This window comes from Pseudoalteromonas sp. SG41-5, assembly GCF_014164495.1.
Taxonomy (GTDB): Bacteria; Pseudomonadota; Gammaproteobacteria; order Enterobacterales; family Alteromonadaceae; genus Pseudoalteromonas; species Pseudoalteromonas rhizosphaerae.
Window position 1 is genome coordinate 1 of record NZ_JACJFH010000026.1, and the last position, 54,322, is coordinate 54,322.

Genomic DNA, 54,322 nt, shown 5'->3' on the forward strand with positions numbered 1-54,322 from the left:
AAAGGTAAAAGGTAAAGGTAAAAGGCGCTAGGTAAACTAAGGGCTACGGGGTTGGCATGGGTGTTTGGATTTATTGTAGGCGGGGCTTTATCCACGCAGATTTATACCAATCGTGTTAAGTTACTGACCATTTATAGCGACAGATAAATACAGTGATAACAAGGCGTAAATTTTGACATGTAATTGTTCTACTTGAAAAAATTATAACGCAGTTAGCGCTTTATTTAGCTCGCTAGAATGGTTAAATATTTAAGTTGATTGGTATTAGTTAAAGTTTACGAGCGACGAGTTGTGAGACGAAGGTTAAGGTTGATTGTTGTAGCAGCGGGTTTACCCCGCGTTTTTTAGTGGAGGTGCGTGAGGTAAGCTCCCGCCTACAGGTATAGAAAACCTTGCGATATCAACTGCAAGGCTTTTAATTCCTAGAACCTGATACCTTTACAAATATTCAAATACCTTAATAACGCGTTCTACACCCGATACATTACGAGCAACGCTTACAGCGGTGTTTGCTTCTGCATCTGATACTAAGCCCATTAAAAATACTTCGCCATTCTCAGTTACTACCTTGATGTTGTTGCTACTGATGTTGTCGGTGGTAAGTAATTGTGTTTTTACTTTAGAGGTTAACCAAGAATCATGGGTCTGGGTGCTCATGCTAATGTTAGAACCAATACGAATTTGGTTATGTATTTTGCGTATAGCAGGTAAGCCCTCAATCGTACGCTGAGCCTCGTCTTTCATTTCTTGAGTTGCAACCTGGCCTATTAACAATACAATGCCGTTAACGCTAATCACGCTGATGTTGGCATGATCAGCAAGGCGAGGTACATCGTTTATTGCGACCCCAGCTTTGATTTCGATATTACTATCATCGATTTGCGAACCAAGAGTACGACGATCGTTGGCTGCGGTAACGGCACCAGCGGTACCTGCAACAACTGCAGCAGCGCAGCCTTGTAATAATAGTACTGTACTAATAACAATTAGAGATTGTTTCAACATTAGCTTTCTTCCTGTGGGAATAGGGTCAAGTCGACGAGTTCACTTAAACAATGAAGATTAACCAAGTGAGATTCTATGATGCGGCTCGGACGTTTTGACGGAACACGAATTTCGACATCATTGGCACCGAGTAAACCTACTAGCTCACCGCCGTCATCACCAACCATAACAATAACTTTCATGTCTTTGGTGAGTGCGGCTTCGACTGCCGATATGATGTTTTTTTCGTTGCCATTGATTGCTAAAACCAATAGTAAGTCACCTTGTTGAGCAAACGCTCGTACTTGACGGGCAAAGGTTTCTTGGTCGTCACTTTGGTTACTTGGACCAAGATTGATATGTTCTTGTGATAGCGCAATTGCCGGTAAACAAGGACGTTCGGTTTCGTAGTAGTTGATCAATACGCCAGCCATATGTTGGGCCAGCATGTGGCAGCTGGCAGTACCACAACAAATCAACTTATTACCATTGATTAGGCTCTGCGCTATGGTAAATGCAGCGGCTTCTAAGGCGCTAGGAAGTACTTCACCGGCGGCTATTTGCACCTGAATGCTTTCTGTAAAAATCTCTTTTATAGTATCTTGCATATTAAAATACGTTTTTTATCCAATTAAGTTGTTGCGATGTGTCGCCAGTTATTGCGACAAAGTCGATTCTTATTGCTTGATCACTAAGCTTTTTCGTTGCTAAATAATGGTAAATAGAGCGTTTTAAACGTTCTTGCTTTTGTTTACCTAAAGCGTGGATTGCTCCACCTTTAACATAGCTACTACGAAATTTCACTTCCACAAACACTAGCGTGTTGCCATCGCGCATTATTACATCTAGCTCCCCGTAGGGGCAGTTATAGTTACGCTCTAATGGGATCAACCCTTGCGACACTAAGTATTTTTGCGCTTGTAGCTCGTAATACTGGCCTTTCTCTCGGCTATTTTGCCACAGTTGTTTAAACCACGACATCACAACATCCTTGTTTTATATTGCTTTTAGCTACTCACTGTATGACCGGTTGGTAGCTGATTGCATAAATAATGGTAACGGTGCTGATGTTGCTAGCTGTACCGCTTGGATTTGTCTATTTTTGTATTGCGCCCAATTAAGTTGGCGATTAATTTGCCCATCACTGGTAATACTCAATTGGCCAGTTAAGCCATTAAATCGCTTACCGGGGAGCATACTCAATTGTGTGATATTACTTAGCATAGCAACTGAATCATAGGCCATGGCAAATAAACGCTGACTTATATCAGCCTGTTCTGGCCACAGCGAATTATATTGCTGGCGTAAGGCATGATTTTTTATTTGCCCACTAAGCATCCATGGTAACTCGGTAAAATACAAACCATCGAGATCGCCTTTATCGGTGCTATCGATTTGCTTGCTATGACTTTTTGAACTGGCATACAGTGGAATGCGATCAGCAAAGGTACTCACATTTACATCTAAATAAGGTTTAATCAAGCGAGTTTCGATAGCATCACCGAGAATATAAATAACATCAATATCGCGACGAGAGCGAGTTTCACTCTCTACTTCTTGTCTAAATAATGACTTAACGGTCGCAATGCGTTCTTTTGATTTATCTACTTCGAGCAGGTTAACAATGGTTGTTGGCATATCTTTTTTATCGTTATAAAGCCCAACTTCTGGTGTGGTTTCACTATAGCGTTGCCATTGTCGGTTGAAAAAATCAACTAAACGCTGGCCTGAACTATTATTTGGCGCCAGCAGCATAGGTTTTTGATAAGCAGCCGTTAAAAAGTGCTCAAGTGCTTGCTGTACTTCGTGCTCCGGGTTAAGCGCAAAGAAGTAATGCTGAGGAGACTGGCGCTCACCATCAAAGGTATTTAAGTGCAAAACTGGGTAATCTTGTAATGCTTTGCTTGCAACTAGCTTATCGATACTCGTTTTGAGTAACGGCCCAATTATAAAGTCAGGATTAATTTCGAGCAGTTTTGCAGACAGCTCAGCAGAACTAAGCATTTCATCAATAAAAATGGTTTCAGCAATAGATGTACTATCTAGTGCCGCTAACACGCCAGCTTTTAAGGCATCACCTAAGCGTTCATTAGCACCTGATTGGGGTAATAAAACAACTAAGCGCTCAATATTCAGTGGTTCAGCAGCAATTAACTCAGCGTCTTTTTTTGGCAACACGGCGATTGCTGGATGACCAGGGTAACGGCGTTGCCAATTATTAATTGCTTGATCAAGCTCAACTGGAGCACCTAAATATACTTGGTGATAGAGCGCTAAGTTTACCCAGCCTTGTTGTCTCACTGAGCCGCGATTAAAGCGCTCTAAAGCATACGATGATAATTGTTGTAAATTTTGCCACAGGTCTTTGTTGAGCTGTGGAATCGTTAAGTTATTTTTACTGGCGGTTTCAGAGGCACGAAAGAAGTAGGTCATCGCCTCTTTAGGCAAATTTTGTGATGCATACACACTGGCGGTTAAATATTGATGCCAAGCAAAATGCTCCGGTTGAGTCAATTGGCTGTCTAAACTGGCTAGCATCTCAAGTGCGAGGGTATTCTTGTTTTGTTGCATTTGCGCAAAAGCGATGTACAGTTTATTTTGCACTTGGTCTACGCTAGGTGTGCGTTCTAATTCAGTACTAATTTGCTCTAACAGTGGCCATTGTTGCTCTACAATCGCAGCATCACGCGCACTATAAAGAAGTTGGATTTTGTCAGCGCCTAGGCGATTTAAGGCTAGTTGGTACATAGATTGTGCGTCAGTCGCTTGAATTTGTGATGCGCTATTAGCTGAACTGAGGTTTTCACTGGTTTTAGTCGGTTTTTCGGTTGTACTACAGGCCGATAACCCTGACAATATGATTAATAGACTAACAAGTTTAAGTCGCACAATGATTTCCCAATACGTTAACGCGATTTGCTTATATTACTGACTGACGCAGGAGACCTCAATGTTAAATGAGGAGAATTCACAGAAAATCGGCACTCTTTACATTGTAGCCACCCCAATCGGCAATTATGACGACTTAAGCCAGCGTGCAATCGCGACTTTATCGCAAGTTGACTTAATCGCTGCTGAAGACACGCGCCATTCCGTTAAGTTGCTAAGTCACTTTGGCATTAAGGCAAAAACCTTTGCTTTGCACGACCATAATGAAAAGCAAAAAGCGCAACAAATTATTGATCAACTTAATCAAGGTTTAAATATAGCACTAGTTTCGGATGCAGGCACGCCGCTAATTAGTGACCCTGGTTATGCGGTTGTTAATTTATGCCGAGAGCAAGGCGCATATGTCACCCCCATACCAGGAGCATGCGCCGCCATAACAGCTGTATGTTGTTCAGGTTTACCAACAGATCGTTTTCAGTTTATTGGTTTTACCCCAGCAAAAAGCAAAGCTCGCCAAGACTTTTTTATTGAAGCGGTTAATTCCAATATAACCAGCATTATGTACGAAAGTACCCATCGCATTATGGCAAGCCTAGATGACTTAGAGATTGCCCTTGGTAGTGAGCAACAAGTGGTATTCGCTAAAGAGCTAACCAAAACCTTTGAAACGTTTTTTAATGGCACAGTCAGCGAACTCAAACAGTTTTTAACCGACGATCCCACCAAGCAACGCGGTGAAATAGTGCTTATGTTGCCTGGTAATCCAAAGCAGGTTGATGATATTCCGCCAGAAGCACGCAAAATGCTGGCATTGCTTGAGAATGAAATGCCAATGAAAAAAGCCTGTGGAATTGTCGCTGATTATTTTGGCATGAAGAAAAATGCCCTTTATAAAACAATTATTGACGAAAAAGGCTAAATCTTTACTGCACATACAATCCAGCTCAGGTATACTGCGCGCCGAGTCAGCCAAGATGATCGCTGCCTGCAACGAAAATGCGCAGGGGGAGGAAAGTCCGGGCTCCATAGGGCAGGGTGCCAGCTAACGGCTGGGGGGCGTGAGCCTACGACAAGTGCAGCAGAGAGGAGACCGCCAATCTTCGGATTGGTAAGGGTGAAAGGGTGCGGTAAGAGCGCACCGGGCCACTAGCAATAGTTGGTTGCAAGGTAAACTCCACCCGGAGCAAGACCAAATAGGGTTCTATCATTTTAAATAATGAACGCGTGGCCCACGTGAGAACCGGGTAGGTTGCTTGAGCCATAGAGCGATTTATGGCCTAGACGAATGATTATCACTTTCTTCGGAAAGGACAGAACCCGGCTTATACGGCTGACTCACTCATTCAATAAAAAAGCCCGCAGTTAACGCTGCGGGCTTTTTTGTGCTTGAAATATACACTTTAAATCTAAACTAGGCACAAATGCTATAAGCCATTTTCTTAGTCGTAATAAGAAAAACGATGATATTAACCTCTTTCATTAGCGCCTAACCTATTGCTTTATTGCTAGTTTAGGGAATTAGAATGAGCGTGATCGAGGGCAGTTCAAGGGAGTTTGGCAATACAACGGTGCTATTACATAGCTTAGGTTCATCATGCTACCGCATCGAGTGGTATAGCAAGATGACTGGGGCATCAACCAGCTTGACGCGGATCAAACTAGGAAAATATTTAGTGCTCCGTAAATGGGCATCAGCGCTTAATATACAGGATGTGTCCAGTGAGTTTGATCGGCGTAATAGTGCACTTATTCACTTTTTGAATAATGTCGATATTGTGAAGTCTAAAGACGATTTGATACTTGCGGCAAAACAGCACTGCGTTAATCTTTTCACTAATTATGAAGGCTTAAAGCCAATCAATAAAGTCACTTTTCCTAAGCCTCGGCTGCAAGGTGCTATTGGCAAAAAAGTGGTTATAAAATCAAAAGTCGGGGATAAGGAAATTGCTCAAGGATTGCTATTACAGTTAGTCGGTAATCAAGCTGAAGTGCAAGTACCTGCTAACGATAATGAGGCGATACAGGTAAGGAAAAAGTTTTATTCCAAGCAAGTTTATATTCGCTAGCGGACTTGTTCATCAGCTGATATGGGGAATGTTGCATTAATGGTGAAGCCTTGCTCGTTTGAGAATGAGCATTGGCCGCCAAGAGCAGTCACGCGTTCATCAATGAAAGCGAGACCATAACCACCAGAGTGTGAGGCGGTTGTCGCGACATTGCCATTATCCTGAATAATTAACGTGATCAGATCTGAGTTGGAATCTAAACTAATTACCAACTCAGATGCGCAGCTGTGCTTGATGCAATTGGTGATTGCTTCTTGGCAAATTCGATAGATCGCAATTTGATGTTCATCTCTAATTGCTTCGTTTATGCATAAATGTGTTATATATCTAACTTTTTCCTTATGCATCAAGCTTTTAAACTTCCCTTGTGAAAGTGCTTTTACCAAGCCTAATTCATCAAGCTCACGCGGACGCAGATAATGCATCAGGTGATAGACTGAATCATACATTGAATTAGCATTTTGTTTTAACGTAGTCACAATCGCGCTGACGCTTTGATCCGTCATACTGGTTAAAACGGCAAGATCGGTTTTAAATGCAGTCAGGTTTTGCCCTAATTCATCATGAAGCTCTTGTGATAAATGCTTTCTCTCACTTTCTTGTACATTCACCATTTTGATAGCCAGTTGTTGGTTTTTTTCTAATTGCGTTCTAAGTTCAATGTTTGTCAGTGTTAGCATATTATTTTTTTGTCGCAGCTCTGCTGCTGCCGCACCGAGTAATAAACTCGTTGCGGCATTGGTCAGAATAAACAATTGGCTAATATAAGTATTAGTTGCATCTTGTGTGATGCTTGCTTCTAATATTATTAAGCCATTTGCTGCTGCTGCGCCAAATATAGCGCCTGTAATACCAAAGTGATATGAAAACCAAATAATTGGTAGTAGGGAAGCCAAGCGTAATAGTGAGTAGATATCAGGGCGCAGCAGATAAATCGACAGCATTAATAGGGTAAAGACAGTGACTGTGATAATTAGTTTAACTCCGCCCTCTAGGCTAAAGGCTCGGTGATAACTGTTAGCACACAAAATAATAAAAGGTGTGATAAACAAGCTGCCAGTTAAATCACCTAAAGTCATATTTAACTGATATTGCAGTAGTTGTTTACCTTCTAACCAAGTTGTGAACTCAAAAGAGCTGGCAAACAAAAACCATTTTGATGCTGCCGCTAAGCTTGCTAGTAAAATAAGTGAAAGCACACCTTTACTATCTTTTATCGTTGGTGGCCAACGGCTATGCTTAAAAGCGAAGACAATGGCTAAATAGATAGCCTCTTGCCACGCACCATGCAATAAATTTAAATGCCATTGCTGGGTATAAAAAGAACCTAAATACGCTGCATAGAGTCGTGATGCTAACCATATTATTGGCCAATAGCGTGTTGGGAACATAATAACAAAAGCCAGTTTAATACCTGCAGGGAGAAATATAGCACTACTTTGTGGGACGGTTTCTAGATGGTTACTAACCCATGTAGAGGCACACAGCGCGATTAAATAAGCAACGCAAACCGCGCATTGCTTAGCTGCCCCTAGTAATATGTTTGTAGTGGAAGGTGTGGCAATGGTAAGCCTAGGCCAACTCATTAAGTTGAATAACCCCGATATCAATGGCAACTTTTAATAGTTCAAATGAAGTTGTTGCGTTTAGTTTATTACAAATATTTGTTTTATGTACGTGAGCGGTTTTCGGCATCATGCCGAGCTGTTGAGCAACCTGTTTGGCATTTAAGCCTTTGGCAAAAAGTGGTAGAGCCTCAATTTCTCTATTTGTTAAAAGGTCTTTTTTATCAGAAACACAGGTGTAGTTGAAGTTAACGTCTTCACTGATGTAGCGATGGCCGCGCATTACTGTTTTTACCGCATCAATCATAGCGTCTGAAGCTGAGCGCTTTGACACATAACCAAGCGCCCCGAGTTGTATTGCATTACTGACGTACGGTTCATGGTCATGCATAGAAGCTACAATGGTTTTTATTTCTGGGTAATGCTCATTTAAGTATGATAGAAAAGTCAGGCCAGTCTCACCTTCGTGCATTGAAATATCAACGATAAAGACATCTGGCTGGTCAATATTTACTGCTAACTTTGCTTCGTTCACTGAGCAAGCTTCAATTATTACTTGCCAGTTTAACTCGAGCTCAAGTAGTTTTTTAAAACTATCTCGAACTAACTGATGATCTTCAATGATACCAATCCGCATAAATCCCTCCATTTTCAGGAATTATACATCTAAATCAATTTATTATGTCTAAGAATTATTCCTAGTGAAATTACCTATCGATTCTTAAGATGAACGTTAATGTAGGTTTGTAGCAATGATGTACTGCAAAAGTGGTGTTAACCGTGCAAAGGGCTAAGTCTTGTTACTATTGATAGCTTTAAACACTGAGTAGCTAACGGCTAATACTAGGCAGATGGTGGCGGGGATAAAGAGTGCATTAAATTTATAAAACTGGAATGCATAAGCACCTAATGTGCCACCGCAAATGAATCCTGAGATGATCAGTAAAAACAACAGTGCTTTGCGTTTATCAAAGGGTTCGCCTCTTAATTTAGCGCCAAGCATTAGCCCTAGATCAGTAAAAATACCGGTAACATGGGTGGTGCGAATAACTGCGCCGCTGTAAGTGGTGGCTAACGCGTTTTGTAAGCCGCAGGCTGCGGATGCTAAATAGTGCCCGTTTACAGAGTCATTCGATAAAAAATACACTGAGCTTGCTAACAGCATGGCTTCAAATAACAGCAAGCTGCTGTAGTTATGGCCGAGTTTTAATGCACCACTTTGCAAAAAAGCGCCGGAGATCGCCGCACCAGCCAAAAAACTCAGTAGGATAAGAGCTAGGTGTAATACATCAGTAACGGGGGAGGTAACAAGGCTTGTGCCAAGGAGTGTTGCAGTGCCTGATAGATGGGAAATTGATTGATGTTTGAACCCTAGTAACCCTATCGAATTAACAAGCCCAGCAACAAGCGCAAGTAAAAACGATCCATATTCTACCCAACGAGGTAATTTTGAAATCACGGCTAACAGTTAATTTAATAAAATCTGTTTGGTAACGTATCAGTTCGTTATTTATTAAACAATAGCTAGCTAAATTTTCAGTGCATAGCATAGTGTGTGCTGGATCAGCAATATTTAGGTAGCTGTTGTGGATTGGTTGCTTACCAGTGCTAAAAATTCCTGCTCGGGTAATGGCTTTGCAAACAAATAGCCTTGGCCATAATCACACCCTATACCAAGTAATAATTGCTGCTGCTGTGGTGTTTCAATGCCTTCGGCAATCACTTTTAAACCAAATTGATGTGCCATAGTGATAATTGCTTTGCATAACGCGAGATCTTGATTGTCGGCTTGAATGTTATCAACAAAACATTTATCAATTTTTAAATAATCTGCGTCCATTTGTTGCAAGTAGGCAAGCGATGAATAACCGGTGCCAAAGTCATCTAAAGCGAGTTCCATACCCGATTTTACCAGCGCTTTCAGGCGTTGTTGGGTGAGTTGCTCTGGTGCGATCATTAACCCTTCGGTGATCTCGCTAACAATTGCACTCGGTGGTAAATTGGCGGCTTCTAGCAAGGCTGGCCACTGATCAATACCGCTATCAAGGCAACTAAATTGCACTGGCGAGACATTAATACTAAGTTGAAAGTTGGCATCAACCTGGGCTCGTAAAACTGTTAGCGTTTGTAATGCGCGAGTAAATACAAATTGTCCTAATGGGTTGATATATCTAGACTCTTCGGCTAAAGGTATAAATTCAGCGGGACTAATTACGCCGCGTGTCGGGTGGCGCCAGCGCAATAGTGCTTCTGCTTTATGAATGTGCCCAGAATCTAGGTTAACGATTGCTTGGTAATAAAGATCAAATTGTTTTTGTTCAATGCCATAGCGCATATTTTTGAGTAAATCCATACGCGCTTGTGCTTGCTCGCGTAAGTTGTGATTGAAAAACTCAAAACAGTTACGACCACTTTGTTTAGCTTTATACATGGCTTGGTCGGCGGCTTTTAATAACAGCTCTGAGCTATCGCCATCGATTGGTGCAATAGCGATTCCGATGCTGGTTGCTATGTGTAGTTCTTCGCCTTCGAGTATAAATGCTTTTGTCATGGCATTGAGGATATCGTTGGCTACTTTTTTAATGTGTTCTTCAGTGACTAGCTTGGCATGCACAATGACAAATTCGTCGCCACCAATACGTGCAATAAACTCAATATCAACAATTTCTTGTTGCAAACGAATTGCGATCAACTTTAGTAATTCGTCACCATAAAAATGGCCTAAGGTGTCATTTATGTCTTTGAAATGATCAAGATCAAGTAGCATGATCACCAGTGGCTCATTAGGATTTAAGGCGTTGTTGAGGCGCTGATTTAAGCGCTCTTTAAGCTCAATTCGATTAGGTAGATTGGTTAAATGATCAAAGTGAGTTTGATGCCATATCAGATCTTCGGCTGCTTTTTTAGCGGTAATATCGGTAAAAATCGCGACTCTGCGCTGCGCTTCAGAATGTTCATTGTATACAGTATCGATAGTAAGCCACTCTGTGAATAACTCGCCATCTTTACGACGGTTAATTATTTCACCTTGCCAACGGCCAGTCTCTTGTAATTGCAGCCACATTTCTTGATAAAACGCTTTGCTGTGCTTGCCTGAAGCTAAGATAGCGGTGGTATTGCCCAGGATTTCATTTTTACTGTATTGAGTTACTTCACAAAAAGCCGGGTTAACATCTAAGATAATGCCGTTTGGATCGGTAATTGCCATTCCTTCACTGCTATTTGAGTAGACCAATGAGGCCAGATGAGATGCTTTTTCAGCGTTCTTTCGCTGGCTGATATCTTGCAATACAATAGTGTACTCGTTGCTATTATGCTTGGCACTGATCCGCGCTTCAAATACTTGCTCAACTTCGCTGTTATTGATTGTTAATTCAAATTGGCTAGTTTTATTTTTGCAGGGCAAATGCTGAAGTAACTGTTTACTTTTTTCTTCACCAAGTAGCTCGCGAAGGTGTAACTTTGAACGTGTATACACAGGTAAATTTAACTGTGAAATTTGCCCACCTAAGTTCAGTACATCACCGTGAACATTGATCCGAATGTAGGTATCAGGCAAAGCGTTTAATAAACTACTTAATTCGTCATGTTGGCGTTTGACACTCGCTTCTGCCGTCAGACGTGTTTGCGCCATCGCTTTAAAATGTTGATAGAGAGTATTCAGCTCTGGGCTATTTAAAGAAAACTGTTTTGGTAATAACCCTTGCGCAAGCTCTTTAATCGTCAGAGTGAGTTGTGCTATGGGCGTTAATACGTTGCGCTTTAATTGGTTATGAGCAAATATAGACAGGCCAATAATCATCAATGTAAATGCAGCTAATGTGATAAAAAATAGTTGGTTGGCAGCTTGAATTGCGTTATTAAATGGCATGACAACATAGACATTTAGGCTATTTTTAGTTTCATCGGTATACATGGTTTTACTGTGTAAAATGTGATTAATACCTTGCAATTCAATTGTGCTATTGAGCATTGGTAGTTCAGAGCTAAATCCATAGGCGTTAATATTTTCGCCAAACAGCGATGGATCGTTAGGGTAATTTGCAATAATGCGACCGTTGTTGTCGGTTATAACAGCAATGGCATCTTCGGGTAAGTGAGAGTTGGCAAGTATCTGGCTCCACCAATCTAATGTGACAACCGTTACTACTGCCCCATATACTTGTTGCTGCTGATCAATAAGTGGATAAGCAAAATTGAAACTGAGGGAATTGATACTGCGATCTTTTTGAAAATAGCCAATGGCAAAGCTTTTAGTTGCCACAGCATTTTTAAAGTATTCACGATCGGCAATATTAATATTTTCTTTGCGTCCTTGCGATAAACACACCGCGTCGCCTTGCATGTTGACGATACCAATATTTGCAATTTCAGGTTGAAGTTTTTGTATTTTAGCTAAGTAATAAGGGCAGCCGGTTTGTAGTGGCGCGGCAAAATCTTTTAAGTCAGCAAGTTGAGTGGTAAATGTTTTTATTTTTTTGAGTAGCTCAGTTTGCTGCTCAACAAGCTGTTCGGCAACCGTTAAAGCCTGCAGCCGACTTTCTTGGCGTGCGGTTTCTTTGGCATGCCAAAGGCTAAATAAGATCACCAAAATGCCGGGTAAGCTCAGTAAGATAAATAACCGATAAAGTCGATGTTGTAACGATGAGGAAAAAATAACAATACTCTTCATACTGGGCTTTGGCATAAAATTGTAGCCAATTAAGTTGAAAATAACCATATATAATATAAGGTTAATTGCGGTTTATCTAATAAAGACCAAAGTAATAGCTCTGAAGAGTAAGATTGTGCTGAGCAAAGCTCAGTATCTATGAGGATTTATAGCAAACGTAACAACCAGCTAAATTGACTTAGCTTTATTTTATTGGCTGAATTTTGGCTATGACCATTTAGCGCTTGATAGCCTGCACCTGCCGTAAAGGCACTGGCAATACCGACATTCGATACTGCAAAGCGTTTAAGTCGGTAGTTGAAAGCTTGATGATGTTGCTGTTTTAACGCATTGATGCTATTCATTTTTTGACTTAAGTGACGAACTTTATGATTTGGTTTCTTAATAAAATAATCAATTAGCATTATTCACCCCTATTTATATTGAGTAATTGTTTAATGCTGTGCGCAGTTTTATCAAAGCCAATTTTGCTGCTGATATAACCAATGTTTTTCCACAGCCACATTAAACAAAGCAATTGTAAGCCAATTAGACATACAGCACTGAGCCATATTGATTGACTAAAGGCAAAAACCGCAAAGCCAAGTGTGATCAGCAAACCGGCCCACAACAATACTAAACCACCGGCAAAACTTACCAGCAAAATAATAGTCAATGCCAAAGAGCGAGTTGATAGTCGCCACTCGGCACTCGCTAATTCTTTGCAAATACCAGCCTGTTGGCGATAGTCTTGATAAAGTTGCTCACCATATTGAGATAATTTAGCAAGATGATCTTGCCACTGATCAGCACTTTGCGGTGCAGGATCAGCGGCTTGATGCTGTTTATCTTTAGGATCGGTATGTGGTTGCATAATTGCTTACTTGCTACGGCGAAATAGTGCTGTCACTAGCATACCAGCAGCAAACGCAAGACCAGCTGTAGCAAGCGGGTTTTCAGAGGCTAATTGACGAGTTTTACCACTGTATTCAGACAGTTTTTCACGCGCAATTTTTTGCTTTTCAGTGAGTGTTTCAGCTGAACTTGAAGCACCATGACGAATACTTTGTTCTGCTGTTGCAGCCTTTGAAGACAGCGAATCAACAGCAAGATGAGCCGCTGAGGTTGCTTTGTCTGTTAATGGTGATTCAGTGTGAGCAGCAATATCATCAACTTTTTTACTGGTTTTTGCAGCTGAATTTGAACTTGATGTTGAAGTAGTCATAGTAATCGTTCCTTAAATATAAAACTAGATTGTGTAATACTTGTTGCAGCCTTCGTACCACTTCTACGATCTTATTTAAATTCTTAAAAATCAATGGTTTGTTTTTTATCTTGTGAATCGCTTTGTTTGAAATAACAGCGTTTAAAGTAACTATTGCAAAAAGATCGCGTAAATTTTACAAGATCTATTAAGCAGCAATTCGCTACTAATATTTTGTAACTGTTCATTGATTATTCATTAATCATTTAAGTCTATTTATTTTGTTTTATCTCAGAATAAAATATTTTTTTTGATGTTATCCACTTTTTCCCACGTAATTCAGTAGCTTCGCGCTAGGCCTTATTTTTTCTGGCTTTAACACACCATTATAGGTTTCTGCTGACTTGACAAAATAGCTTGTCAAGCCCTAAACTGGAGCACTGTGGTAAAAAGTGGTATTTAGTGGATCAAATTGGATCAAATTAATCAAAACAGATTAATTACAAACTTTTAAAGTAGGCTTTTTATGTTCCGTGGTGCGAGTTCACTGAGTTTGGATGACAAAGGACGATTTGCGGTACCGACTAAGTACCGAGACTCGCTGTTGTCTGAAGATCAGGGGACGGTGATCTGTACTGTCGCACTGAACGAGCCTTGCTTGTGGTTGTATCCACTGGCGCAATGGCAGGATATAGAAGATCGCTTAGCTAAAATTTCCAATATGAATCCACGCGCTCGACGCATGCAACGGATGTTGTTAGGTAATGCAACAGAATACCAATTAGATAAAAATGGCCGAATATTGCTGGCACCGTCGTTACGGTCTCATGCTGATTTAGGCAAAAAAATCATGTTGGTCGGTTTGATGAATAAATTTGAGATCTGGGATGAAGAACGTTGGCATGAACAAATGCGCCAAGATACCGAAATTGAACGACTCGGTGAGTTTGAATCAACCCCAGACTTAGATAATTTTTCGCTCTGATCACACAATAAAAAGGCAAACAATAGCTAATGACAGCGCAATTTGAACATATTTCCGTACTAATGGACGAAACCATCGAAGGTCTAGCAATTAAGCCAGACGGTATTTATATGGATGGTACATTTGGCCGTGGCGGACATTCTGGACAAATCTTGGCGCGCCTTGGTGAACATGGCCGATTACAAGCTATTGACCAAGATCCACAAGCGATCAAGTCTGCCGAAAAGTTTGCCGACGATAGCCGTTTTGCCATTGCCCATACTCGCTTTTCTAACCTATACGAAGTAGCAGAGCAAAACGATCTATTAGGAAAAGTAGATGGTATTTTATTAGATATCGGTGTGTCATCACCACAACTAGACGATGCCGAGCGTGGTTTTAGCTTTATGAAAGATGGCCCGCTTGATATGCGCATGGATCCTACCAGCGGCCGCAGTGCTGCGCAGTGGTTAGCTGAAGCCGAGCTGGAGGAGATTGTTCATGTGATCAAAACTTATGGCGAAGAAAAATTTGGTCGTCGTATTGCACATAAAGTGCTTGAAGTGCGAGCACATACGCCGATTACAACAACTAAGCAACTAGCTGATTTAGTTGACGAAGCAGTGCCAGTAAAAGACAAATTCAAACATCCTGCGACGCGTACTTTCCAAGCTATTCGTATTTATATCAACAGTGAATTGGAAGAGATTCAAACGGCATTACAAGCTGCGTTGGGTGTATTAAAGCCCGGTGGTCGATTAGTGGTGATTTCGTTTCATTCACTTGAAGACCGTATTGTTAAACAGTTTATTAAAAAACAGAGTAAGGGAGCGGCGTTACCCAGAGGTCTGCCTTTAACTGATGCACAAATAAATCAAAATCTGACGTTAAAAGCAGTGGGTAAAGCTATTAAGCCAAGCCAAGCTGAAGTTGACCGTAACCCACGTTCACGCAGTTCAGTACTTAGGGTGGCACAGAGATTGGGATGAAGCCAAAAGCGAATCATCGACAACCCAATTTATTTTTAGAAATAATCAAAGGCCTAGGAGCAAACAAGTTAACCTCGGCCTTACTGGTTGTGATATTCGCATCTAGTTTGAGTGTGGTGCAGGTCACTCACTTTGCTCGCCAAGAGCTGATTGAACAAGATCAGCTGTTACAACAGCGAGATGAACTCGATTTAGAATGGCGTTATCTATTAGTTGAAGAAGAGTTTTATTCGCAACATGCGCGCATTGAAGAAATTGCTATTGAGCAACTGCAAATGAAACGGTCCACAAGCCAAGACGAACAGGTGATAGTACTGCCATGAGAAGTAGAGGAAAAAAACCAGTAAATAGTTTGATCACATGGCGTTTTATGCTGGTGTGCTCTGTGGTGCTGCTGGTTTTTGTGACTTTAGTATCTCGTGCTGCTTATTTGCAAGTTATCGAGCCTGATAAAGCCCGTTCAGAAAGTAATAAACGTACCGTGCGCGTGGAAAAGTTGCATGTGCAACGCGGGATGATTTTTGACCGTAATGGCAAAGAACTTGCTGTTAGTGTGCCCGTTGTAAGTGTATATGCGGATCCTAAAGCATTACATAAATCACTGCGTGCTAAAGTGCTCAAACAGGCGCGCAAAAATGGCGAAGATGAGAATGCCCTTGCAGAAAATACCGCGCTACTTGAACAACGTATTGCGCTGTACTACAAAAATGATTTACGTTGGCGTGAGCTTGCCGATGTACTGCGTATTGAACCGAAAAAAATTAATGGTCGCTTGCGGGATGATGCCAGTCGCCGCTTTGTTTATCTAAAACGCCAAGTAACCCCTGCCGTTGCCAATTATATTGGCGATTTACGTCTGCCTGGTATTCATTTATTAGATGAATCAAAACGCTATTACCCTGCCGGAGAAGTCACCGCACATGTGCTTGGTTTTACCAATATTGATGGTAAAGGTATCGAAGGTATAGAGAAGCTTTACGAAAACGCATTAACTGGCGTTGAAGGTCGTCGCACAATTCGTAAAGATGCACAGGGTCGTGAAGTTGAAGTGCTTGATGAACGTGAACGGATTGAACCCGAAAACATCCAACTTAGTATTGATCAGCGTATTCAAGCGATAGCCTATAAAGCGGTTAAATCAGCCGTGCTGACCTACAAAGCAACGTCTGGCTCTGCGATGGTGGTCGATGTGAGAACTGGTGAAGTGTTAGCGATGGTTAACAGCCCGTCTTTTAATCCAAATAATTTAAATGATGCAGCGCCACATAAACGTCGTAACCGAGCGATCACTGATTTGTTCGAACCAGGTTCAACCGTTAAGCCTCTAGCCATATTAGCTGGGTTAGACTACGGCTCAATCCAACCGGATGATAAAATTGATACTTACCCAGGCTGGATGCGCATCGGTGGTACGTTAGTTACAGACTCGCGTAACCATGGTGAAATGACCTTACGTGAGATTTTAAAGTACTCCAGTAACATGGGGGTGACAAAAATAACGCAAGATGTACCGAAGGATTACTTTGTTGGCTTGTTCCAAAAAGTTGGCTTTGGTTCTGATACCGGCACCGGCATGGTTGGTGAAAGTAGTGGCTTGTTTTATCCGAATCGACGTTGGTCTGACCATGAAATTGCAGCACTTTCTTTTGGCTATAACGTTGCTGTAAGCACCGCACAAATGGCGCGTTTTTATGCCATGTTAGGTGCCGGCGGGATCAATAGACCATTGACCATCCTCAAGCAAGATTCAATCCCTGAAGGCGAGCGTATTTTTCAACAAAAAGATGTTGAAGCGGTTGTGCATATGATGGAAAGCGTTTTTGAAGAAGGTGGTACAGCGAGCCGCATAAAAGTTGATGGTTATCGTGCTGCGGGTAAAACGGGTACCTCTAAAAAAGCCGCTGCAGGTGGTTATGGTGATGAGTATGTTGGTTACTTTACAGGTATAGCACCTGCGAGTAATCCACGTTTAGCTGTTGTTGTAATGATCAATGAGCCCGGTGGAGATGTTTATTATGGCGGTGCAACTGCAGGACCAGTGTTTGCAGAAATAATCTCCAATGCGTTAAGAATTTTAAACGTGGCACCAGACAAAGGCTCGGTTGCCTACGTGAAGGGCATAGATGATGATGCGTGATTTAAAAATAATTTTACAACAAATAGAAGTAGCAGCAACAAGCTTACTAGTAAAGCACTTGCGTTTGGATAGTCGAGATGTCACCCCTGGGGATGTCTTTGTAGCAATTAAAGGTCATCAATTAGATGGCGGACAATTTATTGATAAAGCGATTGCAAATGGTGCAGTTGCAGTAATTGCTGATCGTTTATGTGAGTTTGAATGTGATTTTGAACCGCTTTATTTAATTTCCGATTTGAATAAGAAATTGCCCGCATTAGCGAGTCATTTTTATCAGCAACCAAGTAAACAATTAGATGTGGTGGGTGTTACTGGCACCAATGGTAAATCAACTACCACTGCGATGATTGCTCATTTAGCTAAGTTTTGCGACACCCAATCAGCGATTATCGGTACGCTTGGGTATGGGCAACCAGAAAGTTTAACTGAGTTAATCAATACCACACCGTCTTGTGTTGATTTACAAAGAATATTAGCGCAACTTGCCACTGACAATAACAAACTGGTGGCGATGGAAGTGTCATCACATGGTTTGGTACAGCAGCGTGTTGCGAAAACGCACTTTAAAGCTGCTGTGTTTACCAATTTATCGCGCGATCATTTAGATTACCACGGTGATATGGCCAGTTATGCCGATGCAAAGTTAATGCTAATGCGAGATTTTGACGCGCAGCTGGTGGTACTAAATCAAGATGATAACCAAGTAGAGCAATGGTTAGAACAATACGATTTTAATAACTTAGTGTGTTATGGCCATAAAAACTTGCAGCCAAAAGGTGCTAAGTTTGTGTACTTCACTGATGTTTCTTACCATAAAACCGGTATATCGGCACAGTTTACGACAAGTTGGGGTGATATTGCTATTACCTGTCCGCTGTTTGGCGAATTTAATTTATATAATTTAGCGGCTGCAATCGCAACTTTACTTGGTTTAGGTTACCCATTAGATCAATTGGCAGCGGGTTGTGCAAGCTTGCAACCAGTTGCTGGACGCGTGCAAGCATTTAGCGCGCCAAACCAACCAACCTGTATTGTTGATTATGCTCACACGCCAGATGCGTTAGCTTTAGCATTGCAAGCATTGCAACAACATGTGCCCGGTGGCGTAAGTTGTGTATTTGGTTGCGGCGGAGACCGTGATAAAGGTAAGCGACCAATGATGGCCCAAGCGGCTGAGCAAAATGCTGATAAAGTAATTATTACCAGTGATAACCCGCGTAGCGAAGATCCATGGCAGATCATTAAAGGTGTTGCTGCTGGTTTAAGCCAGCCTGATCGTGCGCACTTAGAAGCTGACCGTGCTCATGCTATTGCCTTTGCAATAGATAACGCAAATGCCAATGACGTAGTGCTTATTGCAGGTAAAGGCCATGAAGATTATCAAATAATTGGTACGCAACGGATAGATTTTTGCGATCGTAAATTTGTCCAGCAGCACTTACAACAAAAGCAAAAGCTAGACCCACAAGAACAACAAATAAGAGGATCGCAGTTATGATCCCAATGGATTTTGATTGGCTAGCAAATGTGCTAGCAACTGATTATCAAGGTGATAATCAAACAGTAAAAAATATTAATACCGATACTCGCACCGTATGCGAAGGAGAAGTATTTTTAGCGCTACAAGGCCCTAATTTTGATGGCCATCAGTTTTTACAACAAGCGAAAGACAAAGGCGCAATTGCCGCTATTGTTAGTCAAAAAGTTGCCGTTGATATTCCACAGTTTTTAGTTACGGATACGCGTATTGCGCTAGGCGAAATTGGTGCTGCGGTAATGGCCAGTGTGGCACCAAAAACTATCGCAATTACAGGCAGTGTCGGTAAAACCACAGTAAAAGAAATGTGCGCAGCTATTTTAGCTCCTCACGGTGAAGTACTGTCGACCAAAGGTAATTTTAATAATGATATTGGCGTGCCATTAACCTTGTTACGCCTAGAACCGCAGCACAAATATGCGGTGATTGAGCTTGGCGCTAACCATATTGGTGAAATTGCCTATACCACGGCGATGACTAAGCCCGATGTTGCCGTTGTTTGTAATGTGGCAGCTGCGCATATTGAGGGTTTTGGCTCTCTTGCGGGTGTGGCAACGGCTAAAAGTGAAATTTACGATGGTTTGAAAGAGCATGGCATTGCGCTAGTTAACTGTGACAGCGAATTCAGTGATGGTTGGCTTACTAAGTTACAAGGGCGCAGTGTCAAACGTTTTTCAAGCACTGATAAACTAGATATATGGGCAGAAGAAGTCAGCCTCGATGAGCAAGCTCAGGCGTCTTTTTATATTTGTACCAAGCAGCATCGAGTACCCGTTAAGCTTGCATTGCCAGGTCGTCACAATGTTACAAACGCCCTTATAGCAGCTGCATTAACCTGTGAATTTGGCGTTAGTCTTGAGGCTGTGGCAACGGCACTCGCAACCATGGCTGAAGTAAAAGGCCGAGTAAACATTATTCAAGTCAATGAAACACTAACCGTGATTGATGACACTTATAATGCCAATGTGCAATCGGTTAAGGCTGCAATTGATTTATTACGCGACCTCCAAGGTCAGCGTATTTTAGCGTTAGGTGATATGGGAGAACTTGGTGAAGAAGCCGCGCTTTATCACCAACAAGTTGGCGCCTATGCCAAACAACAAGGTATTGATGAGTTGTATAGCTTAGGTGTACTGAGTCAATACGCCAGTGATGAATTTGCTAAACCACAGCGGCATTTTTCAAGCCGCGAGGAACTGTTGCAACAATTACAAGCACAGTTAACTGACTCAGCACAAAAAACCACCATAGTCGTGAAGGGATCGCGCAGTTCTCGCATGGAATTATTAGTACAAGATTTAGTTAACAGCCAGCAAACTGGCCGCAATGGAGTATCTCAATGTTAGTTTGGCTGGCCGAGTATTTAACACAATATTACAGTGCATTTAATGTGTTCTCGTATTTAACCGTTCGCGCTGTATTTGGTATTTTAACGGCACTATTAATTTCTTTATATTTTGGCCCTAAGTTGATCCGAGCATTGCAAAGAATGCAAATTGGTCAAGTGGTTCGTAACGATGGCCCGGAGTCGCATTTATCGAAAAAAGGCACCCCAACCATGGGAGGCTTGTTAATTTTAGCGTCTATTTTTACCAGTACTTTGCTGTGGGCTGATTTAGCGAATAAATATGTATGGGCTACCTTGTTTGTGATCGGCTCATTGGGAATTGTGGGCTTTGTTGATGATTACCGTAAAGTGATCCGCAAAGATCCAAAAGGGTTGATTGCGAAATGGAAGTATTTTTGGCAGTCAGTGATTGCCTTAGTGGTTGCCTGCGCATTATTTTTTACTGCTAATCATGCCAACGAAACATCATTAGTAGTGCCGTTTTTTAAAGATGTATTACCGCAGCTAGGTTTGTTTTACATAGTTATGACTTACTTTGTCGTGGTGGGGACGTCAAATGCTGTGAATCTGACCGATGGCTTGGATGGTTTGGCCATTGTACCGACTATTTTAGTGGCAGCAGCACTGGCTATTATTGCTTACTTAACAGGTAACGTGAATTTCTCTGCTTACTTGCATATTCCACATTTACCATTGGCCAGTGAGTTGGTTGTAGTATGTACCGCCATTGTTGGTGCCGGATTAGGCTTTTTATGGTTTAACACTTACCCAGCACAAGTATTTATGGGTGATGTTGGTTCATTAGCGCTTGGTGGAGCATTGGGTATTATTGCTGTATTAGTTCGCCAAGAGTTAATTTTAATCATTATGGGCGGTGTATTTGTGATGGAAGCACTGTCGGTTATCTTGCAAGTTGGCTCTTATAAATTACGTGGCCAACGGATTTTTAGAATGGCACCAATCCACCATCATTACGAGTTAAAAGGCTGGCCTGAGCCACGAGTTATCGTGCGTTTTTGGATAATTTCTATCGTGCTAGTGTTAGCTGGCCTAGTAACATTAAAGATCAGGTAAATGATGTATTTAAACGAGATGAAAAACAAACATATTACAGTGCTCGGACTCGGTGTAACCGGTCTGGGCATTGTGCGTTTTTTATTATCTCAAGGTTTAACGCCTAATGTAGTTGATAGTCGCCAATCACCGCCCGGTTGTGATTGGTTGCAACAACATGCGCCAAATTTAACGACGCAGTTTGGTGATTTAGCAACTGCACAGCTTGAAAGCGCCGATATGATCATCATCAGCCCTGGTTTAAGTTTAACACTTCCAGCAGTTGCACAAGCAATGCAAGCGGGTGTTGAAGTGATTGGTGATATTGAGTTATTTGCCCGTTTAACAGACAAGCCGGTGGTGGCTGTAACAGGCTCTAACGGTAAATCGACTGTCGTTACGTTGGCTTATGAAGTATTGAAAATGGCTGGTTATAAGGTCGGACTTGGCGGAAATATTGGTACTGCCGCACTGGATTTATTAGCTGATGATTTTGATGTTTACGTATTAGAGCTATCGAGTTTTCAGCTCGATACGATGCACAGCTTAAAGCTGGTTAGCGCTACGGTACTTAATGTGTCGGAAGATCATTTAGATCGTTACCCGAGCTACCAAGCCTATATTGATTCAAAACAAACGATTTATGCTAATGCCGCGCTGGCTGTAGTAAATAAGACTGACCCAGCAACGTATACACAAACAATGCCGCAATTAAGCTTTGGCTTAGAAAATGCGGATTATTGTTTAATGACGTATCAAGGTGACAGTTACTTTAGTTATCAAGGCAAAGCTCTATTGCCTGTTAGTAGCTTGGCCGTAGTTGGTCGTCATAATCAGCTAAATGCGTTAGCGGTTATGGCATTATTGAGCCCATTTGATATCAGTGCTAGTCAGTTTGCACAAGCTTTTAGCCAATTTACTGGCTTGGCGCATCGTTGTCAGTTTGTTGCCGAGCAAGCGGGGGTTAAATATTTTAATGACTCTAAAGCTACGAATGTCGGGGCCACCATTGCGGCGATAGAAAGTTTAGCCGATCAGGCCAAGCAACTAGTAGTGATTGCCGGAGGCGATGCCAAAGGCGCCGATCTCGATAGCTTAAAGCCGTATTTACAACAGCAAGTTAAAGCGCTTATTTGTTTTGGTAAAGATGCCAAAGCACTGGTTGCGTTGACTGACAAAGGCCACTTAACAGAAAATATGCAGCAAGCGGTGATGCTTGCCAAGCAACTTGCCACTGCGGGCGATATTGTGTTGCTTGCACCTGCATGTGCCAGTATCGATATGTATAACAATTATATGCAACGTGGTGAGCACTTTAGTCAATGCGTATTAGCGGAGGCAGTATGATTGCTTTAGCTAATATTCGTGACACCCTGACTCCTAAGCCTTCGGCGCAGTTATACGATGTGCCACTGTTATATTGTGTGATCATGCTAATTGGCTTGGGGTTTGTGATGGTGACGAGTGCGTCGATGCCGACCGCTGATCGCTTATTTAACAATCCCTATCATATTATTATTCGCCACAGCATGTTTTTGGCGATGGGCTTTGTGCTGTTTTGGATCACCTGCTGTGTACCAATGACCTGGTGGAAACGCTCGAATCCTTACTTATTACTGTTTGGCATGGCGCTACTGATAGTGGTGTTAATCGTTGGGCGTGAAGTGAATGGCGCAAAACGTTGGATCCCAGTAGGTCCGGTGGGCTTTCAGGTTGCTGAAGCGGCTAAATTATTCTTTTTCAGTTATATCGCCGGTTACTTAGTGCGTAAACGCGAGGAAGTTCAAGAAAATATTAAAGGCTTTGCTAAGCCAATCGCAGTGTTTGCAGTTTACGCATTGTTGATTTTATTACAGCCCGATTTAGGCACTGTGGTGGTGATGTTTGTAACTACCGTAGGCTTATTGTTCTTAGCTGGGGCTAAGTTATGGCAGTTTTTTGCCTTGATATTAACAGGCGTAGGCTTAGTCGTATTGCTCATTATTGTTGAGCCATATCGGATGGCGCGGGTGGTCGGTTTTCTAGAACCATGGGATGACCCATTTGGTAAAGGCTACCAGTTAGTACAATCGCTGATGGCATATAGCCAAGGTGGTTGGTTTGGCCAAGGTTTAGGTAATAGTGTGCAAAAATTGCAATATTTACCTGAAGCCCATAATGACTTTATTTTTGCGGTGATTGGCGAAGAGTTAGGTTTTATCGGTATCGTCAGTATTTTAATGGTGTTTGGTACTTTGGTGTTTAGAGCACTGTTAATTGGTCAGCAAGCACTTAAATGTGGCAAAGAATATGAAGGTTACTTTGCATTCGCAATAGGTATTTGGTTTGCATTTCAAACCATGGTTAATGTGGGGGCGAGTGCCGGTATTTTGCCAACCAAAGGTTTAACCTTGCCGTTTGTATCTTATGGTGGCTCAAGTTTACTTATCATGACTATTGCGGCAGGTATTTTATTACGCGTGGATTTTGAAACCAAAATGGCCACTAAACAAGCAACATCCGGTGGAGGCAAGCGATGAATAAAAAATTAGTCGTTGTTGCTGGTGGTACTGGCGGGCATATTTTTCCCGGCATAGCTGTGGCTGATCACTTAAGGCAACAAGGTTGGCAAGTGAGTTGGATTGGCACTGCTGATCGAATGGAAGCGCAGGTTGTACCAAAGCATAATATTGAGATTGATTTTATTAATGTTAAAGGTGTACGTGGCAATGGCCTTGCACGTTTAGTAAAAGCCCCTTTTATGGTGATTAATGCCATATTACAAGCACGCAAAGTATTGAAAAAACAACAACCTGATGTTGTGTTAGCAATGGGCGGCTATGTTACTGGGCCGACTGGCATTGCCGCAAAAAGCTTAGGTATACCACTGGTGATCCATGAGCAAAATGCGGTTGCCGGTATGAGTAATAAGTACCTAGCCAAGTTTGCCAATAAAGTGTTGGCTGCATTTCCGCAAGCATTTGCCTCTGGATACAGTGACGTGGTTGGTAATCCGGTACGAGCCAGCGTAGCAAATGTGGCAATGCGGGAAGTATCAAGTCCGGTTAACGTGTTGGTCGTTGGTGGCTCGTTAGGTGCGCAGGTGCTAAACCAAACTTTGCCAGCAGCATTTAAACAGCTCAGTGAAGAGTTTCAGATCAATACATGGCATCAAACCGGTAAAGGTCATTTAGGCTCAGTAACACAGGCATATCAGCAGCAAGGTTTTAGTGCTGAACAAGCTAAGGTGGCTGAGTTTATTGATGATATGGATACCGCTTATAGCTGGGCAGATATTGTAATTTGCCGCGCGGGGGCGTTAACCGTAAGTGAGATTGCTGCTGCAGGAAAAATGGCCGTGTTTGTGCCGTTTCCGCATGCGGTTGACGATCATCAAACTGCGAATGCAAAATTTTTAGTTGATGGCAATGCGGCATTATTAATGCCACAGGGGCAGTTCAATCAACACAGTATTGTTGAACTATTACGCCCGTATTTAGCCAAACCAGCATTAATCAGTGAACTTGCAAGCAATGCTAAGCAATTGGCGACACTAGAAGCTACTGCCAATGTCGCATGGCATTGTATGGATGCCGCAGGTGTCCCCTTGTCAGCGCTGCAAGTAACAGAAAAAAGAGATAATTAAGTGAAACAAATGTCAACACACAAGAGCACTCGCCCGGCAATGCGCCGAATTAGCACTATCCACTTTATTGGTATTGGTGGCGCAGGAATGGGCGGTATTGCCGAAGTACTCGCATTTGAAGGATATCGTATTACTGGCTCTGATATTGCCCATAGTGCAATGACCGAACGTTTGATCCAAGCTGGGGCTGAAGTGTTTATTGGCCATCATCAAAGTAATGTTAAAGATGCCAATGTAGTGGTGGTTTCAAGTGCAATTGATGAAGCTAATCCTGAGATTATTGCTGCTAAGGCGGCACGTATTCCGGTTGTGCGCCGTGCAGAAATGTTGGCCGAGCTAATGCGCTTTCGCCACGGTATTGCTATCGCTGGTACTCATGGTAAAACCACCACCACTAGTTTGATCGCGAGTATTTATGCTCAAGCTGGGCTGGATCCAACCTTTATTATTGGTGGTTTACTTAATAGTGCGGGTAGTAACGCAAAAGTCGGTAAAAGTGATTTTTTAATTGCTGAAGCTGATGAGAGTGATGCGTCATTCTTGCATTTGCAACCTATGGTATCGGTGATCACTAATATTGAAGAAGATCACATGGATACCTACGGCGGTAGCTTAGAAAAAATGAAAGATACTTATGTGGACTTCATTCATAACCTGCCTTTTTATGGCCTTGCTGTGGTGTGTATCGATTCAGAAGTGGCAGCTGAGCTTATTCCGCGATTTGGCCGTCCTGTGATCACTTATGGTGAATCAAGCGACGCCGATTACCGCATGACTGATTTTAGCCAAACGGCAAATACCAGTCAGTTTAAAGTGCGCACTAAGCAAGGTGATGATTTAACTGTGCATTTAAATATGCCAGGTAAACATAATGCATTGAACGCCACTGCAGCGATTGCTGTTGCAAAAGATCAACAAATAGCTGATCACGCGATTTTAGAAGCATTGCAACAGTTTGAAGGTATCGGACGTCGTTTTCAGCATTATGGCGATTTTGAAAACGAACGTGGCAAAGTAATGCTGGTGGATGATTATGGTCATCACCCTTCAGAAGTTGCAGCGACTATAGCGGCAATTCGCCAAGGCTGGCCTGATAAACGCTTAGTAATGATTTATCAACCACATCGCTTTACTCGTACTCGTGATTTATATGAAGACTTTGTAAAAGTGTTAGCCGATGTTGATCAGTTATTATTGCTTGATGTATACGGCGCTGGTGAAGAGCCAATTATTGGCGCAGACAGTAAAAGTTTATGTCGCAGCTTACGTCAACGCGGTAAAGAACCACTGCATGTTGCAAGTAGCTCTGAACTAGCTGGAGTATTAGCTGATACGTTACAAGATAATGATTTAGTTATAACCCAAGGTGCTGGTAATATTGGTCAATTAGTAAAAACACTCGCGGCGACATCGCTGTCGATTGAGCAACTTAAGCAGGTAAAGGTATGACGCAATTAAACACACAGTTTGGCAAAGTGGCAGTGTTGTTTGGTGGACACTCAGCTGAGCGCGAAGTATCACTAAAATCAGGCCAAGCGGTATTGAACGCATTACAAAATGCGGGCGTTGATGCCATTGGCTTTGATCCAAAAGAGCAACCGTTATGGCAATTAAAAGAACTCGGCATTGAACGAGTATTTATCGCCCTGCATGGTCGCGGTGGTGAAGACGGTACTATTCAAGGTGCACTTGAGTTTATGGGGTTGCCATACACTGGCAGTAACGTATTAGGCTCAGCATTGGCGATGGATAAAATACGTTGTAAGCATTTATTTAAATCTGCGGGCTTGAGCACTGCGCCTTATGCGGTGGTGGATAGCAAGCGTGGTTTTGATGCGACAGCGATAATGAATGAACTGAAAAAAGTGATGGTAAAACCGTCGCACGAAGGTTCTAGCATTGGTATGGCGCAAGCAAATAATGCGCAAGAGCTTGAAGCTGCTTTAGCTGAAGCGTTTAAGTTTGACAGCCAAGTACTGGTTGAGCAGTGGATAACCGGGCGCGAATTTACAATCACTGTACTAGGCGATGAGGTACAGCCAGTGATTGAAATGACCACCCCAAATGGTTTTTATGATTACCAAGCAAAGTATCAGTCAAATACCACGCAATATCATTGCCCAGCAGACTTATCAGCTGGCGATACCACGCATTTACAAGCAATGGCTTTAGCGGCATTTGATCTAGTGGGTGCCAGTGGTTGGGGTCGTGTTGATGCAATGCAAGATGCAGACGGTAACTTTTATTTGTTAGAAGTAAACACAGTACCAGGAATGACTGAAAAATCGTTAGTGCCAATGGCTGCTAAAGCAAATGGTGCAAGCTTTGAGCAATTAGTTGTTCGCATTTTGGAGCAAACGCTTTAATATGCATCCCTTTTTGGAAAAAGCGCAACAATTAAAACAGCAACTAAATTGGTCGCTAATTTTAGGTGTGAGCTTTTTTTTAATCGTGGTTTTCAGTTTGGTGCAAATCACCAGCGGCGTTAGACAGTGGTTGGTAGAAAATAAAGATGCGCAAATAAAGCATTTAGCGGTGTTGGGGAAACCTCAATACACAGATGAAAAAGCGATTATTAGCGCGATTAAAAAAGCCGACTTATCGAGTTTTTTTGATTTAGACGTGAAAAACATACAACGTCTAGTGCAAGACTTACCTTGGGTGGCTACTGCATCGGTACGTAAGCAGTGGCCAGATACATTACAAGTGTATGTGGTAGAGCATCAGGCTGTCGCAGTGTGGAACAGTGATTTATTACTTAACCAAAGCGGTGAAGTGTTTCAAGCTAGCAGTGCGAAGCTCAGTGACGAGCTGCCACAACTTTATGGCCCTGAGGGCAGTGAATTTGAAGCATGGGGAGCTTTCAAGCAGTTTGATGAAATGCTTAAGGTTAATAATTTAAAGTTAACCAGCCTGGCATTGTCAGAGCGATTTTCATGGCAGTTATGGCTCGATAACGGTATTCGCCTTAAATTAGGGCGTAAAGAAAAAGCTAAACGGGTACAACGGTTTATAGATGTTTACCCGCGGATGGAAAAACGTGCAGATGCACAAGTAGATGTAGTGGATTTACGGTATGATACCGGCCTTGCGGTGAGCTGGAAGCTCCTGGAAGAAGCGCAATTACAAAATAAGAGTAAGGCATGACTAAGTCAGCAGAAAGAAACCTAGTGATTGGATTAGACGTTGGCACCTCAAAAGTGGTGGCCACGGTTGGTGAAATCACCGCAGATAACAAACTCAGCATTGTTGGGGTTGGCAGCCAAGTGTCCCATGGTATGGATAAAGGCGGCGTAAACGACCTTAACTTGGTGTCGGAGTCTATTCGTCGTGCAATCGATGAAGCTGAACTTATGGCTGATTGCCGTATTAGCTCCGTGTATTTGGGGATCTCAGGTAAACATATTCAGTGCCAAAACGAAAGTGGTGTTGTGGCAATTAATAATACTGAAGTGACTGATGAAGACATTGAAAATGTTATTCATATTGCGCGCTCTGTGCCTATTTCAGCCGAACGTAAAATGCTGCATGCACTGCCGCAAGAATATAGTATCGATATGCAAGAAGGGATTAAAAACCCGCGTGGTATGAGTGGTGTACGAATGGAAGCCCGTGCTCACATCATAACTTGCTCAAACGATATGGCGAAAAATATTGAAAAATGTGTTGAGCGTTGTGGTCTTGAAGTTGACCAACTGATTTTCACCGCATTAGCGTCGTGTTATTCGGTATTAACCGATGACGAAAAAGAGCTCGGTGTTGCGGTACTTGATATCGGTGGCGGTACGATGGATATCACTATTTATATCAATGGTGCGTTGCGCCACTCTGCAGTTATTCCTGTAGCGGGCAACCAAGTTACTGGCGATATTGCAAAAATATTTCGTACACCGATATCCCATGCTGAATCACTCAAGGTACAATATGCCTGTGCAAGTAGCCAAATGGCCAGCAGCGAAGAAACTATTGAAGTGCCTAGTGTCGGCGGGCGACCAGCGCGGTTAATGTCGCGTCATACCTTATCTGAGGTGGTTGAGCCACGTTTTAGAGAATTATTTGAATTAGCGATGGAAGAAATACATCGTTCAGGATTAGCAGACCAAATTGCAGCAGGACTCGTCATTACTGGCGGTAGTGCTAAAATGGCTGGCGCGATGGAAGTGGCTGAAGACATTTTCCAGATGCCAGTGAGAATAGGCAAACCTATAGGGATAGTTGGTTTGACAGATTATGTAGATGACCCTTCATATGCAACGGCGGTTGGCTTATTACAATATGGCCGCACAATGCAATCGATGAATGCACAAAAATCGAAACCTGAAGGCGATAATAATTGGTGGAACCGCATAACGAAGTGGTTTCAAGGCGAGTTTTAATACTCAAGTCGGAGAGTAAACATGTTTGATATAATGGAACAACACAGCGAAGAAGCTGTCATAAAAGTAATAGGCGTGGGCGGCGGCGGCGGTAACGCTGTTGAGCACATGGTTAAGCAACAAATTGAAGGCGTGCGTTTTATTGCCGCTAATACGGATGCTCAGGCATTACGTAACTCATCAGCAGATATTACAGTGCAACTAGGTACTCAGATCACGTCTGGGCTAGGTGCGGGTGCAAACCCTGATGTAGGTCGTAAATCAGCAGAAGAAGACGCCGATACTATTCGTGCCAGCCTTGAAGGTGCTGATATGGTATTTATCGCAGCGGGTATGGGCGGTGGTACTGGCACAGGGGCTGCGCCTGTGGTTGCCAAAATTGCTAAAGAGTTAGGTATTTTAACGGTTGCTGTAGTGACACGTCCGTTTGACTTTGAAGGCAAAAAGCGCGCAGCAGCGGCTGAACAAGGTATTAACGAATTGTCAGAAATTGTAGATTCACTTATTACAATTCCTAACAATAAATTGCTTAAAGTTTTAGGTAAAGGGACTACACTGTTAGACGCATTCGCTAAAGCAAATGATGTATTATTTGGTGCCGTGCAAGGTATTGCGGAACTAATTACTCGTTCTGGTTTGATTAACGTGGATTTCGCCGACGTACGTACAGTAATGTCAGCCATGGGTACTGCGATGATGGGCACAGCGTCTGCATCGGGTCCTGATCGTGCGCAAGAAGCTGCAGAGGCTGCAATCTCAAGCCCACTACTTGAAGACGTTGATTTAACTGGCGCGAAAGGCATCCTAGTTAACATCACTGCAGGTATGGATATCGCAATTGAAGAGTTTGAAATTGTTGGTAATCACGTTAAAGCATTAGCATCTGAAAATGCGACTGTGGTGGTTGGTGCGGTTATTGACCCTGAAATGACTGATGAACTACGTGTAACTGTAGTCGCTACAGGTTTAGGCGGCGATCGTCGTCCACAGTTTGGTATTGTCGATAACGGCTTTAAAAAAGCGTCAGGTTCTGATGTTAGCAGTTCAACAAACCAAACTAGCAGTATGTATGTACCAAGCTTTGCAAGCCAAGGTAGTGGCGATGAAATGACTGCTGCTCCAGCGATTGAAAAGCATGAATCGAGCAAGACAACGCAAAGCAATAGTGGTTTATCTAAAACTAATGATAGCGGTAAAAAGTCTGATAAATCAGAAGGTGGCGATTATTTCGACATCCCTGCATTTTTAAGAAAACAAGCAGATTAAGCAAAAAGGTAATTGTTTTTGTTTAAAAAGCGAACGAATTTGGCAGCTGGTCGTATATGTGATATAATCGGCGGTCTAACTGTAACTATAAGTGAGCGAAGCTATGATTAAACAGCGTACCATTGCAGAGATAGTCAAAGCCATAGGAATTGGACTTCACAAAGGTGAGAAGGTCACTATTACTCTCCGACCTGCGAGCGCAAATACTGGGATAGTATTTCGTCGTGTCGACCTTGATCCGGTTGTTGATTTTGAAACAACACCTGAAGCCGTTGGCGATACGCAATTATGTACCTGTTTAACTAACAAAGATGGCGTTCGCTTATCTACGACTGAGCACCTTATTGCTGCGGTAGCGGCAATGGGTATCGATAATTTGATCGTTGAATTAGATAGCTCAGAAGTACCAATAATGGATGGTAGTGCATTACCATTCATTTATTTGTTACAAAAAGGCGGCATTGCAGAGCAGAATGCGGCTAAGCGCTTTATTCGTATTAAAGAAAAAGTACGTATTGAAGAAGGTGATAAATGGGCCGAGATTGAACCATATGATGGTTTTCATATCGACTTTGAAATTGCTTTCGATCATCCGGCAATCAATGAAAGCCGCCAACGTATCGGTTTAGATATTACTACGCAAAGCTTTACAGAAGAAATCAGCCGTGCACGTACTTTTGGCTTTATGAAAGACATTGAATATATGCATGCTAATAACCTAGCTTTAGGTGGCAGCATGGATAACGCCGTGGTATTGGATGAGTTTAAAGTACTTAATCCTAACGGCCTGCGTTATAGCGATGAGTTTGTTAAGCATAAGATTCTAGACTGTGTTGGTGACATGTTTATGACAGGCCACAACATTTTAGGAAAAATTACAGCTTATAAATCAGGCCATGACCTGAACAATAAGTTACTTCGTAAAATTATGGCGACTGAGTCAGCATGGGAATGGGCAACATTTGATACCCCAGTATACATGCCAGCACCAGGTTTAGAAGTAGCCACAGCTTAATCGCAAACGCTTAAAACAGTTATAAAAAATGACGCTATCTAGCGTCATTTTTTGTTTAAATAATGCAGTTTAGTTTTTTAATGTTATACCAATCGTGTTAAGTTACTGACCATTTATAGCGACAGATAAATGGAGTGATAACAAGGCGTAAATTTTGACATGTAGTTGTTCTACTTAAAAAAATTATAACGCAGTTAGCGCTTTATTTAGCTCGCTAGAATGGTTAAATATTTAAGTCGATTGGTATTAAGCCTTTTTACAATCCTAACAACTGTTGTAACTGTACCAGCTCAGTCACTTGGTATGTTGGTTCAATGCCTTCTGGCAGAACTGTGTTGGGATGCTGTAGCCAGCAGGTATCAATCCCGGCATTTTGGCCACCTAAGATATCACTGCTTGCGGTATCACCGACCATTAAGATCTGTTCTTTTGGTGGATTACCTAACAGTTCAAAAGTGTGATAAAAAATTTCTGCGGCTGGTTTTGCAATTCCCACTTGCTCAGAGATAACTAAACAATCAAACATCTCTTTTAATCCGGTATGCTCTAAGCGACGTGCTTGCAGCTGGGTAAAACCATTAGTGATAATGCCTAATTTAGCATGCGGTTTTAGTTTATTTAGCAGTTCAATAGCGCCAGGTAATGGTTCGCAGATCTCAGCCATGGCAGTTAAAAAATCATCATTAAGCTGTTGAGCTGGAACATTGAGCTTATTAGCCCACTCACTAAATCGAGTGACTTGTAGGTGAGTAGCGGAAATAGTATTGTTTTGATACTCAAGCCACAACGGTTTATTTGTTGCTTGATAATGACTGTAATCAGCGTCATTAAAATCTACGCCATAAACTGCAAACATTCTTTTTAAGCCTGCATAGGCATTAAAGCTAAATAAGGTTTCGTCGGCATCAAATAAAACATGGGTGTACTTCATTAAACTTCCTTAGAGTAAAGCGCGGGATGAAGAAAAGGCGCCATAGCGAGTGTCAGCGCTTGCGTATAGGTACTTTCGCGGGTGGCATGATGATTAGTTAATAAACCAATAGCACCGCCTTGCTGTTTGATATTGGTAGTATTAAATGCGTTATCCATTACATCGCCAAGTTCTTTGCCTTGCAATAACGCATTATACAGGCTTGGGGGTAAAGGAAGGTTACTACTACGACCGATAGCACGTTGTTGGTTATCAGCAACGACTACAAATGCAAAGGTAGCGGGGCCGTAGCTAAATTGCTCAGCACCACCTTCCATTGCAACATAAAAATCAGCTTGGTAATGCTGTTGGCAATACAAGACACGATTTTGTGCGCCTATTCGTGTTTCATCTTCACCTATTGGCTGATCAGGTACTTGTGAAGGTGCATCAACTCCTTGACAATCAATCGTCATATTAGGGTAATAGAGAGAGAAAATACTGCGGGCAGCATTTATTTTTACCGGATTTTTGGAACCGACGAGAATGCGTAATGGCTCTGTCATGCTGACATCTCCTTTTATGATGAAGTCAGCAGTTTACATAAGCTATATATTTCAGCAAGCGTATTTCTTAAATAGGCAAATCAACGGGGGCTAATTCGGCAAGCGCACGCTTTTTAAGGATAATATCTTTGATAAGTGGGGTTAATACTAACTCCATAGCGAGTCCCATTTTTCCACCAGGGACCACTAAGGTGTTGATCCTCGACATAAAGCTACCTTCGATCATACGTAGGTAATACGGAAAATCGACGTCATCTATGCCACGAAAACGAATAACTACAAAGCTTTCATCAAGGGACGGAATATCTTTTGCGCTAAATGGGTTTGAGGTGTCAACGGTTGGCACGCGCTGAAAGTTTATGTGAGTTCGTGAGAACTGTGGCGTAATGTGATTAATGTAATCATCCATACTGCGGACAATTGAGCCCATAACAGCTTCGCGAGAGTGACCACGTTCAGAGGTGTCGCGGATTAACTTTTGGATCCACTCAAGGTTAATGATAGGCACCATACCAATTAGTAAATCAACATGCTTAGCTACATCATGATCTTCATCGACAACACCGCCATGCAGTCCTTCGTAGAATAAAATATCGGTGCTACTTTCCAGTTCTTGCCACGGAGTAAAGGTACCTGGTAGTTGATTGTATGGCACGGCTTCGTCAAAGGTATGCAAATAACGACGTAATTTACCTGCTCCAGTATCGCCATAGGTGCTGAACAAACCTTCTAGGGCTGCAAAGTCATTAGCTTCACGACCAAAGTAACTAATGTGTTTACCTTCTTGCTGCGCTTCGCGAACTTTTTTATCCATCTCAGGACGAGTATAGCGATGAAAACTGTCGCCCTCTATAAATGCGGCCTCAATATTAAGACTACGAAATATATGCTTAATAGCACTTGTCGTGGTGGTAGTACCCGCACCAGATGAACCAGTGATCGCAATAATAGGATGTTTAGCTGACATAATTTTTCTCGTTTTAAGTAGCTCTGTAGTTATAAGGCGTAGTAAGGGGGTAGGTCAAGTGACATATCAATAACAGACTTGGGAATAACTATAAAATAGCGCTATTATAAGGGCGATAAAAATAATTAGAGAATGATATGAAATTGACTTTACCTTGGCTAAGTTTTGTTGCCACCCTTGCAGTTACCCCTAATAGCGTTTTAGCTGCGATGCCAAAAAGCGAAATTTTACTTGCTAAACTTAACACAGAATATGGGTTACAAGTAAGCCGTATCACTAATAATGATGTTTATAATAATCAGCCTTTACTTACCAAAGGTGGTATTTATTTTACCCAAGAAGTGCAAAGTGAAGGGCAAAGTCAAACAGATCTAGCTTTTTATGATTTTACCAATAAGCAAGTAACTAATTTAACAAATACTGCTGTGAGTGAATACTCGCCGACTTTAACACCTAATGGTAAGGCACTGTCAGCTATCGTAGTCGAGGCGGATGGTAAGCAAAAGTTATGGCAATATCCGTTTGACGATAATGTTAAACCAAGTCGTATTTTTGAGTGGATAGAGCCAGTTGGTTATCATGCCTGGGGCGCCAAAGATGATATGGTGATGTTTATTTTAGGCGAACCACATACTTTACAATATACTCAGGTTGCTGCAGCGAAGCCAAAAGTGGTTGCTGAGCATATTGGCCGTACGTTGACATTTAACCATGCATTAGCTGCCTATACATTTAGTTATAGCAAAGCGCAGCAGCACTGGTTAGCAAGTTATGATCCGCAAGAAAATACCGTCACTGACCTCTTTCGTTTACCGCAGACGGTACAAGATTACGCATTTAAAGACGCTAATACGGTCATTTATGCGGTCGATAATCGTGTTTACCAGCGCCAGCTAAATAGCCCTGAACAGGTCTCTCTATGGCTTGATTTAACGCCTTTCTGTGACACCCATATTACCCGTATTAGCTACTTAAATGATCAACTCGCTTTTGTATGCGTTAAATAACTATAATATAAAACTTTGCAGGTTCTTGGCTGTGCTGTAGTTTACAGCTAAGAGCTTAATGAAAATCAAGGATATCCATGTCAGCTAGTCCAGAGCAAATCAACGAGCAACTTATTGCATTAGAGTGCCGTAGTAATTTTAGAATTAAGAATATCACTGAATATATGTTACCTAAGTCCAAAGAAGCAATTTATCTGCATATAGAAGGTGGCCAAGCTAAGCTTGTGCTTCGTCCTGCACTGGAAGTCTTTAGTGATGATTTTAATAAAATAGCAGGCGTTAACCGCATTAGCGGTTTTTTTCATAGTAGTGAAATGACACGGTTTCCAACGCGTATTTTTAAAAGCACGAATCCAATCCATTATGGAATTGGTTTTAAAATGACCAGCGTTGAAGGAGCAAAAGAGTTTATTTCTCAGCTAGTAAAAATTATCAATGGATAAATAACGCTGTTGATAAAAAACGGCAAGCCAATGGCTTGCCGTACAAATTAACGTTTTAAGAAACTATTAACTGAAGCTAGTTCACGTTCTTTGAGTGCAATACAATTATTTACGCTTTCTTCAAGCTTGCTTAAGGTACGGGCATAACCTGGCTCATCAGCAATTTTGCTCATAAAGAAAGTTTGCGTTTTTGCTAAGCTGCTGGCGCTACAACCTGAGGTGGTAAAGTTAGGCAGGTTAGGTACGAAGAAAGGTGGCAAGTTTGCAACTACCTTATCGTAATTCGCGTATATCCATTCAATAAACAAAGCTTCACGGGCTTTCGTGTAAGCCTGTCCTGACATAATCGTACGCATGTCAGATGCAGTGACATCGTCAGTTAAGCTGTAATTTAATACCTTAGTTTGTAGCTCTGGCGTGCCAAAGTAACTCATAGCCGCTAGCATTTTTGTACGCACTTGCGGATCTTTGGTAGTTTTAAAGGTATTTATATACGCATCGAGTAGGTTTTTATCACCATGGAATGCGGCTAAGTTTAAGTAGATTGACGCAAGGTACGGATCAACTTTTTCTGGGTTATTTAAGTAAACACGGGCTTGTGCCTTGGCGGTATTGATCACACTTTGATCTTCACCATCAAAACCTAAACGTGCAACTACTTGAGTACGTAATTGCGAGATTGCAGCATCTTCATTTACTTTTGCAGTTAAACCATACTGTTTAGCTGCAGGCATGATGCTTTTACGAATAAATTCAGGCCACAGGTCTTGGTTGCTTTCATCTTCAAAGGTACGCTTTTGTGCGGCTAAATAACCCAAAGCGGTATTAGCAACGCGTGGGTGTTTATCGCTTACAAAAACTTCTAGTGTTTGCATTAAATGTGCAGCAGAAATAACACCAGCATCTAGTAATGCATCAGCGGCAGACAATAACGCTAAACGTTCTCGTACTGTCAATGACTGCGCGGCGTTATCAATCAATGCAGCAAATTGTTTGTCATCCATCACCCAGCGGTAATAACCTAAAGCGCCTTGATCAGGATAAATCCACTCAGGTTCAAATTCAAGTTCAACAGTTTGATTGGCTTTAGTTAGTAATATATTGGCAGTTTTAACTTTATCGCCAGCACCGTATTTTATTGCAACTGGCACATTCCAAAGCTGTGCAGGAGCATCAACGCCCGCGTTAGTAAAGCGGCTTTGATTAATGGTAATCGTTTTACCTTGCTGAGTTACTTTGATCAGTGGGAATGAAGATTGTTCGATAAACGATTTTAAAACCGCTGCCACATCTTTATTTGATGCTTTACCAAGGGCTTGCCATAAGTCGGCTGCTTCGGCGTTTTTATACGAGAACTCTTTTAAATAAGCGCGAATACCCTGCTGGAAAGCCTCTTCGCCAATCCAGTTTTCAACCATAGCTAATACCGAGCTGCCTTTGCTATAAGCTAAGCCTAGGCCGTCCATAATATCGGCTTCGGTTTTGATTGGTTTACGAATTGGCTTAGTACTTAAACGAGCATCTAACGCCATAACGTTATTTTGCGGCAGGTCTAAATGTGATTCAAATTCAGGGTTAAGCTGGGCTGTGATTTTAGCAGCCATCCAGCTTGCAAACGCTTCATTTAGCCATAAGTCATTCCACCATTTCATGGTTACTAAGTTACCGTACCACTGGTGAGCAAGTTCATGAGCGATGATAGATACATTACGTTGTTTTTTATTGCGAGTCGCTGTAGCCAAATCAAGCAGCAAAATATCTTCACGGTAGGTAACTAAGCCTGCGTTTTCCATGGCACCGAATGGAAACTCAGGAACAGCGACTGAATCTAGTTTTTTATAAACATAAGGAATACCAAAGTAGCCTTCAAGCGCGGCCAATACTTTTGGCATTGCTTGCTCGGCATATTCACCTAAGTGAATTTTACCTTGTGGCGTGATCACACGGCCTGGAATTGGCATGCCTTTGACTTCACGCTCCTCAAATGGACCGACAGCCATAGCCACTAAGTATGAAGGAATTGGCGGTGTTTTATCAAAAAAGTGAGTGGTCATATCGCCATTAACGGTCGTTTTTAACTCAGGTGTATTGGCATACACTTTTTGAGAGCTAGGTGCTGTAATCGTTAATTGGAATGGAATTTTATAACTTGGTTCATCAAATACAGGGAATGCGCGGCGGGCATCGCTCATTTCAAATTGGGTAAATAAATACGGCACACCCTGATCTAAGGTTTTATACAGGCCAACACTTTGGCGATTATAGGGGGCAGTGAAGTCGACTTTAAGCGTGTATTTACCTGGTTGAATTTGCTCATCGCAGCTAAATTTTACTTTACCTGTTTTTAGCATTTCAGCACTTAAGTCACAGTTTTCTGCCCCAAGCAGTTTGGCCATTTGCGTTGCGTAAGCAACACCATTAAGCTCGATATAGTTAGTTGGCTTAAGTACTTCAAGGGCGATTTCGGTCATGCCGCTAAAGGTTTCTTGAGCTGGATCAAGCGTTAAAGATACGTGTTGAGAACTTGGTTTTGCGAGCTTTTCTAGGACAAACTCATTAGCATGAGCTGAACTTACTGCAACGGCCACACTGAGTGTGAGTAGGCTTTTAATAAACATAGATATCCCTGATATTTTCTTGTTAGAGTTTTGTGCACAGTTATCCTAACAGTTTTTAAGCAGTGAGTAATGAGCTAGTTGGTAACAAAGTTTGTCAAATGGTGTGGCGCTGATTAAAGCGGTGCCAATCAATGTGCTGGTTGATCACGCGTATTTGTTGGCAGATCTGATTAAGGGTGGTTACATCGCTAAATTCAGTCAATTCATATTCATTAAAGCCAAGCAGATAATTAAAAGCATCTTTATTGCCTGCTTGAATTGCATAAATGCGGATTTGCTGCTCAAAATTGAGCCTGAGACTGCTGACAGCGGTTTTCATACCAAGTTGATCGATATTGGGAATATCACACTTTTGTAAGTAGCCGGCACGCTCTCCTTCACCAGAGAACCAAATGCGAACTTTCTCGCTATAGCGACCTGATTTAGATGGTAAGTCAAACAATAGGCGACTGTGTCCTTGTTGTTTAACTGCTGCGATATACTCGTTTAAGCCAGCATCAAAAAGTGCTTGATGGATAGGCACAATACGGGCTTTTATTTTACCGTGGGTATGGAAATGAAAACAAAGGATCTGTTGATGTTCAACAATATCGCACAGTTGTAAATGGCCAATTTCATCACTGTAAGCTCCACTGTAATAAGCGATTAAAGGGAGCCAAAAATGCCAGTGTTTCGGCTGTTCGCGAGGTAAGCGTTGATCACCATATATATAGCCATGGTAAAGCGTATGTAATTCCATAGCGGAAAAAGGGCGGCGACCAAGATGGGACTTCAACGTAATACCCTGAAAGTAAAGATTTGCGCTAGTTTATAGCAAATAAACCAGCGCAGTAAAGCAATGTTAAATAATGCTTATTCGCTTAGTGCGCGTGCTAATCCAACCGGCTCGATTTCAACACATACTTGGTCGTCATTCCAGTTTAGGCCAACCAGTGCGTCATCTTCTTTTAGATCTTCAACCCAGTCATCTAAAAATTCATCCAAGGTGATTTGCAGTGGGCTGTAATCGGCCCATTCTTCTTTACACTGGGCTTTTGCTGTTGCTTCACTTTCCCACAATAGTAGTACATCGGTGTTTTCAAATTGGTTAGAGTCACAAACCACAAAACCGCCATCTTCAGCACCTAGCGCCCAGATTTGTTCACTTTGACGTACTTTTTCAACAAAACTAACTAGTTCTGATTCAATTTCGATATCACTCATGTGTTTACCCTTAAATGTTAATTACGTGGATCGGTTTGCTGCACTGCCTGTTGCTGAGCAAATGAATAATAGAACTTCATTAACTCGGTATGTGCCGTTAGATCCGTTAACTCGCGGAAGCAAATCCAATCAAGTAAGCAGTATAAACTGATGCACAGGTATTCACAGCTTTTAAATCCTGCATCTGCAAAATGGTTATTTAAATAGCTTAATGTTTCAGCAATGCGTTCATTTTGTAGATTAAAAAATAATTTATCATCTTGCGTATCGAATCCTGAACGCTGACAAAGTAATAGCTCAACCAGCGAATCATTGCATGCATTAATGATTGTTAGTAGGTGCTCTTGTTGCCAATTCAGACGAGTTTGACTGTGTTGTTCGAGCAAAAAGCGGATGATGTTATTTGAATCAGCCAAGGTTTGCTGCTTAGTGATTAGTACTGGAATTTTTCGGGCTGGATTATTTTGTATCATTAGCTGACGATCAGTGTCTGAAAAAATATCTAAGTTGATAAACTCAAGACTGCATTGATTTAACAGTGCCCAAATACGAATGCGGCGTACAAATGGCGAAGTTGTTGAGCCTAATAGTTGCATGTGCTTTCCTTAGGATAAAAAGAAAGCCGCAGAGGCGGCTTTCTTTTAGGTTAGTAATAAAACCAACGTTATTCTGTACGACTAGTCACTTCAAGTAAGTGGTAGCCAAACTGAGTTTGCACAGGACCTTGTACTTGATTAATCGGTGCTGAAAAAACCACTTTATCAAATTCAGGAACCATCATACCAGGACCAAACTCACCTAATGCACCGCCATCCTGACCTGAAGGGCAGTTTGAATGTGCCTTAGCTAACTCAGCAAAATCTTCGCCTTGTTCAATCTTGGTTTTTAAATCTAAGCACTGCGCTTCGCTGTCTACTAATATGTGTCTTGCACTTGCCACTGTCATAAAATCTCCCGTTTCAAGGTGGTGTTTTTTCAATCAAATCTTACGTTATTCTAGTTCAATAATAACTACTTGTACCAGTATAAAATTAAATATCTGAAATTGCTTGTTCTATTGCTTTAACTAACTTGTCTGAATCTGGCTTGGTTTTGCTATTAAAACGTTCAACCTGTTTGCGATCTGCAGATACAAGGTATTTATAAAAGTTCCAATTTGGCGAACTCGTTTGGGCATTTAAATGCTTGAATATAGCATTGGCATCACTACCTCTGACTTCGCTGGTGGCAAACATCGGGAAGGTCACACCGTAATTTACAAAACAGACTTTAGCTGTGGCTTTTTCGTCATCTTCTTCTTGGAAAAAATCATCAGAAGGAAATCCCAGTATCACTAAACCTTGATCTTGGTATTTTTGATATAGCGCTTCAAGACCTTCAAACTGTGGCGTAAAACCGCAGTTGCTTGCCGTGTTGACGATCAATAAGGGTTTATTCTTGAATTGACATAAATTAATACTCTCTTTGGAGCGAAGTTTGCGCATAGTAACATTAGTGAAATCATCACATGACGTATCCTCAACCTGCTGTTGGCTTGTTTGCTCTGGCTGTGCATAAACACTACAACTGAGTATTGCGCAGCATAATAATAATTTTTTAAACATACCGATTCCTTAACTTGTTGTGGCTGATCACCCTGGATGGTAGTCTACCGTTTATTTTGCAGTAGTGTGACTTTAACTCATACGTTACTATGCAATGAAGTGATCAACAACCGCTAAAAACAAAATGACAATACGATTAGCAAATAGTAATGATTTAGCCGCCATAGTTGCAATTTATAATGAAACAATAGCAAGTAGAATGGTTACAGCCGACACTGAACAAGTAAGCATAGCAGACAAGCAAAGTTGGTTTAATAGCCATACCGAGCAGCGGCCTATTTACGTTTATGAGCAAGACTCGAAGGTGATAGCTTGGCTTAGTTATAAATCTTTTTATGGTCGTCCAGCCTATGATGGAACGGTAGAAATCAGTATCTATATTACCGCATTTGCACAAGGCCAAGGGCTTGGCAAACGCTTACTTACTTTTGCCCAAGAGCAAGCTAAGCCATTAAATATTAAAGTGCTACTAGCATTTATATTTAGTCATAATATACCGAGTATTAAATTGTTCGAGCGCTTTGGTTATCAACAATGGGGAAAGTTACCTAATGTGGCTATTATGGACGACAATCACTACAGCTTAACTATCTTAGGTAAGCATTTAGGGTAGATATACGACTAAAAATAATCCTTTAGATGGTGTTAATGCAGAAAACTTAGACTACGCTTTTATCATGTTAAGTTGATGAAAAGCGGAGTCAAAGCTGTGCGGAAAATATTGATCGTTGATAGCAATAGTATTTTAGCGATGCGGATAAAAGTATTGCTTGAATTGATTGGCTGTGAAGTTGAATTGATCCACTTTTCAATGCTACAGGAATGTACTGCGTTTAGTTCTTATGATTTAGTGACTATTGCACATGGTGTTCCAGTGGCTACCGCAAGTTTTTTAGTAACACAGGTCAGTCAAGAGCGCTTTTTACTGCTTGCACCTAAAGTTGAAAACAGCGAACAACTATCTTTATTTAGTGAGCTTAATCGACTGGCGCCAAATGCTCTGGTGATTTATCCCTTCTTCGCGAATAAAGAGATCAGCACCTTATTAGAGAGTGTGTTAGAGCTTGGCTCCGATAGTGTTTTAGTATTACCAACGGTATTGTTGGTTGACCATATTCCGCAGCGGCTTGAAAAAATAGCAAATAGTCTATTAGGTGCTCATATTAAAACGATTACAGCTAATAGCATTAGCTCTGCGATTAGCCAAACACAAGGACATGAAATTGATCTGCTATTGAGCGATTTTAGCTTGCCTGATGGATCTGGTTTAGAAGTATTTGCCGCCCTCAAAGTATTATATCCGCAATGTCGTTGTTTACTATTTACCTCAAAACCAAATCAAGTGTCGATGATTGAAGCTATTCGCCAAGGGGTGGAAGACGTACTAGTTAAACCAATTAATGAAAATATGTTACTGCAATCGGTGCATAAACTTTGGCAAACGGAGTTATTAAAACGTCATAACACTGAATTAGTTGAACGCCTACAAGATACCGTTGATGCACTTATTGAAAAAGATAGCTTGTTACGTGTCATTTATAAGCACACACCTGATGCGATTATGTTATTTGAGCGCAATGGTGAAGTGATTGAAGCAAACGATGCTTGCTCTAAACTATTTCGGTTATCGGCAAAAGCACTGAAAAGCAGCTCAGTATTTACTTTATTGGATGCAACGTCTGTTGAGCAAATCAAAGAAAAAATAGCGACGTTAAATAAAAATCGTCAATTTAGTTGTGACGTGTATCTGCCAATGGAAGGCGAAGATGCCATTCCATTAGTTGGTTCATTCAATGAGATAGATCATCATGGTGATATTGCACTTGCGGTTATTTTTAAAAACGTTACTCACCTTAAGCTCAAAGAGGAGCTATTACTCGAAGCAAAAGATATGCTTGAAGAGCAAGTACGTGCCCGAACATCACAGCTTGAAGACGCTAAAAATATCGCTGAGGCAGCAAATCACAGTAAATCAGAGTTTCTTGCTAACATGTCCCATGAATTACGCACTCCAATGCATTCAATATTAAGTTTTGCCCGCTTTGGTTTAGATAAACTCGGCAGAGATGATATTTCAGTTGAAAAGCTACAGAAATATTTATCTCGTATTGAGTGTAGTGGCGAGCGGCTGCTCTCATTACTTAATAATTTACTCGACTTATCTAAACTCGATGTTGGTAAATTCCCTTTTAATCCTCACCCACACAATCTTAATAATATTATTAAAACCAGTATTGATGATGTGTCAGGTACTGCTATGGAAAAAGATATTGAAGTGAAGTACTTACCACAAAAACCGCCTCTTATAATTGACTGTGATGAAGAGCAAGTAAATCAATTATTACGCAATATCCTCGGCAATGCGTTGAAGTTTAGTGATCCGCATAGCTGTATTGAAGTCGTTTTAATTAAGCAGCAAGAGCAGGCAATTATTGAAGTGATTGATAGTGGTATAGGGATCCCCGATGATGAGCTTGAACATGTGTTCTCAAAATTTGTACAAAGTAGTAAAACCAATAATGGTGCTGGCGGAACGGGGCTTGGCTTAGCTCTGTGTCGTGAATTTGTATCATTACATAAAGGTGTTATTTCTGCTCATAACAACAGCTCAGGAGGCACGACGATTCGTATAGCTCTGCCATTAGAAATAAAAATTTCTGCTACTCAAGAAGAAATTACTTAGCTTGACTGGTAAGAGTTTTTTTTATGACTAAACTATTAATATGAATTATGAAATGGATGATAATTATGCCTTTAACGAGAATATTAGCTGTTGATGACGAGCCTTTTAATTTAGAAATTATAGAAGAGATATTGTTGGATCTTGATTTTGAATTAAAGATGGTTAGCAGTGGTCCTGAGTGCCTCAGCACAGTGGAAGAGTTTGCGCCGCAAGTAATCTTACTCGACGTGAGTATGCCACAAATGAATGGTTATGAAGTATGTAGAAAACTAAAGGCCAATCCCAGAACTGCAAATATTATCGTGATGTTCGTATCAGCCAGAGGCACTGTCGAAGAGCGGATGGAAGGGTATGCAGTCGGTGCAGAAGATTATATTGTTAAGCCATTTGGACAGGACGAACTTAAATCGAAACTGAAAATTCTTAACCAAGTACTGATTGAAAAAGAATCGTTAGAACAGCAAGTTGAAGAAGCCACATCCACTGCATTTAATGCCATGGCTAACAGTAGTGAAATGGGGCAAATAGTTAATTATATTGAGAGCATTGGTATGATTAACAATACTAAAGCGCTGGGTGAAGCCTTAGTTCATTGTTTAAGATCGTTTGATTTACAAAGTAATGTTGAGTTTAGAGCTAATATTGATGCTCCTGACCACTTTGCCCTAAATGGAACGTGTTCGCCGATTGTAATTGAATTGTTTGATATGCTCAAAAATAAGGGGCGGCTACATGAATTTTCCCATCGTATCTTAGTTAATTATGAATTAATTAGTTTATTGATTTTAAATATGCCAGATCACGATCCTGATAAGCATGGCCGGATCCGAGATCATGTGTGCTTTATTGTCAGTGTCACGGAGCAACAGCTACGCGCAATCATGACCCGTGAAGCTTTACAGTCGCAGCAAACAAAGCTAAATGATGCAATTACTATGGTTAATAGCAAGTTTCATGGCTTAATTGAGCTGTTAAATGAAAACCGTCAGAGTAATGAAGCGGTGTTCAAGCGTTTACAAGAAGAGTTAGAAGAGCGGATCCCATCAATGGGGCTAGACGAAGATCAAGAAGTGTTTATTTATCAGAAGGTAGATCAAGCAATTCAAAAATCAGTTGCCCGTGAAGAGTCTGTACAGGGGGTGAAAGCAGCTTTTCATGAAATTGAGCAAGACCTGTCTATCTTATTGAAAAAGTAACAGTAAATAATCAAGGGGTGTGAAGCTACGCATCTCTTGGTAAGCCCTTTTCTACGATACGTATCAAACGGGCGGTTTTTCTTAGCAACTTATCTTGTTTTGAGTGTTGTTGCTTAAGCGCCCACTCTATATGTTCTTTTACCAACTCGGTTGATTGATCATAGCTGGCACTGAGTGCGTCAACGATCGATTGGCTAAATTGCGCATTACCTAAACCTACAGCAATATTTCGTAGCCAGCGCTGATGACCAATTCGACGGATCGGACTGCCTTCGGTATTTTTTAAAAAGGTGGCTTCATCCCAACTAAATAAATCAAGTAAATCTTTATCTTTTAGTTGTGTTCGTGGGTGAAAGTCGGCTTCATCGGTAATTTGCCCGTAGCGGTTCCATGGGCAAACTAATTGGCAATCATCACAGCCGTAAACGCGATTACCTAATAGTGAGCGATATTGCTCAGGGATTGGTCCTTGCAGCTCAATAGTAAGATAAGAAATACACTTGCGTGCATCCACCACGTAAGGCTCTACAATTGCGCCGGTAGGGCATAAAGTAATGCAGGCAACGCACTTTCCACATCCCTCAAACTCATTGGGCTTATCAATTGGTAAAGGGATATCAACAAATAACTCACCCAAAAAGAACCAAGAACCGGCTTCTTTATTGATTAGCAAGCTGTGTTTTCCACGCCAGCCTAAACCTGCTTTTTCAGCAAGTTGACGTTCTAATACTGGTGCTGAATCAACAAATGGCCGATAACCTAATTGAGCGATTTGCAGCTCAATTTTTTGACCTAATTTTTTTAATCGATTACGCATCAGTTTATGATAATCACGCCCTAACGCATAACGACTAATATACGCTTTATCGGTATTTTTGAGGGTTTTAGCAAAGCTTGCATCAGGGGGCAGGTAATTCATTTTTACAGATATAACCCGCACAGTACCTGGGACTAGCTCCGCAGGGCGAGCGCGTTTCATACCATGAGCGGCCATATATTCCATATCGCCGTGATAGCCTAAATCAAGCCAGCGCTGTAATTGTGCTTCGTGTTTACTTAAATCAATGTCAGTGATGCCAACTTCAGCAAAGCCAAGTTCTTTACCCCACTGTTTTATATCAAGGGCTAACTGCGTGTGATCGGATATTGAGCTACTCACATGGGTACATCATTAAGAAAAAATAACGACGCAATTTAACATATTTACAGCACAGTTAAAACGCTTGCGCTTAGACAAAACGCTTTAACTGCTGCAGAGTTTGCTCACTTAGTTGTTGTGATAATTGACAATCACCTAGCGCTACATCAATTTGTGCTTTTGCTTGGCTGCCTAACGCAACGATTTGTTCAACTGATTGATGAGTTTGATTTTGTGTCTGTTCGAGTAAGTGCACAGCGCTTACAATTTGCTGTAATTGTTGTTGATTGTGTTCAAATTCAACAAGCCGATCGGTAAATCCATGGGATGTATTACTAATGGTTGTTTCTGCATTATGTGAATAACTGACAAGTTGCTCAGATTCTTTATTTGTTTGATTTACTAAAGAATCCATTTGGTTGATGAAATCGCTGATCTGGCGAGTTGCATCACTTACTTTAACCGATAAAGTTCTTACTTCATCTGCTACAACCGCAAAACCACGACCTGCTTCACCCGCACGAGCGGCTTCTATTGCAGCATTGAGCGCCAACAAATTAGTTTGATCTGAAAACTCTTCAACCATTTTCAGGATGCTACGAATATTCTCGCTGTTTTGTTTTAAGCCAGAAATCGTTTCTGAAAAACTGCTCAATACATGACTAATCGATTTAACTTGAGTGACTAGTTTTGTGAGTTCTTGTGCAGAGTGTGTAACAAAGTTTAAATGCTCTGCGTTTACTTGATGAACATCATCGGTATTGGTAACGATACTTTGCAGACTATCAGTTATTTGATTACTGGCTGCGGTTATTGTTTGGCTAAAATCAATTTGTTGTTCGCTTAGCTGCGCCGTATGTTGCATTGACTCAGTCACTTGATTATTACTTTGTGCGCTGGCCTGCGAACTTTGGTAAGTGGTAGCGAGCAATTGGCTTAGATGATCAGTAAAGGTATTGTACTGTTGGCTGATCTCACGAAATTCATCATAGGTAAAGTGGGGGAGTTTAGCTGCTAAGTTTGCATCTTGGCGGTTAATTTTTATTAATGTATCGCGCATTGCCGTAACTGGGCGCACGATCAGAAAGCGCATGTAAAAGAGTGTAAAGGCAAAGCCGGCAATAATAATCACCGTGAGTAACCAAAATAGGCTAGTGTCTGCGTCTTGCGTAGTTAGACTTTTATATAACCAAATCAAAGTAATAGCTTGGAAAATAAATACAAAGCTAAGGTTGCCAACAATCTTTCGGGTTAAAGTAAAAAAGAAGCTTTGTTCTATAAAATTATAAATACGCATATACCCACTCATCAATTGCCCGCTCGGCTGTTGTATTGTTTTACTCAGTATCGTTCAAATTCACTTTAATTCAAGAATATAGGATGAACGGCAGCTATTTTTGATAACTACAGTGAGTTTAAAATCATTTTCGTGTTGCATGGATAATTAGTAAAAATTCCGTCGACACCAAAACTCAGCATTAACTCAATATCTTCTTGTTTATCAACCGTGTACGCATAAACTTGTAAGCCGCGTTGTTTGGCATCCGCGACAAACTCATGGTTAATAAAGTTTTTATCAACATGAATACTAAACGCCTGTAAGCGCTGGGCAAATTCGGCATAGTTGATAGGAATGGAGCCCGTTAACGCGCCAATTTTTAGCCAAGGTAGTTTCTGTTTAAGCCACATTAATTGATGATGATCAAATGAAGAGACTAACAGCATATCCTGAGATAGTTTGTTATTAACGATATTTAACTCAATCAGCTCAACAAATTTATCCAACGAGAAAGTGTGTTTTAACTCAAGGTTTAAGAGCACTTTATTGGCTGTCCAATCAATAGTTTGCTGTAGGGTTGGGACAAATTCGCCATTGCCGGCATCAAAACATTGAATTTGCTCTCGGGTAAGTTTATTTATTTTGCCGCGGCCGCTGGTGGTGCGATCTAGCCAAGTATCATGGATGATCATGTAATCATCCAAACAGCTTTGTACATCGACTTCAATACCATCGACTTCAATTTCGACTGCTGCGGTTATCGCACTCTGGGTATTTTCTGGATAAGTGCCACTGGCGCCCCGATGAGCAAAAACTTTTATCATAATGTGTGTTTCCGAGTAACTGACCATGTTTCGTAAAATGCTGCACTAATCACTAAAGCACCGCCAAGCAGGGTCTGTAGTGAAGGTTGTTCATGCAACAGCAAAAAAGCTAAAAATGTGCCATATAAAGGCTGTAAACAAGAAATAAGTCCCGCTGTTGATGCTGATAAATACTGTAAACTTGCCGCAAATAAAGAGTGCGGAGTTGCAGTAAAAATTACGCCAGCGACGAGCAATAACCCTAGATCTTGGTTCGATATATTAATCACTGGTACTTCAATAAAAGCACATAATAACAAGCTAGCCACTAATGTTTGATAAAACATAGTTTGTGGCCCACCGTAGTGGCTAAAGTATCGCTTATGAACAATATTTCTAAACGCGAAAAAAAATGCTGAAATAACACCGGTTACCACGCCTAAGGTGACATCATTACCCATATCTGCATTTGGTGTCAGTAAATAGATCCCTGTTATTACTACACTTGCGCTGAGCAAATCGTTTACTTTGGGCTTACTACCATTAAAGAATGGTTCAATAAATACGGTGATCACAGGGTAAGTAAAAAATGCAATCATGCCAACCGCAATCCCAGCCATTTGCATACCAGCAAAGTAGGTGACCCAATGTATACCTACAGCAGCCCCTAACAACAAAGCAATTAAGTAATCTTTAGCACCGCTGAGTTTAATTGCTTTTTTTTGCCATAACAGCAATATCATAATAGCCAGACCCGCGATGGCTGCGCGGTACACTGTGATATCTAATGCGTTGAGATTTATTAATTTGGCAAATAGTGCTGTGCCACCAAAAAGTAATACCGCAATATGTAAATAAATTAAACTTTGTTGTTGGGGTTGCATGTAAATTCGCTCTGCTATTTTTTACTATCTTATCACTGCTCATAATAAGGTGAAATTTTTAAAACATGACAAATGTCAGCAAAGTTGATGACATTTTACACTCTTATTTTTTTTAGCGGCTGGCATAGTTATCACATTCAACTGGAGGTAATTATGAATGCTTTAATTTTAATCAGTTTATATATCAGCGATTTTTTTGAAATATATAGTTTTAGTATTACTTACGCCGGTTACTTTATGCTGTTATGTGTTTTTGTGTTATTTAGTAAAAACATAATTATAAATAAAACGATACACTTGGGGTATTAGTATGAGTTCACTTGACACGGTTGCTGAGCAAATCGATAAAGGGTTTTGGAAGTATGGACATTTAATTTTTACTGGCTTTTATTTGTTGCCAATTATGATTAACTTTGCAAATTTAACCGCAAACAACATTTTTATGTCCTTAGCTTTATATATTGCTTTTATTATGCTCTATGTAAAAGCAATAAATTGCCAAGATACCGATACTACTAAGTTAGTTATTGCTATGTTGTTAGTTTGTTTTAGTGCTACTTTTTATACCTCAGGCACACCGACATTATTTGGTTTCGTTGCCTATATTGTCGGTTATGCATATAGTAAACTGCAACGAATTTTTTCAGCGTTAGTGGTCATTTTAACTGTTCTATTAAGTGCATATATTGGCGATATTGCAAAAGTAGAATACTTTCTCGCTATATCTTTAATTTTATGTGCGGCCTTATTTAGCTACGGTATAGCTGCAAAAAGAGAGCAGCAATATAAAATCCGCGAGCAAGAAAACGCCACGCAATTAGAGCAATTAGCAGCAATTGCTGAACGCGAGCGTATTGCTCGCGATTTACATGATATTTTAGGTCATTCTCTTTCATCAATTGCTTTAAAAGCAGAGCTTGCTAATAAATTAAATCAAGGTGAGCGTTACACACAAGCAAATACTGAAATTGCCCAAGTTGCAGAGCTTGCAAGGCAGCTATTGAGTGATGTGAGAAGTGCTGTCAGTGATTTAAAACAGCTCAATCTTGCGAGTCAAATTTCCCAATTGAAACAAAGGCTAACCGAACAAGGTTTTGAGGCGGATTTTAACGTCAAGTTAAATGTGTTACCTGCAAAAGTAGAAGGTATCGCAAGTCTTATTATTAAGGAAGCTGTTACTAACTTACTACGCCATAGCAGCACCAAGAAATGCATCGTTAGCATAACGCAAAATCAGCAGCAGTTAATAATCAATGTGATTGATCATGCACCATGTAGCTCAATAAAACCTGGAAATGGCTTAAATGGCATTAAAGAACGAGCAGAGCAGCTAGATGGTAAGGCTACATTTACCTGTGAGGATAACTTTAGTTTAAATGTAATGCTGCCTTTAACAGCGAAGGGGTTCTAATGATCAAGGTGTATTTAGTAGAAGATCAGGGGCTTGTGCGCGACGCAATCGCAGCATTATTAAGTCTAGATTTTAATATTGAGGTAATTGGTCAAGCAAGTAATGGGCAAGATGCATTAACAGCCATAAACATGCTAGACAGTAACTCTCTTCCTGATATTATTTTAACCGATATCGAAATGCCTAGCATGAACGGCATCGAACTCAGTGAGCAAATTGCATCAAAATACCCTGCTATAAAAATAGTTATTATGACCACCTTTTCGCGAGCGGGTTATATTAGGCGTTCTTTAAGTGCTGGCGTTAAGGGCTTTATTTTAAAAGAAGCCCCGAGCGATGAATTAATTAGCGCGCTTAAAAAAGTAATGCACGGGCAAAAGGTTATTGATCCTGAGCTTGCTATTAACGCATTAGATGATACTGATCCGCTGACAGATAAAGAACGAAAAGCATTACAACTCGCAAGTGAAGGGTTGAAAACAGCCGATATTGCCGCAAGGTTATACTTAAGCGAGGGCACGGTACGTAATTACTTATCAGACGCTATTGCTAAATTAAATGCCATAAACCGAGTAGATGCAGCGCGTATAGCCAAACAAAAAGGTTGGTTATAACGCCATAATAAGCTGTTTAAAGCAAGTAAAAGCGCTTTCTTAAAAGTTTCATAGCTTTTGCCTGTCTCATTGATCGGTTATGGGTTAAAATAACATCATAACCAATTAACAAGATAGTGAATGTCAAACCAAGATCCTAATCTCAGTCGAGAACAAGAAAAGTACGAAAACCCTGTCCCAAGTCGTGAGTTTATACTTACTCATATAAAAGACCGTGCCAAGCCTGCTAATTTTCATCAATTATGTGAGGAGTTAGCGGTAAACGATGATGAGCGTCAAATTGCTTTTAAGCGTCGTTTACGTGCCATGGAGCGTGATGGTCAACTGTTCTTTAATAAATTTAAATGCTACGCCTTAATTGATGAAGCTGGGCTTGTTAAAGGCAAAGTAATCGGTCACCGTGACGGGTTTGGCTTTTTAGAAGTCGAAGGCGAAAGTAAAGACTGGTTTATTGCCAAGCATCAAATGAGTTCGGTGCTGCATGGCGACATAGTACTGGCTAAAGGCACCAAACGAGGCTCCGGCGGCAAGTGCGATGCGCGTATTATTAAAGTGCTGACTGGCGAGCGAGCACCAATTGTAGGTCGCTATTTTGTTGAGCACGGCATAGCAGTGGTGGTGGCGGAAGATCCACGTATCACCCAAGATATTATTATTTTGCCGGGCAGTGAAAACGGCGCACGTCACAACCAAATGGTACAAGTGCAAATTACCCAAAACCCTAATCGTAATATGAATGCGGTAGGGAAAATCATTGATGTACTGGGTGAGCATTTAGCCCCTGGTATGGAAATTGAAGTGGCACTGCGTAATCACGATATCCCGCATGTATGGCCAGAAGCGGTTGAAAAGCAGGTTGAACACTTAGGTGAGTTTGTCGAAGAAGGTGACAAGCAAAATCGAGTCGATTTACGTGATTTACCATTGGTTACGATTGATGGTGAAGATGCTCGCGATTTTGATGATGCGGTGTATTGTGAGCCTGTTGAATCGGGTGGTTGGCGGTTATGGGTAGCGATTGCTGATGTATCCCATTATGTCGCAATGAATACCCCACTTAATGCCGAGGCAATCGAACGTGGTAACTCAGTGTATTTCCCTGAACAAGTTATTCCTATGCTGCCAAAAGTATTGTCCAATGGCTTGTGTTCATTAAATCCAAAAGTTGACCGTTTATGTATGGTCGCAGAAATGCTGGTATCGGCTGAAGGTAAATTATCAGGCTATCGCTTTTACGAAGCGGTGATGAATTCGCATGCGCGCTTAACCTACACCAAAGTAAACGCTATCTTACAAGGTGATGAGAAGTTACGTACTGAATACGCACCGGTCGTGCCACATTTAACTGATTTACAGCAAATGTATATGGCATTAAAAGCCGCCCGCCAAGAGCGCGGAGCGATTGAGTTTGAAACCCTTGAAACACGCTTTGTATTTAACGCTCAGCGTAAGATTGAATCAATAGTGCCGGTGCTGCGTAATGACGCCCACAAGCTGATTGAAGAATGTATGATTTTAGCCAATGTGTCTGCGGCTAAAATGCTTGAAAAACACGAAGCCAGCGCGCTTTATCGTGTTCATGCTGAACCAGATGGAGAAAAACTGGCTAACTTTAGACAGTTTTTATCAGAGTTGGGTATTGAATCAACACTCAGTGATGAGCCAACACCAAAAGAAATTACCCATGTGTTAGCCAAGCTTGGCGACCGCCCTGATGCTGAACTTATCCAAACTATGCTACTGCGTTCGATGAAGCAGGCAGTATATCAAGCTGAAAACATCGGTCACTTTGGTTTGTCATTAGGTGAATATGCACATTTCACCTCGCCAATTCGTCGTTACCCAGATTTAGTCGTACATCGTGCGATTAAAGGCATTTTGAAAGCCCAAGGTATGGTTACGTCGGGTGCGTATGTTTATAGTGACGAAGAAGTCGCGCAATTGGGCGAGCAGTGTTCGAATACGGAGCGTCGTGCAGATGATGCAACCCGTGAAGTAGCTGATTGGCTGAAATGTGAATACATGCAAGATCATGTGGGCGACGAATTTGAAGGAGTGATCTCATCGGTTACTAACTTTGGTTTGTTTATTCGCTTAGCTGATTTACAAATTGATGGCCTTATCCATGTCACTAATTTAGGCGATGAGTATTTTCAATATGATGGCGCTAAACATTGCTTGATTGGTGAGCATTCTCGTAAAGTTCATCGTTTAGGCGATAAAGTCACGGTTCAGGTTGCATCGGTAAGCTTAGATGAGCGTCGCATCAATTTAACGCTCAGTGGCGATGTTGCACAAGATAGATACGCCCGTCGTCGTGCTGATGCAAAAGGGCATCAGCCGGCAAGTGTTCGTTCGCAGCTAAAACGTGGCAAAATACCAGGTAAAAAAGCTGACGCGAAAGAGTCAGGTGAACTTAGCGGTCGTTCTGATCAGGGAAAACCAAAGCCAAAAAAAAACAGTGCCAGTAGAGGCAAAAAGAAGCCTGCAGGAAAATCAGCGGATGCTGGCACTACAACTACTGCAAAAAAACCAAAGAGAAAGGCCGTGAAAAAGCCGAAAAGACCCGGCAAAAATGCCCGTAAAAGTAAGAGTTCAGGAGCAAGTGATACGTGAGTAATGAATTAATTTTTGGCTTTCACTCTGTTGAAGCAATTTTCGCAAGTGAGCCTGAGCGTTTTATTGAAATTTATGCCCTAAAAGGACGTGATGATAAACGCTTATCTCCAATTATTGAAGAAGCGCGTAAATTTGGTATATCAGTGCAGTTTATGCAGCGCAAAGCCCTTGATAACAAATCAAAGGGTGAGCAGCATCAAGGTATTATTGCAAACGTTATAGCGGCGCCGACTTTCAATGAAAAAGATTTGGATGCAATCATTGCGCGTGAAGAAACGCCATTTTTACTGGTTCTCGATGGCATAACAGATCCGCATAATTTAGGTGCTTGCTTACGTAGTGCTGACGCTGCCGGTGTTCACGCCATTATTGTGCCAAAAGATAAATCAGCAAAACTAAATGGCACAGCACGTAAAGTTGCCTGTGGTGCAGCTGAGACAGTACCGCTGATCCAAGTCACCAATCTTGCCCGTACTTTACGTGAAATTAAAGATGCCGGTGTTTGGGTTGTTGGTACTGCTGGCGAAACCGATGTTCATGTATTTGATGCCAATCTGACCGGGCCTATGGCGATTGTTATGGGCGCTGAAGGCGAAGGTATGCGCCGCTTAACGCGCGAACATTGTGATGTGTTAGTTAAAATCCCAATGGCAGGTACTGTATCAAGTTTAAATGTATCGGTTGCCACAGGTATTTGTTTGTTTGAAG

51 protein-coding genes and 1 other RNA gene are annotated in these 54,322 nt (G+C 41.4%); 28 read left to right on the forward strand and 24 right to left on the reverse strand.

Annotated elements, in window-relative coordinates; translation table 11 throughout:
* Nucleotides 1–438: 438 nt before the first annotated feature.
* The 4 genes from dolP to H5232_RS08925 are packed head-to-tail and all read right to left on the reverse strand — an operon-like array spanning nt 439 to nt 3,873.
* The gene (dolP, locus tag H5232_RS08910) at nt 439–1,005 is read right to left on the reverse strand and encodes a division/outer membrane stress-associated lipid-binding lipoprotein (RefSeq protein WP_145236822.1); all 567 of its coding nucleotides are present in this window, start codon (nt 1,003–1,005) and stop codon (nt 439–441) included.
* On the reverse strand, nt 1,005–1,592 hold the full coding sequence (locus tag H5232_RS08915) for an SIS domain-containing protein (protein ID WP_149980605.1): 588 nt from the start codon (nt 1,590–1,592) through the stop codon (nt 1,005–1,007). The genes dolP and H5232_RS08915 overlap by 1 nt, the downstream gene beginning before the upstream one ends.
* A 1-nt stretch (nt 1,593) precedes the next feature.
* Nucleotides 1,594–1,965 carry a YraN family protein gene (locus tag H5232_RS08920; RefSeq protein ID WP_182767585.1) on the reverse strand — a complete coding sequence of 124 codons (372 nt, stop codon included), beginning with the start codon at nt 1,963–1,965 and terminating at the stop codon, nt 1,594–1,596.
* Between the two features lie 30 nt (nt 1,966–1,995).
* Nucleotides 1,996–3,873: a penicillin-binding protein activator gene (locus tag H5232_RS08925; protein ID WP_182719625.1), complete on the reverse strand. Its 1,878-nt coding sequence runs from the start codon at nt 3,871–3,873 to the stop codon at nt 1,996–1,998.
* Nucleotides 3,874–3,934: 61 nt separating this feature from the next.
* Here H5232_RS08925 and rsmI point away from each other — a divergent pair, with 61 nt between their 5' ends.
* The 3 genes from rsmI (at nt 3,935) to H5232_RS08940 (ending at nt 5,939) form a co-directional block, all read left to right on the forward strand.
* On the forward strand, nt 3,935–4,792 hold the full coding sequence (gene rsmI, locus H5232_RS08930) for a 16S rRNA (cytidine(1402)-2'-O)-methyltransferase (RefSeq protein ID WP_182830800.1): 858 nt from the start codon (nt 3,935–3,937) through the stop codon (nt 4,790–4,792).
* Between the two features lie 43 nt (nt 4,793–4,835).
* An RNA gene (gene rnpB / locus H5232_RS08935) (RNase P RNA component class A) lies at nt 4,836–5,214 on the forward strand.
* Between the two features lie 182 nt (nt 5,215–5,396).
* The gene (locus tag H5232_RS08940) at nt 5,397–5,939 is read left to right on the forward strand and encodes a hypothetical protein (RefSeq protein ID WP_182830801.1); all 543 of its coding nucleotides are present in this window, start codon (nt 5,397–5,399) and stop codon (nt 5,937–5,939) included.
* On the opposite strand, the gene H5232_RS08945 is transcribed toward H5232_RS08940, so the two are convergent.
* The 7 genes from H5232_RS08945 to H5232_RS08975 form a co-directional block, all read right to left on the reverse strand.
* Nucleotides 5,936–7,525, reverse strand: a complete 1,590-nt coding sequence (locus tag H5232_RS08945; protein ID WP_182830802.1) for an MASE1 domain-containing protein — start codon at nt 7,523–7,525, stop codon at nt 5,936–5,938. The genes H5232_RS08940 and H5232_RS08945 overlap by 4 nt on opposite strands.
* On the reverse strand, nt 7,512–8,141 hold the full coding sequence (locus tag H5232_RS08950) for a response regulator transcription factor (RefSeq protein WP_182739689.1): 630 nt from the start codon (nt 8,139–8,141) through the stop codon (nt 7,512–7,514). Before H5232_RS08950 ends, H5232_RS08945 begins: the two co-directional genes overlap by 14 nt.
* Nucleotides 8,142–8,294: 153 nt before the next feature.
* Entirely contained in the window at nt 8,295–8,963 is a 669-nt protein-coding gene (locus H5232_RS08955) for a YoaK family protein (RefSeq protein ID WP_182760323.1), read from the reverse strand.
* Between the two features lie 114 nt (nt 8,964–9,077).
* The gene (locus H5232_RS08960) at nt 9,078–12,191 is read right to left on the reverse strand and encodes an EAL domain-containing protein (RefSeq protein ID WP_259398480.1); all 3,114 of its coding nucleotides are present in this window, start codon (nt 12,189–12,191) and stop codon (nt 9,078–9,080) included.
* A 131-nt stretch (nt 12,192–12,322) separates the two neighbouring features.
* Nucleotides 12,323–12,580, reverse strand: coding sequence for a hypothetical protein (locus H5232_RS08965; RefSeq protein WP_182718046.1), 258 nt, complete (start codon nt 12,578–12,580; stop codon nt 12,323–12,325).
* Entirely contained in the window at nt 12,580–13,029 is a 450-nt protein-coding gene (locus H5232_RS08970; protein ID WP_145236851.1) for a hypothetical protein, read from the reverse strand. The genes H5232_RS08965 and H5232_RS08970 overlap by 1 nt, the downstream gene beginning before the upstream one ends.
* 6 nt (nt 13,030–13,035) lie before the next feature.
* Entirely contained in the window at nt 13,036–13,380 is a 345-nt protein-coding gene (locus H5232_RS08975; RefSeq protein ID WP_182718047.1) for a DUF883 domain-containing protein, read from the reverse strand.
* Nucleotides 13,381–13,885: 505 nt separating this feature from the next.
* Between H5232_RS08975 and mraZ the strand changes: the two genes are divergently transcribed.
* The 16 genes from mraZ to lpxC all read left to right on the forward strand — a co-directional run bounded on the left by mraZ (nt 13,886) and on the right by lpxC (nt 31,669).
* Complete coding sequence (gene mraZ, locus H5232_RS08980) at nt 13,886–14,344, forward strand: division/cell wall cluster transcriptional repressor MraZ (protein ID WP_145236856.1); 459 nt, start codon at nt 13,886–13,888, stop codon at nt 14,342–14,344.
* A gap of 29 nt (nt 14,345–14,373) precedes the next feature.
* Entirely contained in the window at nt 14,374–15,312 is a 939-nt protein-coding gene (rsmH, locus tag H5232_RS08985; protein ID WP_182830803.1) for a 16S rRNA (cytosine(1402)-N(4))-methyltransferase RsmH, read from the forward strand.
* Nucleotides 15,309–15,635, forward strand: a complete 327-nt coding sequence (gene ftsL, locus H5232_RS08990) for a cell division protein FtsL (RefSeq protein ID WP_145236863.1) — start codon at nt 15,309–15,311, stop codon at nt 15,633–15,635. Before rsmH ends, ftsL begins: the two co-directional genes overlap by 4 nt.
* Nucleotides 15,632–17,449 carry a penicillin-binding transpeptidase domain-containing protein gene (locus H5232_RS08995; protein WP_149980613.1) on the forward strand — a complete coding sequence of 606 codons (1,818 nt, stop codon included), beginning with the start codon at nt 15,632–15,634 and terminating at the stop codon, nt 17,447–17,449. Before ftsL ends, H5232_RS08995 begins: the two co-directional genes overlap by 4 nt.
* Nucleotides 17,442–18,947, forward strand: a complete 1,506-nt coding sequence (murE, locus tag H5232_RS09000; protein ID WP_182830805.1) for a UDP-N-acetylmuramoyl-L-alanyl-D-glutamate--2,6-diaminopimelate ligase — start codon at nt 17,442–17,444, stop codon at nt 18,945–18,947. Before H5232_RS08995 ends, murE begins: the two co-directional genes overlap by 8 nt.
* A complete protein-coding gene (murF, locus tag H5232_RS09005) occupies nt 18,944–20,332 on the forward strand; it encodes a UDP-N-acetylmuramoyl-tripeptide--D-alanyl-D-alanine ligase (RefSeq protein ID WP_182761893.1) in 1,389 nt (462 codons plus the stop codon). The genes murE and murF overlap by 4 nt, the downstream gene beginning before the upstream one ends.
* Nucleotides 20,326–21,408 (forward strand): phospho-N-acetylmuramoyl-pentapeptide-transferase, encoded by a 1,083-nt coding sequence (gene mraY, locus H5232_RS09010; protein WP_145236872.1) that lies wholly within the window; start codon nt 20,326–20,328, stop codon nt 21,406–21,408. The genes murF and mraY overlap by 7 nt, the downstream gene beginning before the upstream one ends.
* Complete coding sequence (gene murD / locus H5232_RS09015) at nt 21,409–22,734, forward strand: UDP-N-acetylmuramoyl-L-alanine--D-glutamate ligase (RefSeq protein ID WP_182767583.1); 1,326 nt, start codon at nt 21,409–21,411, stop codon at nt 22,732–22,734. It abuts the gene before it with no gap.
* Nucleotides 22,731–23,906, forward strand: a complete 1,176-nt coding sequence (gene ftsW, locus H5232_RS09020) for a cell division protein FtsW (RefSeq protein ID WP_182718050.1) — start codon at nt 22,731–22,733, stop codon at nt 23,904–23,906. The genes murD and ftsW overlap by 4 nt, the downstream gene beginning before the upstream one ends.
* Nucleotides 23,903–25,012, forward strand: coding sequence for an undecaprenyldiphospho-muramoylpentapeptide beta-N-acetylglucosaminyltransferase (murG, locus tag H5232_RS09025; protein ID WP_182718051.1), 1,110 nt, complete (start codon nt 23,903–23,905; stop codon nt 25,010–25,012). The genes ftsW and murG overlap by 4 nt, the downstream gene beginning before the upstream one ends.
* 9 nt (nt 25,013–25,021) lie before the next feature.
* Entirely contained in the window at nt 25,022–26,461 is a 1,440-nt protein-coding gene (gene murC, locus H5232_RS09030) for a UDP-N-acetylmuramate--L-alanine ligase (RefSeq protein ID WP_259398783.1), read from the forward strand.
* Nucleotides 26,458–27,378, forward strand: coding sequence for a D-alanine--D-alanine ligase (locus H5232_RS09035; RefSeq protein WP_149980616.1), 921 nt, complete (start codon nt 26,458–26,460; stop codon nt 27,376–27,378). Before murC ends, H5232_RS09035 begins: the two co-directional genes overlap by 4 nt.
* A gap of 1 nt (nt 27,379) precedes the next feature.
* Nucleotides 27,380–28,159, forward strand: coding sequence for a cell division protein FtsQ/DivIB (locus tag H5232_RS09040; RefSeq protein WP_145236891.1), 780 nt, complete (start codon nt 27,380–27,382; stop codon nt 28,157–28,159).
* Nucleotides 28,156–29,388 carry a cell division protein FtsA gene (ftsA, locus tag H5232_RS09045; RefSeq protein WP_145236894.1) on the forward strand — a complete coding sequence of 411 codons (1,233 nt, stop codon included), beginning with the start codon at nt 28,156–28,158 and terminating at the stop codon, nt 29,386–29,388. The genes H5232_RS09040 and ftsA overlap by 4 nt, the downstream gene beginning before the upstream one ends.
* 21 nt (nt 29,389–29,409) lie before the next feature.
* Nucleotides 29,410–30,654, forward strand: a complete 1,245-nt coding sequence (gene ftsZ, locus H5232_RS09050) for a cell division protein FtsZ (RefSeq protein ID WP_149980617.1) — start codon at nt 29,410–29,412, stop codon at nt 30,652–30,654.
* Between the two features lie 103 nt (nt 30,655–30,757).
* Nucleotides 30,758–31,669, forward strand: a complete 912-nt coding sequence (lpxC, locus tag H5232_RS09055; protein WP_149980618.1) for a UDP-3-O-acyl-N-acetylglucosamine deacetylase — start codon at nt 30,758–30,760, stop codon at nt 31,667–31,669.
* Nucleotides 31,670–31,925: 256 nt separating this feature from the next.
* Here lpxC and yjjG read toward each other — a convergent pair whose 3' ends face one another.
* The 3 genes from yjjG to H5232_RS09070 all read right to left on the reverse strand — a co-directional run bounded on the left by yjjG (nt 31,926) and on the right by H5232_RS09070 (nt 34,112).
* Nucleotides 31,926–32,600: a pyrimidine 5'-nucleotidase gene (yjjG, locus tag H5232_RS09060; RefSeq protein ID WP_145236903.1), complete on the reverse strand. Its 675-nt coding sequence runs from the start codon at nt 32,598–32,600 to the stop codon at nt 31,926–31,928.
* Entirely contained in the window at nt 32,600–33,145 is a 546-nt protein-coding gene (gene yjjX, locus H5232_RS09065) for an inosine/xanthosine triphosphatase (protein WP_145236907.1), read from the reverse strand. Before yjjX ends, yjjG begins: the two co-directional genes overlap by 1 nt.
* A gap of 67 nt (nt 33,146–33,212) precedes the next feature.
* On the reverse strand, nt 33,213–34,112 hold the full coding sequence (locus H5232_RS09070; protein WP_145236910.1) for a phosphoribulokinase: 900 nt from the start codon (nt 34,110–34,112) through the stop codon (nt 33,213–33,215).
* A 137-nt stretch (nt 34,113–34,249) separates the two neighbouring features.
* Between H5232_RS09070 and H5232_RS09075 the strand changes: the two genes are divergently transcribed.
* Nucleotides 34,250–35,119, forward strand: coding sequence for a hypothetical protein (locus tag H5232_RS09075; RefSeq protein WP_182767580.1), 870 nt, complete (start codon nt 34,250–34,252; stop codon nt 35,117–35,119).
* 77 nt (nt 35,120–35,196) lie between these two features.
* Complete coding sequence (locus tag H5232_RS09080) at nt 35,197–35,562, forward strand: hypothetical protein (protein ID WP_145236916.1); 366 nt, start codon at nt 35,197–35,199, stop codon at nt 35,560–35,562.
* 47 nt (nt 35,563–35,609) lie between these two features.
* On the opposite strand, the gene H5232_RS09085 is transcribed toward H5232_RS09080, so the two are convergent.
* From H5232_RS09085 to H5232_RS09110, 6 genes are all read right to left on the reverse strand, one after another.
* Nucleotides 35,610–38,180: a M1 family metallopeptidase gene (locus H5232_RS09085; RefSeq protein WP_182767579.1), complete on the reverse strand. Its 2,571-nt coding sequence runs from the start codon at nt 38,178–38,180 to the stop codon at nt 35,610–35,612.
* Nucleotides 38,181–38,274: 94 nt separating this feature from the next.
* A complete protein-coding gene (locus tag H5232_RS09090; protein ID WP_182761899.1) occupies nt 38,275–38,955 on the reverse strand; it encodes a hypothetical protein in 681 nt (226 codons plus the stop codon).
* Between the two features lie 77 nt (nt 38,956–39,032).
* On the reverse strand, nt 39,033–39,383 hold the full coding sequence (locus H5232_RS09095; protein WP_145236925.1) for a DUF2750 domain-containing protein: 351 nt from the start codon (nt 39,381–39,383) through the stop codon (nt 39,033–39,035).
* Nucleotides 39,384–39,400: 17 nt separating this feature from the next.
* Nucleotides 39,401–39,979: a glutathione S-transferase family protein gene (locus tag H5232_RS09100; protein WP_182718058.1), complete on the reverse strand. Its 579-nt coding sequence runs from the start codon at nt 39,977–39,979 to the stop codon at nt 39,401–39,403.
* A 68-nt stretch (nt 39,980–40,047) separates the two neighbouring features.
* Complete coding sequence (locus tag H5232_RS09105; RefSeq protein ID WP_145236931.1) at nt 40,048–40,329, reverse strand: peptidylprolyl isomerase; 282 nt, start codon at nt 40,327–40,329, stop codon at nt 40,048–40,050.
* Nucleotides 40,330–40,414: 85 nt separating this feature from the next.
* Nucleotides 40,415–40,987 carry a glutathione peroxidase gene (locus tag H5232_RS09110; RefSeq protein WP_145236935.1) on the reverse strand — a complete coding sequence of 191 codons (573 nt, stop codon included), beginning with the start codon at nt 40,985–40,987 and terminating at the stop codon, nt 40,415–40,417.
* Between the two features lie 124 nt (nt 40,988–41,111).
* On the opposite strand from H5232_RS09110, the gene H5232_RS09115 reads away from it, so the two are divergent.
* From H5232_RS09115 to H5232_RS09125, 3 genes are all read left to right on the forward strand, one after another.
* A complete protein-coding gene (locus tag H5232_RS09115; protein ID WP_149980625.1) occupies nt 41,112–41,600 on the forward strand; it encodes a GNAT family N-acetyltransferase in 489 nt (162 codons plus the stop codon).
* A gap of 75 nt (nt 41,601–41,675) precedes the next feature.
* Nucleotides 41,676–43,670 (forward strand): ATP-binding protein, encoded by a 1,995-nt coding sequence (locus H5232_RS09120; protein WP_182784520.1) that lies wholly within the window; start codon nt 41,676–41,678, stop codon nt 43,668–43,670.
* A 65-nt stretch (nt 43,671–43,735) separates the two neighbouring features.
* On the forward strand, nt 43,736–44,866 hold the full coding sequence (locus H5232_RS09125; RefSeq protein ID WP_145236944.1) for a PleD family two-component system response regulator: 1,131 nt from the start codon (nt 43,736–43,738) through the stop codon (nt 44,864–44,866).
* A gap of 25 nt (nt 44,867–44,891) precedes the next feature.
* On the opposite strand, the gene queG is transcribed toward H5232_RS09125, so the two are convergent.
* The 4 genes from queG to H5232_RS09145 form a co-directional block, all read right to left on the reverse strand.
* Complete coding sequence (gene queG / locus H5232_RS09130) at nt 44,892–46,025, reverse strand: tRNA epoxyqueuosine(34) reductase QueG (RefSeq protein WP_182718059.1); 1,134 nt, start codon at nt 46,023–46,025, stop codon at nt 44,892–44,894.
* A 70-nt stretch (nt 46,026–46,095) separates the two neighbouring features.
* Complete coding sequence (locus H5232_RS09135; protein ID WP_149980629.1) at nt 46,096–47,313, reverse strand: methyl-accepting chemotaxis protein; 1,218 nt, start codon at nt 47,311–47,313, stop codon at nt 46,096–46,098.
* Nucleotides 47,314–47,408: 95 nt separating this feature from the next.
* The gene (locus H5232_RS09140; protein ID WP_145236954.1) at nt 47,409–48,107 is read right to left on the reverse strand and encodes a glycerophosphodiester phosphodiesterase family protein; all 699 of its coding nucleotides are present in this window, start codon (nt 48,105–48,107) and stop codon (nt 47,409–47,411) included.
* Nucleotides 48,104–48,970 (reverse strand): DMT family transporter, encoded by an 867-nt coding sequence (locus H5232_RS09145; RefSeq protein ID WP_149980630.1) that lies wholly within the window; start codon nt 48,968–48,970, stop codon nt 48,104–48,106. Before H5232_RS09145 ends, H5232_RS09140 begins: the two co-directional genes overlap by 4 nt.
* A 310-nt stretch (nt 48,971–49,280) precedes the next feature.
* Between H5232_RS09145 and H5232_RS09150 the strand changes: the two genes are divergently transcribed.
* The 4 genes from H5232_RS09150 to rlmB all read left to right on the forward strand — a co-directional run.
* Nucleotides 49,281–50,381: a sensor histidine kinase gene (locus H5232_RS09150; protein ID WP_182794614.1), complete on the forward strand. Its 1,101-nt coding sequence runs from the start codon at nt 49,281–49,283 to the stop codon at nt 50,379–50,381.
* Complete coding sequence (locus tag H5232_RS09155) at nt 50,381–50,995, forward strand: DNA-binding response regulator (RefSeq protein WP_182718062.1); 615 nt, start codon at nt 50,381–50,383, stop codon at nt 50,993–50,995. The genes H5232_RS09150 and H5232_RS09155 overlap by 1 nt, the downstream gene beginning before the upstream one ends.
* A 120-nt stretch (nt 50,996–51,115) precedes the next feature.
* Nucleotides 51,116–53,611, forward strand: a complete 2,496-nt coding sequence (rnr, locus tag H5232_RS09160; protein ID WP_182718063.1) for a ribonuclease R — start codon at nt 51,116–51,118, stop codon at nt 53,609–53,611.
* Nucleotides 53,608–54,322, forward strand: a 715-nt coding sequence (rlmB, locus tag H5232_RS09165; RefSeq protein WP_182830804.1) for a 23S rRNA (guanosine(2251)-2'-O)-methyltransferase RlmB, incomplete at its 3' end; no start/stop codon positions are given. The genes rnr and rlmB, both read left to right, overlap by 4 nt.

What these genes read in the sequence shown, in the direction of transcription:
- dolP (WP_145236822.1), bottom strand. Translation starts at nt 1,005, where the DNA reads ATGTTGAAACAATCTCTAATTGTTATTAGTACAGTACTATTATTACAA.
- H5232_RS08915 (WP_149980605.1), bottom strand. Translation starts at nt 1,592, where the DNA reads ATGCAAGATACTATAAAAGAGATTTTTACAGAAAGCATTCAGGTGCAA.
- H5232_RS08920 (WP_182767585.1), bottom strand. Translation starts at nt 1,965, where the DNA reads ATGTCGTGGTTTAAACAACTGTGGCAAAATAGCCGAGAGAAAGGCCAG.
- rsmI (WP_182830800.1), top strand. Translation starts at nt 3,935, where the DNA reads ATGTTAAATGAGGAGAATTCACAGAAAATCGGCACTCTTTACATTGTA.
- H5232_RS08940 (WP_182830801.1), top strand. Translation starts at nt 5,397, where the DNA reads ATGAGCGTGATCGAGGGCAGTTCAAGGGAGTTTGGCAATACAACGGTG.
- H5232_RS08945 (WP_182830802.1), bottom strand. Translation starts at nt 7,525, where the DNA reads ATGAGTTGGCCTAGGCTTACCATTGCCACACCTTCCACTACAAACATA.
- H5232_RS08950 (WP_182739689.1), bottom strand. Translation starts at nt 8,141, where the DNA reads ATGCGGATTGGTATCATTGAAGATCATCAGTTAGTTCGAGATAGTTTT.
- H5232_RS08960 (WP_259398480.1), bottom strand. Translation starts at nt 12,191, where the DNA reads ATGCCAAAGCCCAGTATGAAGAGTATTGTTATTTTTTCCTCATCGTTA.
- H5232_RS08965 (WP_182718046.1), bottom strand. Translation starts at nt 12,580, where the DNA reads ATGCTAATTGATTATTTTATTAAGAAACCAAATCATAAAGTTCGTCAC.
- H5232_RS08970 (WP_145236851.1), bottom strand. Translation starts at nt 13,029, where the DNA reads ATGCAACCACATACCGATCCTAAAGATAAACAGCATCAAGCCGCTGAT.
- H5232_RS08975 (WP_182718047.1), bottom strand. Translation starts at nt 13,380, where the DNA reads ATGACTACTTCAACATCAAGTTCAAATTCAGCTGCAAAAACCAGTAAA.
- mraZ (WP_145236856.1), top strand. Translation starts at nt 13,886, where the DNA reads ATGTTCCGTGGTGCGAGTTCACTGAGTTTGGATGACAAAGGACGATTT.
- rsmH (WP_182830803.1), top strand. Translation starts at nt 14,374, where the DNA reads ATGACAGCGCAATTTGAACATATTTCCGTACTAATGGACGAAACCATC.
- ftsL (WP_145236863.1), top strand. Translation starts at nt 15,309, where the DNA reads ATGAAGCCAAAAGCGAATCATCGACAACCCAATTTATTTTTAGAAATA.
- H5232_RS08995 (WP_149980613.1), top strand. Translation starts at nt 15,632, where the DNA reads ATGAGAAGTAGAGGAAAAAAACCAGTAAATAGTTTGATCACATGGCGT.
- murE (WP_182830805.1), top strand. Translation starts at nt 17,442, where the DNA reads ATGCGTGATTTAAAAATAATTTTACAACAAATAGAAGTAGCAGCAACA.
- murF (WP_182761893.1), top strand. Translation starts at nt 18,944, where the DNA reads ATGATCCCAATGGATTTTGATTGGCTAGCAAATGTGCTAGCAACTGAT.
- mraY (WP_145236872.1), top strand. Translation starts at nt 20,326, where the DNA reads ATGTTAGTTTGGCTGGCCGAGTATTTAACACAATATTACAGTGCATTT.
- murD (WP_182767583.1), top strand. Translation starts at nt 21,409, where the DNA reads ATGATGTATTTAAACGAGATGAAAAACAAACATATTACAGTGCTCGGA.
- ftsW (WP_182718050.1), top strand. Translation starts at nt 22,731, where the DNA reads ATGATTGCTTTAGCTAATATTCGTGACACCCTGACTCCTAAGCCTTCG.
- murG (WP_182718051.1), top strand. Translation starts at nt 23,903, where the DNA reads ATGAATAAAAAATTAGTCGTTGTTGCTGGTGGTACTGGCGGGCATATT.
- murC (WP_259398783.1), top strand. Translation starts at nt 25,022, where the DNA reads ATGTCAACACACAAGAGCACTCGCCCGGCAATGCGCCGAATTAGCACT.
- H5232_RS09035 (WP_149980616.1), top strand. Translation starts at nt 26,458, where the DNA reads ATGACGCAATTAAACACACAGTTTGGCAAAGTGGCAGTGTTGTTTGGT.
- H5232_RS09040 (WP_145236891.1), top strand. Translation starts at nt 27,380, where the DNA reads ATGCATCCCTTTTTGGAAAAAGCGCAACAATTAAAACAGCAACTAAAT.
- ftsA (WP_145236894.1), top strand. Translation starts at nt 28,156, where the DNA reads ATGACTAAGTCAGCAGAAAGAAACCTAGTGATTGGATTAGACGTTGGC.
- ftsZ (WP_149980617.1), top strand. Translation starts at nt 29,410, where the DNA reads ATGTTTGATATAATGGAACAACACAGCGAAGAAGCTGTCATAAAAGTA.
- lpxC (WP_149980618.1), top strand. Translation starts at nt 30,758, where the DNA reads ATGATTAAACAGCGTACCATTGCAGAGATAGTCAAAGCCATAGGAATT.
- yjjG (WP_145236903.1), bottom strand. Translation starts at nt 32,600, where the DNA reads ATGAAGTACACCCATGTTTTATTTGATGCCGACGAAACCTTATTTAGC.
- yjjX (WP_145236907.1), bottom strand. Translation starts at nt 33,145, where the DNA reads ATGACAGAGCCATTACGCATTCTCGTCGGTTCCAAAAATCCGGTAAAA.
- H5232_RS09070 (WP_145236910.1), bottom strand. Translation starts at nt 34,112, where the DNA reads ATGTCAGCTAAACATCCTATTATTGCGATCACTGGTTCATCTGGTGCG.
- H5232_RS09075 (WP_182767580.1), top strand. Translation starts at nt 34,250, where the DNA reads ATGAAATTGACTTTACCTTGGCTAAGTTTTGTTGCCACCCTTGCAGTT.
- H5232_RS09080 (WP_145236916.1), top strand. Translation starts at nt 35,197, where the DNA reads ATGTCAGCTAGTCCAGAGCAAATCAACGAGCAACTTATTGCATTAGAG.
- H5232_RS09085 (WP_182767579.1), bottom strand. Translation starts at nt 38,180, where the DNA reads ATGTTTATTAAAAGCCTACTCACACTCAGTGTGGCCGTTGCAGTAAGT.
- H5232_RS09095 (WP_145236925.1), bottom strand. Translation starts at nt 39,383, where the DNA reads ATGAGTGATATCGAAATTGAATCAGAACTAGTTAGTTTTGTTGAAAAA.
- H5232_RS09100 (WP_182718058.1), bottom strand. Translation starts at nt 39,979, where the DNA reads ATGCAACTATTAGGCTCAACAACTTCGCCATTTGTACGCCGCATTCGT.
- H5232_RS09105 (WP_145236931.1), bottom strand. Translation starts at nt 40,329, where the DNA reads ATGACAGTGGCAAGTGCAAGACACATATTAGTAGACAGCGAAGCGCAG.
- H5232_RS09110 (WP_145236935.1), bottom strand. Translation starts at nt 40,987, where the DNA reads ATGTTTAAAAAATTATTATTATGCTGCGCAATACTCAGTTGTAGTGTT.
- H5232_RS09115 (WP_149980625.1), top strand. Translation starts at nt 41,112, where the DNA reads ATGACAATACGATTAGCAAATAGTAATGATTTAGCCGCCATAGTTGCA.
- H5232_RS09120 (WP_182784520.1), top strand. Translation starts at nt 41,676, where the DNA reads ATGAAAAGCGGAGTCAAAGCTGTGCGGAAAATATTGATCGTTGATAGC.
- H5232_RS09125 (WP_145236944.1), top strand. Translation starts at nt 43,736, where the DNA reads ATGCCTTTAACGAGAATATTAGCTGTTGATGACGAGCCTTTTAATTTA.
- H5232_RS09135 (WP_149980629.1), bottom strand. Translation starts at nt 47,313, where the DNA reads ATGAGTGGGTATATGCGTATTTATAATTTTATAGAACAAAGCTTCTTT.
- H5232_RS09140 (WP_145236954.1), bottom strand. Translation starts at nt 48,107, where the DNA reads ATGATAAAAGTTTTTGCTCATCGGGGCGCCAGTGGCACTTATCCAGAA.
- H5232_RS09145 (WP_149980630.1), bottom strand. Translation starts at nt 48,970, where the DNA reads ATGCAACCCCAACAACAAAGTTTAATTTATTTACATATTGCGGTATTA.
- H5232_RS09150 (WP_182794614.1), top strand. Translation starts at nt 49,281, where the DNA reads ATGAGTTCACTTGACACGGTTGCTGAGCAAATCGATAAAGGGTTTTGG.
- H5232_RS09155 (WP_182718062.1), top strand. Translation starts at nt 50,381, where the DNA reads ATGATCAAGGTGTATTTAGTAGAAGATCAGGGGCTTGTGCGCGACGCA.
- rnr (WP_182718063.1), top strand. Translation starts at nt 51,116, where the DNA reads ATGTCAAACCAAGATCCTAATCTCAGTCGAGAACAAGAAAAGTACGAA.